This is a genomic window from Chryseobacterium echinoideorum, assembly GCF_007474535.1.
GTDB classification, from domain to species: domain Bacteria; phylum Bacteroidota; class Bacteroidia; order Flavobacteriales; family Weeksellaceae; genus Chryseobacterium; species Chryseobacterium echinoideorum.
Genome location: NZ_VKNW01000007.1, coordinates 115,344 through 173,014 on the forward strand (window position 1 = coordinate 115,344; position 57,671 = coordinate 173,014).

A 57,671-nucleotide genomic window follows, 5' to 3' on the forward strand; every position below is an offset into this window, starting at 1 on the left:
CAAAATTATTTTTTTTAACGCTGCATTTTCATAAGTCGTTTTTGTTTGAGCTTTTAAAATTCACGATTGACTATTTGACAATTGACTTTTAAAATTTAAAACGCAATCGGTTTCAAGTTCAATCCTAAATTTTCTTCCCAACCCATCGCAATGTTCATATTTTGAACTGCCTGTCCGGAAGCTCCTTTCAACAAATTGTCAATCGCTGAATGAATGACCGCAACATTCTCACATTTTTCAATCTGTATCACACAGCGATTGGTATTGACAACTTGTTTTAAATCAATTGCTTTTTCGCTTACCTGTACAAAAGGCTCATCTGCATAAAAATCTTCAAACAACTGATGGATCTCTGAAAGTTCTGCATCTGTTTTCACGGTGGAACTTGTAAAAATGCCTCTCGCAAAATCTCCTCTCCATGGAACAAAATTCAGACTGATTTCATGGGTGTTAAAAGAAATTAATTGTTGTAAAATCTCAGCCACATGTTGATGTCTCAAAGTTTTATACGCTGAAATATTATCGTTCCTCCAGGTGAAATGCGTAGTAGGTTGTAAAGACTGACCTGCACCCGTGGAACCCGTGATTCCTGTTGTGTAAACTTCATTCAATAAACCTTTTTGAGCTAATGGAAGCAGAGCCAGTTGAATTGCTGTTGCAAAACATCCCGGATTTGCAATACTTTTTGCTCCTGAAAGTTGTTTTTTGTTGATTTCAGGTAAACCGTAGATAAAATTTCTGTTTTCAAAATTTCCATCTAAACGAAAATCATTTCCTAAATCTATTACTAATGTTTCATCTTTTACAGGATTTTGAGTCAGCCAATTTTGACTTTCTTTGTGAGGAAGGCATAGAAACAAAATATCTACATCTTCAGGCTGATCCGTTAAAACCATTTCACAAACCGTCGTTAAATCCGGGTACAAGTATGAAATTTTTGTTCCCGAATTTGAACGGCTATATAAAAAACTCAATGATACATTGGGATGAAAAACCAACAGACGAACCAATTCGCTTCCTGTGTAACCGTTGGCTCCGATGATTCCTGTTGTTTTTATTTTTTTTTGATTAATCATTTTTTAATAATTATTTTTGATAGGATTTTCATCCTATCCTGAATTAAGTCGTTCCTTCGGAACTCCCATTAATTTATATTCTGATTAATCTGATGGTATATATTTAAAGAATTGCTTACGATTTTTGTGTAGCCTTTCACATCTTCGCCTGTCCATGCTCTGTTTGCTTCGCCATAACTTCCGAATTTTTCGGACATCAAATCATGTTCAGATTCAATTCCATTTAAAATAAATCGGTAAGGATGAAGAGTTACAAATACTTTTCCGCTGACTGTTTTTTGAGAATCAACAAGAAAATACTCGATATTTCTCATCACCGGATCTAAGAAAAGTGCTTCGTGAAGCCAGTTTCCGTACCAATCAGACAATTGGGACTTCATCATCTGCTGATATTTTGAAAGCGTATGTTTTTCCAATAAATGGTGCGCTTTAATGATCACAGAAGCCGCTGCTGCCTCAAAACCTACCCTTCCTTTGATTCCGACAATGGTATCTCCTACGTGAATATCACGACCGATTCCGTAAGCCGAAGCCAATTCTTCTATTTTCTGAATCGCGTAAACCGAGTGTTCAAAATTTTCACCGTTTACCGCTACAACTTCACCATTTTTAAACTCAATTTCCAGTTCTGAAGGCTGAGTCTCTTTAATTTGCGAAGGAAAAGCTTCTTCAGGAAGATAATTTCTTGAAGTCAGCGTTTCCCTTCCGCCAACTGAAGTTCCCCAAAGTCCTTTATTCACAGAATATTGTGCTTTTTGAAATTCCATTTCGTAGCCGTGGTTTTTCAAAAACTCAATTTCTTCTTCACGGGAAAGAACCTTATCACGGATTGGCGTAATGATCTCTACATTCGGACACATCACCTGAAAAATAAGGTCAAAACGAACTTGATCATTTCCGGCTCCTGTACTTCCGTGAGCGATGGCATCAGCTCCGATTTCAATCGCAAATTTTGCAATTTCCTGCGCCTGAATGGTACGCTCTGCACTTACAGATAAAGGATAGGTATTATTTTTCAAGACATTTCCAAAAATCAAATATTTTACACAAGAATTATAATAATCTTTGTGAGCATCTATGCACCTGTATTCTTTCACCCCAAGATTTAAGGCTTTTTTCTCCAGTTCTTTTTCTTCTTCTTGAGAAAAACCTCCGGTATTTACAGTTACTGCATACACCTCATATCCAAGTGTTTCACTCAAATATTTGGCACAGTAAGAGGTATCTAAACCTCCGCTAAACGCTAAGACTACTTTCTTGCTCATTATTGTATCGGTTTTTAGACTGATTGTTTTCAGTGCTGTTTTTTATCGTATCGGGAACGAAAAGCATTGCTGTACAAAGACAGTTTTTTCGTTCTTTTTTCATTAAAATATCATAATTCACACAGCTTTTACAGCCGTTCCAGAATTCTTCATCCTGTGTCAATTCAGAATAAATAACGGGTTTATATCCCAGATCACTGTTGATCTTCATCACCGCTAAACCTGTGGTTAACCCGAAAATTTTAGCATCTGGATATTTTTTTCGGGACAAAGCGAATATTTTATCCTTGATTAAGGTTGCCACTCCCAAATGCCTGAATTCGGAAGAAACAATAAGCCCGGAATTGGCAACAAACTGTCCGTGAGACCATGTTTCTATATAACAGAAACCTACCCACTTTCCTTTATCTGTGGCAACTACAGCGTTTCCATCAGTAATTTTTTCACTGAGGTATTCTATGGAACGTTTGGCAATACCCGTTCCTCTGCGCTGTGCAGAATCGTACATTTCCTGCTGTATTTCACACACATACATCAGATGCATGGATGAGGAAATTTCTATTTCCATTTATTTATCTAAATTTTTTGGCAAATTTAAAATATAATTCCTTTTAAAACCAAATATAAAAGATAATTTTATTGAATTAAATTGATATACAGGTAATTTTATCTTTAAATAAAATTAATATTTTGCTAAATTATTATATATTTGCTAAAAAGATATAGTTATGGAAAATCGCTGCCCAAAATGCAACATAGACAAAGTGGTTAAAAGCGGAATTGTAAACAACAAGCAACGCTTTCTATGCAAAGACTGCAACTATTACTTCACAGTAAAAAAACTAGGAAAACAAATAGACGATTATTATGTAACCAAAGCTTTACAGCTGTATCTTGAGGGTTTAAGTTTTCGTGAAATTGAAAGAATTATTGGTGTCTCTCATGTTACGATCAGCTCATGGATCAAGAAATACAATATTACAAGACCTCCTCATTCTGAATTTCATCCGGTTTATAAAATCTTAAAACAAAATGAGCTGATTGACTACATGAGCAAAGAAGAAAATCTCAAGAATTCAGGATTAATTATCACGCAGTTTGCGGATAAATATATGCTGATCAAATGGGAGCGATTTAAAAAATAAACCGGAATAATTATGAGTTATAAACTATGAGCTATGCAGATATCAAACTCATTATTAAATATTTAAATATCAATAAACTAACTAGTTTAAAATTAAAGATTTCTCATTTATAATTCACAAATCATCACTTGTAACTATACTATTAGCATTTATATATATTAAATTTTTGTAATTAAATTATTAATTCCAATTTGGCTTTCATAAAATAACAGCCAAAAAATTAATAATTTATGAAGAAAATATTAAGTTTTATTGGATTAGCTTTAATCAGCAGTTCTTTATACTCACAAGGTTCTACGGATTATGGAAGTGGTTTAAAAATAAATCTCAATCCTAATGGAGATAAATATGTGCGATTTATTCTTTGGGATCAGTTCTGGATCAGAAATTCTGACATGAATCCCGGAAGTATGGTCGGAGGTGAAGCTACCGACAACACCTGGAACTTAGGAAACCGAAGAGCACGTATTTTAGCGTATGCACAGATCAGTAAAAGATACATGGTTCTTGCGCACATCGGAATGAATAACCAAACTTTTATTAACGGAGGAGCAACTGGAACATCTGGAACAGGAAGCTACGGAAACGGCAAAAAACCTCAGCTTTTCTTTCATGATGCATGGAATGAATATGCTGTTATATTACCGGGAGAAGCAGGAAAATTCAGTCTCACTTTAGGTGGTGGTCTTCATTATTATATGGGACTTTCTCGTATGACCATGGCTTCAACATTAAATTTCCTTACAGTAGACTCCCCTATTTTCAGTTGGCCGTTGATTGATAATTCTGATCAGTTTGCAAGACAAATGGGTGTTTTTGCTAAAGGAAAATACGGCAAGTTTGAATATCGAATGAGTTTAAACAAGCCATTTGCAACTGATCTTACTCCAGCCAACACTTTAAATCCTGATAATGCAGTTGCGGTTGATAATAACGGAAACCCCAACTGGTCTAAAGCAGGTTATTTTGAATATCAGTTCTTAGATTCAGAAGCAAACACACTGCCTTACAAAGTGGGATCTTATTTAGGAACCAAAAAAGTTTTCAATCTGGGTGCAGGGTTTTATCATCAAAAAGACGGAACCAGAACTTCAGTGAATTCAAACATTGAAAAACATGACATCACCCTCCTTTCTGCAGATGCTTTTGCAGATATTCCTTTGGGAAATGCCAAAAACAAAATGGCTGTTTCTGCATACGCAGGTTACTTTAATTATCAATTCGGACCCAATTATGTAAGAAATCTTGGAATCATGAATATTGCAGCCAATGATCCCAACTTTGTCGGGCAACGAGCAATTGCAGGACCGGGAAATTTACAACCAATGATAGGTACAGGTGACATCATTTACGCTCAGGCTGGCTTACTGCTTCCCAATCAGGCAGAAAAGCCGAAAATCAGAATTCAGCCGTTTGCAGCTTATACTCACAAAAATTTTGATGCTTATGAGAAGTCTTCTTCTCAGTTTGATGTAGGAGCCAACTGGTTTTTAGATGGTCATCATGCTAAAATTACTACTCAATATTCTACGAGACCTGTTTATACAAGCCCCACAGAAAGCCCGACCTCTAAAGGAGAGTTCATTATCCAGCTCCAAATTTATCTCTAAAATTTCATTCTTAATTAAAAATAAAATCTAGTAATATGAACCAGCAACATCACGACAGCTACGAGAATATGACCGACAAGCAAAAAAACCGCACCATTTGGAGCGTTATCACGGCATCATCTCTCGGCACTCTTATAGAATGGTATGATTTCTATATTTTTGGAAGCCTTGCCATTGTTTTAGCAACCAAATTTTTCCCGGCAGACAATCCCACCGCGGCATTTTTATCCACCTTGGCAACTTTTGCGGCAGGGTTTGTAGTAAGACCTTTCGGAGCTTTATTCTTCGGAAGATTAGGAGATATTATCGGAAGAAAATATACTTTTCTGGTTACTTTATTAATTATGGGATTCTCAACATTCCTTATCGGATGTATTCCCAGCTATGAAACTATCGGATTCTTAGCACCTGTTTTAGTTCTAATTTTAAGACTTTTACAAGGTCTGGCGTTAGGAGGAGAATACGGCGGAGCTGCAACGTATGTCGCAGAATACGCACAGCCACACAGAAGAGGTTACTGGACATCGTGGATTCAGACCACTGCAACGGCAGGACTTTTTATCTCTCTGATTGTTATTCTTGTTACGAAAAGTTCACTTTCAGCCGAAGAATTTGATACTTGGGGATGGAGAGTGCCGTTCTGGATTTCAATTTTGATGGTGGGAGTTTCTTACATCATCAGAAAAAACATGAAAGAATCTCCTTTGTTTGCAAAAGCGAAGAGCGAGGGAAAAACTTCAAAAAACCCTTTAAAAGAAAGCTTCGGAAATAAGTTTAATTTCAAATTTGTTTTGCTGGCTTTATTTGGAGCAGCAATGGGACAGGGTGTAATTTGGTACACCGGACAATTCTACGCCATGAGCTTCCTGCAGAAAGTGATGAATGTAGAATCTGCACAGGTAGATTCATTGATGGCAACCGCATTATTTTTAGGAACTCCATTTTTTGTATTTTTCGGATGGCTGTCTGATAAAGTAGGAAGAAAAGCCATTATGATGACCGGGATGCTGATTGCTATTTTAGCCTATAGACCAATTTATGATGCCATGTACAAAAGCATTAATATAGAAGCAAAAACAGTCGCCGATAATGGCATTACTGAAAAGCGAACCGCTAAAGTTCATAAAGAAATTGCAGCAGACAGCCTGATCACTTTCCACAAAGAAACAGTTTATACCGATGGAACTTTAATAAAAAAAGACAGTATCGTTCATTGGTCTATCAACGGTCCGGTAATGAAAGAAGGAAAAGCTGAAGAGCCTAAAGTATCAAAATCTGTTACTTTGAGCGACAGCACAAAATGGTATCTGGTTTTCCTTATCTTTATTCAGGTAATTTTTGTAACGATGGTTTATGGTCCGATTGCAGCGTTTTTGGTAGAAATGTTCCCGGTGAGAATCCGTTATACATCTATGTCATTGCCTTATCATATCGGTAACGGGGTTTTCGGAGGTCTTCTTCCTGCTGTTGCCACCTATCTTGTGACTACAGGAAAAGAAGCAGGGCATGCAACTTGGTATCTTGAAGGGCTTTGGTATCCTATCGGTGTAGCAGGAGTCTGTTTAATCATAGGATTGATTTATCTTAAAAATAAAAACAGCAATATCCACGATTAACAGAAGTTTTCACTAAAAAAATTATTAATTTTAAATCTAACTAAAATGAACGGATTAAAAAAAATATTAGGCATTATATGGATCATTATCGCTCTTGCGGTGGCTTATCTGGGAATAACCGTAATGGGTGTCCCAAAAATAACATCGGGGAAACAGGAAGATCTTGTATTCGGAATCATTATACTTTTTATTCTGGTTCCTATTGTCTCTGGCGGAATGGCAATTTTCGGATATTACTCTTTGACAGGAGAATATTCTGACGATAAGTAAATTATAAATGTTAGATGATAATTGATGGATAATTCTATTCATCAATTATCTTTCTGATCAATGTGTACCAATTATAATAAATCATCATTCAATCATGAAAAAACGTCACGAACAAAAACTGATCATTCTGAGCGTAGGTCTGCTGATTGCTTTCAGCATTCCTGTTTCCCTGCTTTTCAATAGCGAGAAAGAGGTTTTAGGCTTTCCAAGAATTCTGGTGTACATTTTTTCTGTCTGGATGATTTCTATTATGATTTCTTTTTTCATTGTAAAAAAATATGATGAGTAGTTTCGCATTATTCACTGTTGTTCTTATTTATCTGGCTCTTCTGTTTCTTGTTGCTTATTTGGCAGAAAAGAAAAAAAGTAAGTTCTGGATCAACAATCCTTACATCTACGCTTTATCTCTTGCTGTATATTGCACTGCATGGACGTATTACGGAAGCATTGGTGTTGCTGCAACCAGCGGACTCAATTATCTTCCTGTTTACATTGGTCCGGTTATCATTATTCCTGCATGGATTTACATTAATACAAGAATTGTCCGTATTTCAAGGATCAATAAGATAAGTAGTCTTGCAGACTTTATCTCTTTACGATACGGAAACAGCAGAAGTTTCAGTGCTATTATCACTTTGGTGTGCATATTGGCAATTATTCCTTACATCGGTCTACAAATCAGAGCAATTTCCGAAACTTTTCATTTGGTAACAGAAACGGCAATATCTAAAAACATTTTAAATGACAGCGCAACTTTTGTTGTGGTTTTAATTGCAGTATTCTCATCATATTACGGAACTAAATATGTAGATGCCTCAGAAAAAAGATTAGGAATTATTTCAGCAATAGCTTTAGAGAGTTTTCTTAAACTTTTTTTCATTATTATTTTAGGTTTATTTGTGATTTATTTTGCATTTGACGGATTTTCAGATCTTTACAACAAGGCAAGTAAATTTCCTGATTTTAAGGCTAAAAATACTTTCAACGGAGTGGAAGGCGCCATGAATTGGATGGTTCTCTGCATGATTTCAGGAACCGCAATTTGTATTCTTCCTAGACAGTTCCATACAGCTATTGTAGAAAACAGACAGGAAAAACACATTAAAACAGCCATTTGGTTTTTTCCTTTATATTTATTGGTTTTCACGGTGTTTATTTTCCCGATTGCATGGGGCGGAAGATTACTGTTTGATGGTCAGAATGTAAATCCGGAGTTCTATTCTATTTTAATTCCACAGTATTTTGATAATACTTTAATCACCGTTTTGGTATTTCTTGGTGGTTTAAGTTCATCAATTTCGATGATTATTATATCGTCAATTACTTTGTCCATCATGCTTTCCAACAACCTGATTATTCCTTATGGATTATTGGGCAAATTTAAAGCTGAAAATGAAACTCAAAATACAAGAAACATTACCAATATTCGAAAGTTTTCAATTTTTGGACTGATTATTTTAGCTTTTGTCTTTTATAAATATTTTATTCTGAAAACTTCGCTCGATTCTGTAGGATTGATTTCCTTTGTCGTTATCGCACAGTTGGCTCCCGCATTTTTCGGAGCCATATTCTGGAGAAGAGGAAGTTATAAAGGAGCAATTACCGGACTTATAGCAGGTTTAATCATCTGTTATTTCGGCTTAATTATTCCTCAGTATTATTTTTCTTACAATCAGGAACTAAAAGGAATTTTACGGGAGATGTATGATGCTTTCCAGTTTTTTGATATTACATTTTTAGACCGTATTCCGGAAATTTTCTTTTGGTCTATCCTTGTAAACACAGGTTTATTCACCATTTTATCGGTAAGCATGAAAGGAAATTACCGTGAGAGAAATTTTGCCGAATTATATGTTGATATTGACAAATACATCCAAAATCATGAAAACGCTTTTATCTGGAGAGGAACCGCTTATGTTTCGGATATTAAAAATATTCTTGAACGGTTTTTAGGCAAGAGTAAAACCGAACAGGCAATGCGGATTTTTAATATTAAATACAACATTGATACTCAGGAAGAAACCGCCGATTCAAGATTTATCAAGTTTTCTGAAAATCTTTTGGCAGGAAGGATAGGAACTGCTTCTGCAAAAATTTTAATTGAAGGCGTTACCAAAGAAGATAAAATTTCTTTAAAAGAAGTTTTAAACATCCTTGAAGAATCTAAGGAAAACATTATTCTGAATAAGAAACTGACCGAAAAATCTGAAGAGCTCAAACAGCTTTCTCATGATCTTACCGCAGCCAATGAGAATTTAATAATCAAAGACCGACAAAAAGACGACTTTTTAGATTCTGTTGCCCACGAATTGCGGACTCCGATCACCGCTATTCGTTCAGCCGGAGAAATTTTAGCCGATGACGATGATATTCCGTTAGAAATAAAAAAAGAGTTTTTGAACAATATCATTACTGAATCTGATCGTTTAAGTGAAATCATCAATGATATTCTGTATCTGGATAAACTTCAGCATGGTGAAATTGCTCTGCACATTCAGAAAAACAACATTCTGGAAACGTATAAAAAAGCGTTGAATCCAATTATTCATCTGATTCAACAGAAAAACATTCATATAAGCGAGGTTAATCTTCTTAATCAGTATTTGTTTGATTATGACGAAGCGAGAATGATTCAGTTATTTCAGAATATTTTAGGAAATGCTTTGAAATTTACTGATGAGCAGGGAACTATTCAGACCAAGTTTTTTGACAGAGATAATCAGCTCAATATGACCATTTTCAATACCGGGAAACTTATTCCCGAAGAAGATCTTGAACTTATTTTTGATAAATTTTACCAGTCAAAAAATCAAAATATAAGAAAACCTTCCGGAAGCGGTCTTGGACTTGCTATTTCAAAAAGAATCGTAGAAGCACATTCCGGAACTATAAAAGCAGAAAACAGCGGATTGGGAGTAACCTTTACAATCATTCTTCCCGCAATACATAATAATGAAGTTGAACCATAAAGAAAAAAATGAAGAAAATATTAATCGCAGATGACGAACATAAGATTTTAATGTCTCTTGAATATAGTTTCCGAAAAAACGGTTACGAAGTTTTCATTGCCAGAGACGGAACCGAAGTTTTGGAGTTTCTAAAGACAATCATTCCCGATGTAATATTATTGGATATTATGATGCCTAATCTTGACGGATACAGCACTTTAGAGGAAATAAAGAAAAATGAAAATCTCAAAAACACAAAAGTTCTTTTCCTCAGTGCCAAAAACAATCCTAAAGACATTGAAAAAGGGTTGAGTATGGGAGCCGATGCGTATGTAACAAAACCTTATTCTATCAAAAAGCTGATGCAGCAGATTGAGGAAATGTTTTGATAAAAGATTGAAAATATAACATATAGTTTGTCATTCAGAACATATACTGAAAGTCTACGAACATAGTTCAAAAGCGAAGTGAGGAATCTAAAAATATAGATTTCTCCTTCGTCGAAATGACAAAATGCACAAAAACCAAATGAAAAATAAAAAACCAATATGAATACAGATATTTTATTTAAAAAAAGCATAGAAGAGAAAGAGAACTTCTGGAAAGAACAGGCTCAGGAAATCAGTTGGTTTGAGTTCCCGAAAACCATTACTTCTAATGACGAAAACCAATACAACCAGTGGTTTTCTGACGGAAAACTAAATATGTGCTATTTATGTATTGATAAGCATATTGAAGATGGTTTTGGAGATCAGGTTGCTATCGTTTACGATTCTCCGGTAACGAACCAAAAGAAATCTTACACCTTCAATGAAGCTAAAGAAGAAATTTCCAAATTAGCGGGAGGATTAATTTCTTTAGGTTTAAAAAAAGGTGATACTGCGGTTATTTATATGCCGATGATTCCGCAGACTTTGTTCTCCATGCTTGCGTGTGCGAGAATCGGAGTGATCCACAATGTGGTTTTCGGAGGTTTTGCACCGCATGAACTGGTCGTAAGAATTGACGATTGCAAGCCAAAAGCATTAATTACTGCAACAGCTGGAGTTGAAATTGCAAAAAGGATCCCTTATCTGCCTTTGGTAGAAAAAGCGATCGAATTGGCGCAGGACAAAGTGGATCACATCATTGTTTATGATAGAAAATTAGTTGACAATCAACATGAAATGTTTGAAGGGTTAATTGATTACGAAGAATTAGTTCAAAACTCAGAAGCGGCTGACTGCGTTTCGGTGGAATCCACTCACCCACTCTATTTGCTGTATACTTCCGGAACGACCGGAAAGCCAAAAGGTGTTGCAAGAGATACAGGAGGTTATGCAACCGCGTTAAAATTTTCGATGAAATATATTTACGGTATTGAGCCGGGAGAAACTTTTTGGGCAGCTTCCGATTTTGGATGGGCAGTTGGTCACAGTTATACCGTTTACGGTCCGTTAATCAATAGAAATACCACCATTATTTTTGAAGGAAAACCTATCATGACACCCGATGCGGGAACATTCTGGAGAATTATTTCTGAATATAGAGTTACGGCAATGTTTACTGCCCCTACCGCCATAAGAGCGATTAAAAAAGAAGATCCGAACGGAGAGTTGGTAAAAAAATATGATTTAAGCCACTTCAAAAAACAGTTTTTAGCGGGAGAAAGATGTGATGTTGCCACTCTTGACTGGTTTGCAGAGCACATTGGCGTTCCGGCAATTGATCACTGGTGGCAGACAGAATCAGGGTCTCCAATGCTTGGTTTAATGACTTTTAATGAAGACTACAAAATAAAAAGAGCTTCCGCAGGAAAACCAATTCCGGGATACGATATTAAAATTTTTGACGAAAACGGCTATGAACTGGATGCTCATCATGAAGGTTATTTAGTTATAAAATTACCGCTTCCTCCCGGAGCTTTACTGGGAATATGGAAAGATTATGACCGTTTTGAGAAAAGCTATCTTTCACAGTACAAAGGATATTATTTTTCCGGAGACGGCGCTATAAAAGATGAAGACGGCTATATTTTCATCACCGGAAGAGTGGATGATGTTATTAATGTTGCAGGACACCGTCTTTCCACTTCCGAAATGGAAGAAATTGTTTCCTCTCATCCCGATGTTGCAGAATGTGCCGTTGTCGGAATTGATGATGAACTGAAAGGACAGATTCCTTTCGCAACTGTTGTTTTAAAAAATGGCTCATCTATTTCTGAGGAAAATGTAGAAAAAGACATTGTAAAAACAGTCCGTGAAAAAATAGGAGCTGTTGCCTGTCTTAAAAATGTAATGGTTGTAAAACGCCTTCCAAAAACACGTTCAGGAAAAATTTTAAGAAAACTTATCAGAACTTTACTGGACAGAAAAGAATTTCAGATTCCTTCGACAATCGATGATGAGAAGATTATTGAAGAAATTCAGGAGAAAATTGGAAAATATAGAGCTTAAATTGAAATCAAAATGTTGAAAATAATAAAAGCAAATCCTGAAGATGATGAGATTTTAACCGAAATAACCAAAAAATCAAAATCACATTGGGGATATTCGGATGAGCAAATGGAAAAATGGTCGCAAGATTTAACTATAACTAAAGATTATATCAGGAACAATGAAATCTATAAATTATTAGTAAATGATGAAACCATTGCATATTACTCTTATTTTAATATTAACGAAAACACTGTAAAACTTGACAATTTATTCGTAGTCCCAGAAGAAATGGGAAAAGGTTACGGAAAAATGCTTATGAATGATTGTATAAATAAAAACAAGAAAGAAAAAACAGCAAAGATAATTTTGGAAGCCGATCCTAATGCAGAAAAATTTTATGACAGTTTCGGATTTCTAAAAATCAGCCAGATTGAAACCTCAATAAAAAATCGGTTTTTACCAGTTATGGAACTCAAATTATAGATCAAATTATTCATGATTTAGGCTTATATAAAGAAAGAAAAAACTCCGCACACTTTGTGTTAAGACAATAATTTAAATAATAAAATAAATTCTAAAAAGAAAAAAATATGAGAAACTATCAGATAGAAAACTTACCGCAATATTTTGAAGAGTATAAAAAATCAATCAAAAATCCTAAAAAATTCTGGGACAAAATCGCAGATGAAAATTTTGTGTGGTATCAGAGATGGAGTAAGGTCGTAAAATACGATATGAATGAAGCCAAGATTTCGTGGTTTAAAAATGCAAAATTAAACATTACGAAAAACTGTATCGACAGACATTTAGCGGTAAGAGGCGACAAAACGGCAATCATTTGGGAACCGAACGATCCGAAAGAAGAAGCACAGCATATTTCTTACAACGAACTTTACAAAAGAGTCAACAAAACCGCCAATGTTCTTCGTGAAATAGGCATCGAAAAAGGCGACAGAGTCTGCATTTACCTTCCGATGATCCCAGAATTGGCCATCACTATGTTAGCTTGTGCAAAATTAGGAGCAGTTCATTCCGTGATTTTTGCAGGATTTTCCGCTTCAGCCGTTTCTTCAAGAGTGAATGATTGTGGTGCAAAAATGGTCATTACATCAGACGGAAGCTACAGAGGAAACAAAGTTTTGGATCTGAAAACCATTGTAGACGAAGCTCTGGAAAAATCGCCAAGCGTAGAAAAAGTTTTGGTGGTAAAAAGAACCAACAATCAAGTAAAAATGAAGGAACACAGAGATTTCTGGATGGAAGATCTCTATGAAAATGCATCTCCGGATTTTGTGAGTGTGATCATGGATGCGGAAGATCCGCTGTTCATTTTATATACTTCCGGTTCAACTGGAAAACCTAAAGGAATGCTCCATACCTGCGCCGGATACATGGTTTACACAGCATATACTTTTAAAAATGTATTCAATTATAAAGAAAATGATATTTATTGGTGTACTGCAGATATTGGCTGGATCACAGGACATTCCTATATACTTTACGGCCCGCTTTTAAATGGTGCAACGACCGTTATTTTTGAAGGTGTTCCTACCTATCCTGAACCCGACAGATTTTGGGAAGTAATCGAAAAACATAAAATTACACAGTTTTATACAGCGCCGACTGCTATTCGTTCTTTAGCAAAAGAAAGCACAGAATGGGTAGATAAACATGATCTCAGTTCATTGAAAGTAATTGGGTCTGTGGGCGAACCTATCAACGATGAAGCTTGGCATTGGTTCAACGATCATGTGGGTAACAAAAAATGTCCTATCGTAGATACATGGTGGCAAACGGAAACCGGAGGAATCATGATTTCGCCGCTGCCTTTTGTCACCCCTACAAAACCGACCTATGCAACACTTCCTTTACCGGGAATTCAGCCCGTTCTGATGGATGATAAGCGTAATGAAATCACAGGAAATCAGGTGACGGGAAATCTTTGCATCCGTTTTCCATGGCCCGGAATTGCAAGAACAATCTGGGGAGATCATCAAAGATACAAGGAAACGTATTTTTCAGCATTTCCGGGAAAATATTTTACAGGAGACGGTGCTTTGAGAGATGAAGTTGGCTATTACAGAATCACTGGCCGTGTAGATGATGTAGTGATTGTTTCCGGTCACAATTTGGGAACAGCACCAATTGAAGACAGCATCAATGAGCATCCTGCAGTTGCAGAATCAGCAATTGTTGGTTTTCCACATGATATTAAAGGAAGCGCACTGTATGGTTTTGTTATTCTGAAAGAATCCGGAGAAAGCAGAGATAAGGAAAATCTGAAAAAAGAAATCAATCAGCTGATTTCAGATCAGATCGGCCCTATTGCCAAGCTTGATAAAATACAGTTTGTTTCAGGGCTTCCAAAAACACGTTCCGGAAAAATTATGCGTAGAATTTTGAGAAAAATTGCAGAAGGAGATTTCTCAAACTTCGGTGATACTTCTACCCTTCTGAATCCTGAAATTGTAGATGAAATAAAAGATCAAAGAATTTAAGCTTACTCCAAAAAATAATATGGTAAAACTCTGCATTCTCAGCAGAGTTTTTTATTTTACGAAAATAGACAAAATCTTAATTTTTATTAAATTTTTATAGATAAAATAAAATATTGTAAATATTATTAATTTTTTTTCAATAATATCAAAATTATTACTACCTTTAGATACCAAAACAAAAGTAATATGTCGAGTATCTTAGCAGGAATATTTAGCCATGAAAATGATTACAAAAAACTCGAACAGGAATTAGAAAGTTCAGGCATTCAAAATTCCGAGTATATTGTTTATCTAAGTGAGGATCATCATAACTCCCAGTTTCTGGTGAGTGTAGAAATAAAGAACAGAGATTTGACCGAAAAGATCAGGCTCATTTTTGATCAAAACCACGTTCTTAAGACTTATTTATTTGAAAACATGAGTATCAACCAGGCTTCGTACAGTCATCTTAAAAAACTTATAGATGCGCGATGCAAAGCCGAAATTCACAACAGTCCGAATGTCAGAATAAAAGTTCAGCATGATGGAATTACCTCTGAAGTGAAAGCCTAAAAAAACTAACCAAAAAATAAAACTTTTAACCGGAGTCCGTAGATATTTTTCTGCGGATTTTTTATTTTATCACTCCGGAAAATCCTTATTTTTTCGTACTTTCGTTCAAATAAAGCTTTCACACAGATGAGTTACGATTTGGAGCAAGAAAATAAAGAAATTTTAGCACGATATAAAGACCTGATTTCTAATACGTACAGGACTTTGGATGAGGAAAACAACAAGCTTATCCGTAAGGCTTTTGATATTGCGCTGGATGCGCACAAAGACCAAAGAAGAAAATCGGGCGAACCTTATATATACCACCCTATCGCAGTTGCAAAAATTGTTGCAAAAGAAATCGGTCTGGGTGCTACTTCTATTGCCTGCGCATTGCTGCATGATGTGATTGAAGATTCGGATTATACTTACGAAGATTTAAAAAAGATCTTCGGAGAGAGAATTGCCGGGATTGTAAATGGTCTCACGAAGATTTCTATCATGAATCATCAGAATATTTCTGTACAATCTGAAAATTACAGAAAACTTTTGCTGACTCTTTCAGAAGATTTCAGAGTGATTCTTATCAAGATTGCAGACCGTCTTCATAATATGAGAACGCTAGAAAGCATGGCTCCCGATAAGCAGAAAAAAATTGCTTCCGAAACAGTTTATATTTATGCTCCGATGGCTCACCGGCTAGGTCTCTACAACATCAAATCTGAGCTTGAAGATCTTTCTCTGAAATACAATAATCCTGAAGTTTACAACGAAATCACAGAAAAGCTTGAATTAGCCAAGGAAAACCGTGAAAGATATATTGAAGAATTTAAAAAAGAAGTTTCTGAAAGACTGAAGGAAGAAGGGCTGAATGTAAGTATTAAAGGGCGAGCTAAAGCGATCTCTTCTATTTACAGAAAGATGCTGAAGCAAGGCGTTCCGTTTGAAGAGGTTTTTGACAATTATGCCATTAGAATTATTTATAAATCAGATGCAAAAAACGAAAAATTCCTTGCTTGGAAAATATATTCTATTGTCACTGATGTGTATCACAGCAATCCTTCCAGAATGCGGGACTGGATCACACAGCCTCGTTCTACAGGATATGAAAGCTTACACCTTACCGTTTTAGGTCCTGATAAGAAATGGATTGAAGTTCAGATCCGTTCGGAAAGAATGGATGATATTGCCGAAAAAGGAGTTGCTGCCCATTACAAATATAAAGAAGGCTACAAACAAAGTCATGATGACAGGAATTTTGAAAAATGGGTGACAGAGATCCGTGATGTTCTCGAGCAGCAGCAAAATCTGACTACGACTGAATTATTGGACAATATCAAACTTAATCTTTACTCTAAAGAAGTTTTTGTTTTTACGCCAAAAGGTGAAATTAAAATCCTTCCAACCAATGCAACAGCACTTGATTTTGCTTTTTCAGTTCATACCGATTTGGGAATGAAATGTTTAGGTGCTAAAATCAATGGAAAACTGGTTCCTATTTCTTATGTGCTACATAATGGAGATCAGGTAGATATTTTATCTTCACAAAATCAAAAACCAAAATTTGACTGGCTGGATTTTGTGGTGACCTCAAAAGCAAAATCTAAAATAAAAAGTTTCCTCAATTCTCAGAAAAATTCTTTTGTAGAGGAAGGAAAAGAAATATTGCAAAGAAAACTTCGCCATGCAAAGATTAATTTTAATGATGAAGAAATCAACAAACTACAGAAATTCTTTAATCTTAAAAGCTCTCAGGAATTATTTCTTAAATTTCAGACCAGTGAGCTTGATGCAAGCAGTCTGAGAAAATATATTGAAAGCAAAAATGTATTCAACAACCTGCTTTCGAGATTCAAGAGAACATCCAACAAAAATCCGAACTACGAAGATTCAAAAGAAATGAATCTCGACATGATTGTCTTTGGAAAAGATGAAGAAAAACTCAATTATACGTATGCTAAATGCTGTACAGTAATTCCTGGAGATAAAATTTTTGGGTTTATTACTATTTCCGAAGGTATCAAAGTACACAATGACAACTGTCCCAATGCAATCAATCTCAGAGCTCAATATGATTACAGAGTAATTCCTGCAAAATGGGTGAATGAAGAAAGCTTTAAAAACCGTATCAAAATTGAGATTGAAGGACTCGACAGAATGGGAATGATTAATGACATCACCACCGTTATCAGCGGCGCAATGGGTATGGATATGAAAAGTATGTCTATAGAGTCTAATGACGGAATTTTTACCGGAACCATCAATTTAGAAGTAAAACATAAAGGTCAGCTTGAAGAAACCTTCAAAAAACTGAAAGCCATAGACGGAATTTCCCGAATCAGAAGACTGTAAAATAAAAACAATGAAGTTATCTATCTATTTTAAAAAATTTTTTCAGAGCAGTCAGTCATCAGGTATTTTGCTTATTTCGTGTGTTGCATTAGCACTTATCATTGCCAACACAGGCTTAGGTGACTATTTTCAAAACTTTCTAAATACAAAAATAGGAGTAGAAAGCCTTCACCTTAATTATCCGATAAGCATTTGGATCAATGACGGTTTGATGTCGGTATTTTTTCTTTTGGTAGGATTAGAAATTAAAAGAGAATTGGTAGAAGGTGAGCTTTCTTCATTTAAAAATGCTTCTCTTCCGATCTTTGCTGCCATTGGAGGAATGCTCGTTCCTGCAATTATATACAGTCTTTTCAATAGCAGTACAGGATACAGCAAAGGTTGGGGAATTCCTATGGCAACCGATATAGCGTTTTCATTGGCAATTATTTCTATGCTTGGAAAGAGAGTTCCTTCATCGCTTAAAATATTTCTTGCTGCGTTGGCAATTGTTGATGATCTTGGAGCGATTCTGGTAATTGCTATTTTCTACACCGACGAAATACAGTGGATGAATCTCTGGCTATCTTTGGGAATTACTGTATTCTTGTTTACACTTAATTATCTAAAAGTTAAAAGAATTATTTTTTATATCATTCCCGGAATATTTCTCTGGTATTATCTGCATCATTCAGGTATTCATGCGACCATTGCAGGAGTTTTACTGGCATTCAGCATTCCTACGAATGTTTCCAACATTAAAATTTCTCCTTTAGAAAAATTAGAGCGTTCTCTGCATTTTCCGGTAAGCTTTATTATCATGCCTATTTTTGCGTTGACTAATACCAATATAACATTCAAAAGCGGAATGACAGATGGTTTATTCAGCAGTTTAGGATTAGGAATTATCTGCGGACTCGTTTTAGGTAAACTGATCGGCATCAATCTTCTTTCTTTTATTGCGGTTAAACTAAAAATCAGTTCACTCCCGCATAACAGTTCGTGGAGTCAGATGATGGGGGTAGGTCTTTTGGCAGGAATAGGATTTACGATGTCAATCTTTATTGCTTTACTTTCATTTAAACACCAGATTGATATTCAGGACGAAGCTAAATTTGCGATATTAATTGCCTCTTTTCTGGCAGCAATTTTAGGATATTTTATTTTGAGCAGATCAAAAAATATTGAGGAGGACGAAGATTAGTTTTTGTAGGTTTTAAAATTTATAAAATTGCATTGCTTTATGTTTCAAGGGATTTGTACTCCACTCTTCCCATTCTCCGGTATATGGATTATAACCACATTTTAAAGGTTTTGAAGTATCTAATCCATCTGCATTTCCCTGAATTCTTTCTGTGTAAGCTCTGCAATCTGTACAAATATATCTGAATTCACAATCTTTACAAACTTCAATACTGTCTTTTGTAAGATTCCAATATTTTTTAAAGTCTTGTTGGTTTACTGCTTGTTCTAATGTTGTGTCTTTTATGTTACCAAAACTTTGTGACATAGATGGGCAATTTTTTATATTACCATCTTTGTCAATTGCAATCTTTTTATGAAGACAAGAGTTGTAGAGGAGAGACTCTGTGAAAAGTTTGATATTTGAAGAAAAATATTCAGGAGTTATAATGCCGCAACATTTTTCATTATCAACATTGGTTTTTGTATAAATTATATTCGCTTCTGTTTCTGTTACAGGTAAAAATTCATTTTCTTTGCTATTAGTTATAATCAAATAAGAAACTCTAGGATGTTTTCCAGTTAGTTTTTCTAAATTTTCTTTTGTTGTTTCTTTGGAACAAGGTAAAAGAAAACCTATAGAATATGTAATATATTGCTTTTCTTCAATATATCTAAGATATTTTTCCAATTTTTTCAAATAAGTTTTATCATAAAAACGTATTTCTAGAAATTTGCAATTCAACCTTTCTAGCTTATCAAATGCTTTAAAAATATCATAATTTGAATTTATATCTCTGTCAAGTATTGCGTTGGATATTTCAAAAGGATAATCATATTCTAAATTCATTTTTGGATACCATTTCGGTGTATCTGTAAAAAAAACATATTCTTGTTCAAATAAAAACTCAAAATACTCGTCAATTATATCGTCGTATTTATTTTTGTAATATGCCTTTATTTCATTAATACTTTTCTTTCCATCAAATTGTTTAAGAATTTGGTATAAATCATTAGTGATTACATCAAAAGTATTTCTATGTAAATCACAAATAATACTTTGTGTTGCTCCTTTTACAGCAATACAGTTTGTGTATAGCTTTATAACTTCTTTACTCATCAAAATTTATTATTTTAGAAATAGAACGATGGAAATGTTGAGTAGTTTTAATATTTGCATTTATGCTTTTTACTTTGATGGATCTTACTTCATTTTTCGTGTTTAATGATTTTTTCTCTAGACTTTGATATATTATTGGTAAGTATTTTATATTTTTTATTAGGGGGTTCATTTTTTTGAAATATGATTAGCAATTTTTTTTTCTATGTAGTAATTACAATAAGCAGAAACCCATTCAAATTGTCCTTGTGGATTTATTTCAAGGAAAACAAATTCATTTCTGGGTGTCATTATTAAGTCTATAGAACAAGAGTTGATTTTTTTTATTTTTATAAATTTCTTCAGTTTATTTTCAATCTCTTTGGGCAATTTAAAAGGAGTATTTCTATTAGGTTTTTCATAATTATAATTTCTAAAATCTATTTCAGTCTTTTTGTCATTTTGTGAAAAAATAGCCATAGAAAAAAATAGACCTTCAAAATAGAAAACTCTAATTTCTATTTTTTTTCCTATATATTGCTGGAATAGAGAAGTTGCGAAAGCTTCATTTAGGTTATCAATTTGATCTTGTGATACAATAACTGTTTTATTAGAGCTATACTCTTTATCATCATAAAAAACTTTAGGATAAAGAGTAATAGATTTGGTAATGATCAGTTTGTGCTTGCTGAAAAAAGAGGATAAATCTTTTTTAACATTGGTTATTATTGAATCTGGAATATTTAGCCCTACTTTTTGCGCCAAAAACAAATCATAAATTTTATTTGATTGGCGCTCTTCTTCATAATCCCCAATATATTTTGACTCTTCTTTATGAATCCTTTCATAGGCTTTTGCTAAACTATCTCGGTCTTTTTGCAAAAAATAAAGCAATTGATAATCATCAATAGCATCGGGAATTGTATTTACACTTCCTCTTCTGTCCCATATTTTAAGCTTATTGTTTATAGTCTTAACCGTAAAAGTAACAGGATAAAAATCGTCGTCATTGATTCTGTTGAAATGTATTTTTTTTCCTAAAAGATACTCACATACCGTATTGGAGACTGCATCATTGGCTTGGGTAATTATATTAATCGTGTTTTCTTTCATATCCCTTTGGTAGATTTTTTATCTCATTTAATATAGCTTGTTGCCATATCATCGGAAGAAAATATTTTTTTCGCAGAGCATCTACATTTTTTATATCTTTTATAGGTTTAAATTCAGTGTATTTATTATCACTAATCAACTCCATAATTGTTATTTTTTTTTCTTCATACAGCTTTTGTCCTTCCTGTGAAGTCTGCGTTTTAAGTCCAAATGTTGTTGCATTTTCTTTTATGACTCCATCATGATCGTCTATTAAATATCCTAATTGCATAGGTTTTAAATTCTTATTTTTTATAGCAACTTCATAATGAGATACTATTTTGGTGTAGATGCTATCATTATAACGACTACTGTGGAATAAGATAACGTCAAGATTATTGAGCTTTTCATAGCCAATAGTCTTAGAGGTAGGAAAACCGTATTTGTCTATTTGCTGTGCTATCCTTTTGTAATTAGACATATCTGTTTCTTTCAGAAAGTCTGTTTCAACTTTTAATTTTGAAAATGATGGATTAGTTCGTATATATTGATCCAGATAATGAGATTCGGTTATTATATTAATAAACTCTTGATTGCTGTTTACAATAAATTTTTTCAATCCCTTGTTGTATGCTTTGTAAAATTTTTCTTTAGACATAGCCTTCAATATCAATGAGTCTTTGGTTAGTATATATTTTATAGGATAATTTATTTCACCCAATTCTCTTATCAATTTCAGAGCTGATTTCTTTTTATCGTTTTTCAGATATATATTTAATACTGTTCTCTTATTCAAATCTGACAAAGGCTCTTTTATGTCTTGAAGAATATCATACGCTTCTTTGTAATTATTTTGTTTAATCGCTAAATCTATAGCAATCATAGATTCATAATATTCTTGTTGTGCCTGATTGAATGTAAAAATCACAATACATACAAATAGATACCATTTTTTTATCATTTTATCATTTTTTAAAAGTTAGGAACAAAAAGATTAGCCTTGTCATTACTAAATGACGAGACTAATCTCTTTTAAAGAAAAACTATACTAAATTTTAGTAAATAGAGTCAGTTAGTTTAGGGCAAACTGTTGTTATATCTTTCCTAAAATATTCATTTCCGTTATCGTCATAATGTATAACATCTGTAATAACACATTTCCCTTCTACTCTTTCAGTCATTTGGGTACTACCTGCACCTCTAAATTTTGATAGATCTTTAATCTCTCTGTTTTTAAGATTTTCTAACTTTTTCATGAATAATAAATAATTAAATTTGTTATGTGCCATTATTGGCACTTCAAAGTTAAAAAATGTTGATTTGTAAAAATAAAAATGTATTGCAAATTAATTGCATTTTTTTGCATATAATTTTATACAAATATGTACATTTGTAAAAACACATTTACTAATGGTAAAAGAAAAACTTCGTAAACTACGCATAGATAAAGGTATTTCACAAAAAGAAATAGCAACTTGCCTACCAACAGATGTTTCTAACTATAACAGAAAAGAGTTAGGAGAAGTAAAAATTACGAAACAAGAATGGGAGAAAATTTCAGCTTTTTTAGCCGTACCAATAGAGGAAATTTATGAGGCTGATTCTGAGAAAAAAACTTCTTTAAAATACAAAAATCCTATATTCAACGACAATTCAATAAGCGTACAATATGTCGAAATAATGCCCTCTTTAGTAGAAAATTTACAGCAATTCATCACCATGTTGCAAGAAGAAAATGCACAATTACGCAAAGAACTAAGCGGTCTTAAAAATAGGTGGTCTGAAGAAGACCACTCTTCTTTTTGAAAATAAGCGTTTGTAAAAAATCATCACATTTTTCACTTAAATCACAAACCTAACAAGTTTTAAAAACCTGTTAGTTTTTTTCATTCAAACATCAGATTGATATTCAGATGAAGCTAAATTTGCGATATTAATTGCCTCTTTTCTGGCAGCAATTTTAGGATATTTTATTTTGAGCAGATCAAAAAATATTGAGGAAGACGATGATGAAGAGATGGAATTGGCTCAAAACTGATTTTAAAGCATGCTAAAGATGTTAAAAATTATACAGAAATAATAATAATTTGGATATTTAAAAACGATGATATGAATCTTATTTCTGATGATGAGCTGACCAATCTACTTTTACAAAAAAGCATTAAAGACTGGGGCGAGACTGTTAATTTTGTAAAAAACATTCCCTATGGCAGAAATTTAAACAGACATGATTTATCTTTAGTTTTAAAAGAAAATACAGGAACCTGCAGCTCAAAACATGCTTTTTTACTAAAAGTTGCTCAACTTAATAATATTGAGAATGTGAAACTCATTTTAGGAATGTACAAAATGAATCATCTGAATACTCCTAAAATTGGAAATGTATTACAGGATCATCATTTAGATTTTATTCCGGAAGCCCATTGTTACTTAATGATAAACAAGCAAAGATTTGATTTTACCACTCAGAATTCTAATATCAACGACCTCAAAAAGTACATTATTCAGGAAATTGAAATTGAACCTGAGCAGGTAAATATTTTTAAAGTTGAATACCATCAGAATTTTATAAAAGACTGGCTAGAAAAAAGTAAAATAGCCAAAAGTTTTGATGAAATATGGGAAATTCGGGAAAAATGTATAAGAAATCTGCATGAGTAATTACTATTTTTCTCTCCTATGCTCTTCATCGCTTTCCAGATTTGGCTCGGTAGTTTCGGCGTGATAACTTTTCGTCTTTCTTTTGATCTCATCTGAGAGAAGTTTTTCTATTCTCAGTTTGCGGAGTGCCATATTCAGCTCATTTCCGAAGAGAAGAAGATAAACATTTACATTGATCCAGATCATCAGCAAAATCATACTTCCAATAGAGCCATACAATACGTTGTATCTCGCCACATTTTTTACATAAAGAGTAAAAAGATAAGTAGTGAGAATAAATAAAACAGTTGTAAGAATCGCTCCCGGAATCGCCTGTCGGAATCTTGCAATCTTCACTGTTCCTAACCAGTAAAATAAAGTTAAAAGTAAAAAGAAAAATATGGGAAATGAAACAAAACCAATCAGCTTGGAAAGGTTTTTCACAAACCATGACAAATCATAAGCCGGCTTAAATTGTTTGAGAACAACTTCAGTATAATAGACTCCAAATAAACATAGAAAAACAACACTTACAAAGCCTATCGTAATAAAGAATGAAAGAATAAATTCTTTGACATCCGGCAATTTTTCCTTAGAATTTTCATTAAAGCCGCTGATGATAGAAAAAGTTCCGTTCGTGGCAAAAACCAAAGCAATAAGTATGGTCAAATTACTTATTCCCTTCATATTAGGAATGATATTTTCCTGAATATATCCTCTGACATCTCCCTCAATATTAGATGGAAAAATATTACTCATCAAAACCTCAAAAATATAAAACTGAAGTTTATCATAATGCGGCATATAGGGCAAGACGGAAAGCAGAAACAGAAGAAACGGAAAAAGACTCAGGGTAAAACTCCAGGAGATTGCAGCTGCCTTCTTCCCTATTTTTCCTTTAAAAACTCCCGCAAAATAAATCTGAAACAGCTGCCAAAGTGATATTCCGAGTACAGGAATATGCAAATCATCAAGAAACTCTTGAATTTTCAGGATAAATTTAGGAATTTTTATAGCCATAAAGTATATTTGTGTTTAGCAAATATAAGAAATGCGAATCAGTTTAGTTTGTATCGGTAAAACAGATGATAAAGAAATTACCTCTTTGATCAAATATTACCTTACCCGGCTTCCAAAACACTGGAATTTTGAAATCACAGAAATTCCTGATATCAAAAATGCCAAAAATCTTACTCCCAATCTTCTCAAAAAGGAAGAAGGGAAAATGTTTCTCAGCCAAATGGATAAAAATGACTGGGTTATTCTTCTTGATGAAAAAGGAAAACAGTACACCAGCAGAGAGTTTTCGCAAAAAATAGATCAGTGGATGAATTCATCCGTCAAGAAAATTCATATTTTAATTGGTGGTGCATACGGATTTTCAGACGAAATTTACAGCAGAGCCAACGAAAAAATGTCATTATCCAAAATGACATTTACGCATCAGATGATCCGATTATTTATTGTGGAACAGCTTTACCGTGCGGATCAGATTTTACAGGGAAAACCCTATCACAATGATTAATTATTTTGTAGTTACAAAAATTAGTTCTTTAATCCCTTTTTCTTTGTATTTCTTTTTTACAGAATCATTCATCAAAACCTTTACGTTTTTTACATCATTTTCTTTTAACTCTTTAAGGTCACTTAATGAACTTTCAACTTTGTTAATTAAAATTAAAGTTGTTGATTTTAATTCAGGAGATGTTTCATGCCTCTTAATTGTTTCTTGTAATAATGAACTGGTTTGAATCTCAAGATCGTTTTTGGCTTTCTGAGCAAAAAAATTGTTAGAATTTGCCAAAGTCATTACAACGGTTGCTGATAAAATAAATTTGGAAAGTATATTCATAATTTAAATAAATCTATAATTAGTGATTTTCAAATATACAAAATCTATACGATAATCATTAAAGCTTATTATTTAACATATCTGATGATTGAATTTCTTTTCTGTGAATTAAACTTTCAGACTAAGCTGTCTTTTGGCTTCACCAACAACAAAAGCAACAGAATTGGCTATGTTGAAGCTTCTGATAAGTGTAGACATCGGAATCGTTAAATGATTATCAAAACGGTCTAAAACATCTTTACTTAAACCCACGCTTTCCTTTCCGAAAACAAGCCAGTCACCATCCTGAAAATCATTTTCAAGGTAAGATTTTTCAGCATGAGAACTAAACAAGAATACTCTTGATAAGTCGGGAATTGTCGCGATCCATTCGTCTACATTTTTGTATTCTGTAACGTCCAGATGAACCCAGTAATCTAAACCTGAACGCTTTAAATTTTTATCATCAATTAAAAATCCGAAAGGATGAATGAGATGAAGCCTGCTTTCGGTTCCCACACATAATCTGCCTATATTTCCGGTATTGTTTGGGATTTCCGGCTCGACCAGAACGATGTTTAACATGAATGTTTTTAAATGATTAATACTAATTTAAACAATTATTTTTTAGAGCATTTAGCCTCATATTCCAGTAAAAGAACTTTCTCATAGCCTGTTGCAGCGGCTTTTTGCAGATTACTGCAAGCTTCTTTGTCTTTTCCAGTATCAAACAAAATGGCAGCTTTCGTTACGTATGACTGAGAAAATTTTGGGTCGATAACTATGGCTTTATTAATATCTGCGAGAGCTTCTTTTGTTTTTTTCATTTTCAGATATACATCTGCTCTTCCGTTATATAAAAGAGATTCCGGTTTTTCGGTAAGAAGCTGATTATAATCTTTCAACGCACCGTCCAGATCTCCATTATTTTTCTTGAGATTTGCCAAGCCTGTTCTTGCGAAAATATTATCGGGAGCAAAAGTAAGAATATGCTTCAAATCTTCCATTGCCAGATCTTTTTTACCTAAATTATTGTAAATTTTGGAACGGGTGAGATACAATTCGGCATTTTCAGGCTCAATTTGGATACCGGTATTAATATATTCCAGCGCCTTTGTTCTGTTGCCTTTCTGATTGTGAAGTGATGCCAGATTTTCGTATACCGAAACAGATTTCGGATCAGATTTTAGTGCGGACTCATAAGATTTAAAAGCCTGTATTGTTTTTCCTAATCTGCGTTGGGAAGTTCCCAGGAGATTGTAATATTCAGATTGATATCTTTGGATATATTCTGTTAAAACTAATTTTGAATATTGTTCTTCTGCACATTGATAATCAGCTTTTTTAAAGCATTCTTCTGCTATTTTTTTATCCTGTGCATCAATAAAATGCAGAGTGAACAAAGCTAAAGTGAAAAATAGTAGTTGTTTTTTCATACGCCAGATTTTGTTGTTATTTTAAAAGCTAAGTTACTATTTTCTTTGATAGGAAACTCTTATCAGCTTTTTAAAACTGTTTGTTTGCTCATCACTTTTTTTACCAAAAGAGAAAAGATTAACCCGAATATAATTCCTGCAACCGCGCCAACAAGTATATCCATCGGGAAATGCACGCCCAAATAAATACGGCTGTAAGATACCACTATTGCCCAGACAAAAAGGAAATAAGGAAACCATCTTAATTTATCCTTTAAAAGAAAACTAAGATAAGTTGCGAGAAAGAATGTATTGGATGCATGGGCAGAATAAAAACCGTAAGGTCCTCCGCATTTTACAATTCTCATAAAACTTTGCAGGGAAGGATCATTACATGGTCTCAGTCTTGCAACGCCATACTTGAAAATTCCGGAAACCTGATCTGAAACAGTAATCCCGATTGCTGCAAAAACCAAAACATACAAAAGCTGTTTTAGCTTGAAGTTTTTGTATAAAAAATATAAAAAAATAACGTAAAGCGGAATCCATATCCATTTATCAGAAACAATAATCCAAAACTGATCAAATGGTGTATCGCCTAAATTGTTTAGGAAAAGGAAAAGATTTTTATCTTCCTGAATAATTTCATCCATTACTATCTGCTTACAGGACCTTCATATGTTTCGTCATCTGCCGGCTTTGCTTTAGGCTCTTGAGATGCAGAGTCTGACGGACTTTTCAAGATATTTTCTTCTACATTCTGCATAGGATTAAAATCTTTGGCAGCGTCTTTTACTTTTTCTATCTCACGTTTTATTTCAGAAACAGGATTATCAGTTTCTTTCAAAATTTCCGTTTTGATATCTTCTACGGCTCCGCGCATTTTTCTCACACCAGAACCCAAATCGCGGGCTATCTGCGGAAGTTTGTCGGGACCAAACAAAACTACTATTGCGATGGCAACAAGTGCCATTTCTCCAATGCTTAATTCCATAGGGCTAAATTACAAAAGATTATACATAAAAATTATATTATAATGTATTTTTAAACAAATTTTAAGACTTCTTTTTTTGAAAGGCATAATATGTTATTACAACACTTACAGACATCATAATGAATGCCAGAAAAAAGGGAGCTCCCGGAAATTTGACAACAGCATTTTTTTCACTGTAATGATAAAAAAGATACGTCATCAACGGAGGACCTATACAAGAAGTGACGCTCATCAAACCGGTAAGTGCACCCTGAAGTTCTCCCTGTTCTGTTGCCACAACATTTTTACTGATTACCGACTGTAAAGAAGGTCCGCAGATTCCTCCCAGACAATACGGAATCAGAATAGCAAACATCATCCATCCTTTTGTAGCAAAAGCAAACAGCAACATTCCTAAGGCATACAATGACAGACCGATGTAGATACTTTTATTCTCACCAAATTTTGGTGTTGTCCATCGTATTAAAACGCCCTGAACCAAGGCTATTAAAATACCAATCACTCCTAAAGAAATCCCAACCATAAGCTCATCCCATCCAAAAACAGCCATTGTATAATAGTTCCAGTTGGTCTGCACTGCATGTCCTGCAATATATACGAGAAAAAGTGAAACAATGAGTCCGGAAAGTTCAGGATGTTTTAAAATAAATTTAAATGAACCTATAGGATTGGCTCTTTTCCAGTCAAAATCACGTCTTTTATCTTTGTCTAAACTTTCAGGAAGAATAAAATAACCGTAGAAAAAATTAAGTAAACATAAAGCTGCCGCCGCATAAAACGGAATTCTAGGACCAAAATATCCTAAACCACCGCCCAAAAGAGGTCCGATGATAAATCCTAAACCAAATGCAGCACCAATCATTCCGAAGTTTTTTGCACGGTCTTCATCTGTAGAAATATCGGCGATATATGCACTTGCTGTAGTAAAGCTTGCTCCTGTGATTCCCGCAATTATTCGTCCTAAAAAAAGAAGCATGATATTGGGAGCCAGAGCAAGAAATATATAATCTACAGCAAATCCGAAAAGTGATATTAAAATCACCGGTCTTCTTCCGTATTTATCGCTCAGATTGCCGATAACCGGAGCAAAGATAAATTGTGCGAAAGCATATACAAAACCGAGCCATCCTCCATATTTTGCAGCTTCGTTTACAGTTCCGTGTATGAGTTCTTCAATAAGTTTCGGGATTACAGGAATAATAATTCCCAACCCGATAATATCTATTAAAAGGGTTACGAAAATAAAACCTATTGCTGCTTTCTTTTTTGATTTTTCCATTGCGGATGCAAAATTACTTAATATTGTCTAGTTTAATATTAAGTGTGTTTCTAAATTTATTTGTTTCGTCAATAATAAGTTCCCATCGTTACAGCCAACAGCTAAAAAAAAGAGCCTTCCTGTTGGAAAGCCCTTTGTTATTTAATGTAGTTAAATTTATTTTGAAGCGGGAACTTCTTTGTTGGTAGTAGTTCTTCCGTGTACTTCTTCTTCTTTTCCTGTTTTCAGGAAATCGTAAGCAATTGCAGAAGCAATGAATACTGATGAATAGGCTCCAAAACCAATACCGATCAATAAAGCAAACATAAATCCTCTTAAATTGTCTCCACCGAAGATGAAAATCGCAAGAATTACCAACAATACAGTAAAGGTTGTATTGAATGTTCTTCCTAAAGTACTTGAAATTGAGTCATCAAAAAGTCCAGCCAAAGTTGAAGACTTCTTTTCTCTCAGATATTCTCTAATTCTGTCGAAAATAATTACCGTATCATTAATAGAGTAACCTAATACCGTAAGTATTGCAGCTACAAAATCCTGATTGATTTCCATATTGAAAGGCATAAATCTGTGAAGTAAAGAATACGCTCCCAGGATAATTACTGCATCGTGGAACAAAGCGATAACCGCACCTAAAGAAAACTGCCATTTTCTAAATCTAAACAAGATATAAATGAAGATACCTCCCAATGCAGCAACAACTGCCAAAATACCATGACTCTTGATATCATCAGCAACTGTAGGACCTACCTTTTCTGACGAAACAATCCCTGTATTTCCTTTATCTGCGCTCTTGAAATCTGCCAAGGTAGTTGATGAGGATAAGTCTCCTTTCAATCCTTCAAATAATTTCTGCTCAACAGTTTGATCTGCTCTCAAAGATTCGTCATTGATAAGATAATCTGTCGAAATTTTCAATTGATTGTCATTACCAAAAGTTTTTACTTCAACTGAAGAGTTCTTACCATCTTCTGTTTTGAAAAACGGAACCAATTTTCGTTCAATATCCTCTGCATTTACCGGCTTATCGAATCGTACCACATAATTTCTACCACCAGTGAAATCAATTCCATATCTAAAGCCATTTGTAAAAATTGAAATTAAGCTGATAATTGTTAAAACTAATGAAACAGTATAAGCGATTTTTCTCTTTCCGATAAAATCGATCCATGTATTTCTGAATAGATTTTTGGTAGGTGCTGTCCAGACAGACAGACCTTTTCCTTTTTCCAATCTTGAGAAAATCATCACTCTTGATAATGCTACAGAAGTAAACAAAGTCATCACAACACCAATCATCAACGTCAATGCAAAACCTTTGATAGGTCCTGTTCCGAAGAAGAATAATACTACTGCTGTTAATAAAGTCGTAAGGTGACCATCAATAATTGCATTTAAAGCATGTTTGAAACCATCTTTATAAGCTTCGAAGATACTTTTGCCAGCAAAGAGCTCTTCTTTTGTCCTTTCGTAAATAATAACATTGGTATCTACTGCCATTGCCATAGTAAGCACTATACCCGCAATACCAGGAAGCGTCAGTGTAAAGTCTCCGGAATCCATAATTCCGAAAATGTAGAATAAGTTGATGATCATTGCAATTACTGCATAAACACCTGCTCCTCCATAGTAGAAAATGATATAAACAATAATAATTAAGAAAGCGATAGCAAACGAAACAACTCCGGCATCAATAGATTCTTGTCCTAAAGACGGACCAACCTGTGTTGCCTGAACTACTTTTGCTCCTGCCGGAAGTTTACCTGCTCCTAAAACATCTACTAGTTCTTTTGCCTCATCCTGAGAAAAATTCCCTGAGATCTGAGTTCTTCCGTTAGGAATTGCACCGACAACATTCGGTGCAGTATATACTCTGTTGTCCAAAGTTACAGCAACTGGCTTTCCTACATTTTTCTCAGTAAGTGTTTTCCAGTCTTTTGCACCTTTAGAATCCATCTGCATATCTACAACTACTCTTCCTAATTCATCATAACTGATGTTGGCGGTTTCTACTGCACCGTCTACAGGTGCTTTCTGAGTGATATTTCCTCTGATAGCGTACAAAACAAGACTATTTTTGTCTGTAGCTTCTGGTTTATATCCCCACATAAATTGGGTATACTTAATATTTGCAGGTCTTGCAGACTGCGCTACTTTACTGTTCAGAATTTTATTTACCGTTGCAGTGTCGGATAATTTTACACTTGCAACACCATTGGTTTTAAGTTTGTCTAACTGCAAAAGATTCATGAAGTTTACATTTTTTGCAACTCCCATAGAATCTCCTTTTGCGGCAATTGTTGTGGTAATGGTCTGGAAATAAGGTGCCACTTCCGGAATCTGCTGTATTTCCCAGAACTGAAGTTTTGCAGAAGTCTGAAGCATTTTCTTTACCTTATCAATATCCTTCATTCCCGGCATTTCTACAGAAATTCTGGCTGTACCAGGAACTCTCTGTACATTGGGCTGAATGGCACCCAACTTATCAATTCTGGTTCTGATAACTTCAAAAGCAGTACCTACAGAAAGGTCAATTCTCTTTTTAACGATGCTTTTAACCTGATCATCCGTTGTATTGAATTTGATTTCAGAAAGATTGGTATTTCCGAAAATCTCGGGATCAGCAAGTTTAAGGTTGGTTCCTTTTGCCTTATTGACTGCATCAAATTCAACAAAGAAATTATCTATGTACGATTTTGAAGAGTTTTTTTGTACTTCATCTGTTCTGTTTAATGCTTCAATAAGAACAGGATTGGTAGAATAATTGGTTAAATCATTTACCAAATCTCTCTGATTGATCTCTAAAAGCACATTGATACCTCCTTTCAGGTCAAGACCAAGTTTCATTTCTTTGTCTTTCGCTTTAGAGTAATAAAGATCTGTAAAGCCTAGATGAAGAGTATCTTCTTTTAATCGTTTGATCTCTTTCTCGTTCCCGTTCGCAGCTTCAATCTGCGATTCAATTTTGCTTGCGTACCAGGTCGGCAATAGCTCATTTAAGCATATTAGCCCTAATACAATAGCAACAATTGTAATAAGTCCTTTTCCTTGCATTTTGTTATAACTACGTTAAATTAAGTCGGCAAATATAATGATTTTATTGATATTTTATGAATTTTTAACGGTAGAAATCGTTTATTTTCAGATATATTCAGGAATATTTTTGACTAAATGTGAAAGTATTTTTCATGTTTGAATAAAACTTAATTTATATTTCATTTAAAATTATCAATTCTGGAAACTTTATTGATGACAATAATAAAGTGCAGGAAACAAAAATTGCTCAGATGCAAGTCTAAGCAATCATATTTATATAAAATTCAAATATATTTTAAACCTTTCTAAATAGTCATGGAAAAAATCCTTGTTTCCGGCTTATTTCTCATCATTCTGAGATCAAAAACCATCGCAACATTTCTGGTAAAAGCTCTGCCTTTTTCTGTAATTTTTATCTGATTTCCATTAATTTCCACTAATTCATCCCGCTGCATTTCATCCAGCATTGCAAAAGCATTTTGAAGCTCGGGAATGGCATGAATGTCCTGAAATGTTGTTTCCAACTGACACATCAGATTTAAAATATTTCTTCTGATCAGCAAATCTTCATCATTAAGAATATGACCTTTCACCACAGGAATCTCTCCTTCTTCAACCATTTTCTGATACTCTTCTACCGTTTTTACATTCTGTGCAAAAGCATACCAGGAATCTGAAATAGAAGACATACCCAAACCTACCATCAACTGGGTGTTGCTGGAAGTATAGCCCATAAAATTTCTGTGTAGTTTTTTATGAATTAAAGACTGATAGAGATCATCATGTTCCAGTGAAAAATGATCCATCCCCACTTCAATATATCCGAGTTCCTGTAAAAGTTTTTTACCGTCTTCATATAAACGGCGTTTTTCTTCTCCGCTCGGGAGGTCATTTTCATCAAAACCACGCTGTCCCACGCCTTTTACCCATGGAACATGAGCGTAAGAATAGAATGCAAGGCGGTCTGGCTTCAGTTCTAAGGTTTTGCGAATGGTATATTCCATGGCATCCCAATGCTGATGAGGAAGTCCGAAAACCAGATCATGACTCACTCCTGTGTATCCGATTTCTCTTGCCATTTCGGTAACTTCTTTTACTTTCTCAAAAGGCTGAATTCTGTTGATGGCTTTCTGTACTTTCAAATCATAATCCTGAACTCCAAAACTCGCTCTTCGGAAACCAAGATCATACAAAGTCTGCAAATGTTCTCTTGTGGTATTATTCGGATGTCCTTCAAATGAAAACTCAGGTTTTTCTGAAATTTCAACAGTTTCAAAAATTCCCTCCAGTAAAGTTTTTAAATTTTGGGGAGAAAAAAAAGTGGGAGTTCCACCTCCTAAATGAAGTTCTTTCAGTTTTGGTTTCTCATTAAACAGCTGAAGATAAAGCGTCCATTCTTTCAAAACACTTTCCAGATAAGGAATTTCTACGCTATGCTGCTTTGTAATTCTTTTGTGACATGCACAAAACGTACATAATGCTTCACAAAAAGGCAGGTGGATATAGATTGAAATCCCTTCTTCCGAATTACTTTCTTTAAATGATCTTATGACGCTTGATTTCCATTCTTCACGGGAAAAAGTAGATTCGTCCCAATAAGGGACTGTAGGATAAGAGGTATATCGAGGACCGGGAATATTATATTTATCAACTAATGAACTCATGCAGAATTAAAAATAAATGATTAAATGAATTAAAAAAAATCATCATGCAAAATTAACCAATACTTCTGAAATAAAGACTATGAATCCGTATGAGTTTGAACATCTAAAATTTAAGTTTCATTATAGAAATTTTATCTTTTCCTGCAAAAGCGATGGTATTTTTATCAATCCAACGGCAGACATAAAACCCTTTTTCATCTGAAATTTTTTTCCATGTTTTGCCATAGTCTGATGAATAACTGATGTGCTGATCTCCAACAGAGATGATTTCTTTACCTTTTGATCCCGGTTTTATTTTCACGCAAGTCGTGTAACCTGCATTATTTCCTGATGCCTGAATTTGCCATGTTTCGCCTCCATTTTTTGTTGTCGCAATATTATTGATATTAGCTTCTTGTTTTGTATAGTCGCCACCTACAGCAATTCCGAAGTTTTCATCGGCAAAATCTATTGAATAGATACCTTGAGATTCTGAATCCTGAATAAATCCCGTTTCAAAAACTTCTGCATATTGAGATACTAAATTAAATTTAAAAATTCTTGCTGAACCACCCCCTGTTCCTAGCCATAGATATTTTTTATAAGATGCTAAATTGGTATTACTGGCTGCAAAAGCAGCCTCACCCTCGTTCATCATTAATTTCCCGTTCCGGGAGATAAAGCTGGATGGTTTATAACTGTTCTTTTTAGGAAAAATTTCCAGCAATTTCAATTTTAAACTTTCATCAGTATCACTAAATGAAAAAGCCAAGTCATCATTTACAAAGTGTAAAGCATCATAAAAAGCTGTTTTCGTTGCATCTGTATAAATAATTTCAGAAGTAAGTCTTTTTTTATTAATCTTGAAAAAATAAGCCGGACTTTCAATAGTAACAGCATAAAATGATGTTTTATCCTGAGCCAGAGTTCTCAATTGAAGTTTCTTTTCAGAAAGCCTGATCTGTTTTTGGTTCTGTGTTTTTTTTAAATCAACATACCCGAATTTAGAATCTGTTCCGCTATACCAAATTTTGTTATCATGTAGTTCAATAGCTCTGATGCTTATTTTATCATTGAATATATTGGTAAAACTTTCAATTTGTTGAGCAAAAAAGAGATTAGAGCCAATAAATAAAGTGAGTATAAATAATCTTTTCATTAGTAAAGTGATTAACAAAAAATCCTATCATAAAGATAGGATTTAATATATATTATTCTGAATTTATTCGTTGTTAAGTTTTGAATGTTTTTTACCATAAAAGAAATAAATCAGTAATCCCAAACCTAGCCAAATACCCAGTCGCTCCCAGCTTTCTATCGGCAAACCAGCCATTAATGCTACACAAATAATAATTCCTAAAACAGGAATCAGCGGCACTAACGGAACACGGAATCCTCTTACAGCATCCGGATTGCTTTTTCTCATCATCATAACACCTACACAAACAAGTGCAAAAGCAAATAATGTTCCTATACTTACCATATGACCAAGATCTGAAACCGGCACAAAACCAGCAAAAATACTTACAAAAACCATAAAGATAAGATTGGTTTTCCATGGAGTTTTATTTTTCTTGTGCAGCTCACTAAAAGTTTTTGGTAAAAGACCATCAATACTCATGCTGTAAAACACACGGCTTTGTCCCATTAACATAACAAGCATTACCGAAGTATAACCCGCAATAATAGCAATGGTAAGCGAAGAATTAAGGAATGTGTATCCTGTTTTTGCAAATGCTGTCGTTACCGGACTTGCATCACCTTTAAAGTTCAAATAATTTTCTAATCCTGTCAGTACAAATGCAAACAAAACGTATAGTAAAGTACATATCACTAGTGAACCTATGATACCGATAGGCATACCTTTTTGCGGATTTTTAGCCTCTTGTGCAGCAGTAGAAACCGCATCAAATCCAATAAAAGCAAAGAATACCACTCCCGCTCCTCTTAAAATACCGCTCCATCCGTAATGTCCGAAATAATCGCTTCCGAAAAACTCCATAAAAGACATTTTTCCTGAACTCATCAATACTTCACCTTCATTAGTCGGAATAAAAGGGGTATGATTCGCAGAATCTATAAAGCCCCATCCCAATGCGATAAAAACAAGAACAACGGTTACTTTTAAAATTACCAGAATATTATTAAGAAGAGCCGACTCTTTCGTTCCTCTTATTAAAAGTAATGACAATAGACAGACAATAAGAATTGCGGGTAAATTTACAATTCCGCTTACTTCATCCCAAGGACTGTGAAGTAATGATGGTGGCAAATCTACTCCGACAGAATGCAAAAATTTTGCGACATACTGTGACCAGCTTACCGCTACTGTTGCTGCTCCTAAAGCATATTCTAGTACTAAGTCCCAACCAATGATCCAGGCTATGAACTCTCCCATTGTGGCATAAGAATAAGTATAGGCACTTCCCGCAACAGGAATCATTGATGCAAATTCTGCATAGCACAAACCAGCAAATGCACAGCCTACAGCTGCTAAGATAAAAGAATAAACTACAGCAGGACCAGCATTATCTGCCGCTGCAATTCCTGTAAGAGAAAAAAGACCGGCACCAATTATTGCTCCAATTCCTAGTGCAACCAGAGAAGTGGCAGAAAGTGATCTTTTTAAACCTTTTTCACTATCATCGGCATGCGCCAAAAGTTGCTTTAGTGGTTTTGTTTTCCAAATATTAGACATATTTTTTCATTATTAAAGATTTACGAAAATATAAAAAATTTAGAGATATTAACATTTAATCGTTGATTTTCGTGAATTAATTTAATTTAAAAATTATAAAAAACTGATTTACACCCCTTTCATACCATTTTTTATGATCTGTTTTTTTATTTAATTTTTAAACTGCAAATTGATATGATTTCTTGATAAAAACTTTATGAAATTCTAAACGCTATGCAAATATTACTTGAAATTGCAGATAATTTTGAATTTTTTCAATTAAAAATATTTGTTATTCCGTCGGGCTTATTTTGCAATATATCTTTATATAATAGCATGAGATAGGTATTGTATATCATCTCTATTTTAATTCGGTTCAATATTTGGTATTTATTGTTACGGGAATTATAGAATTCTTGTCTGGAAAAATAGTTATACTAATAAAAGAACGATACAGTTATGAAAAATATTATAAAAATAGTTTTAGGATTGGGTCTTACCGTAAGTCTCACAGCATGCTCTGCATACAATAATAGTTATGCATCTTATGGAGAACCTTATTATGATAATGGTTACTACTATGCACCTCCCGGATATTACGGAACCGGCGGATACTACGGGAATGATGGTTATTATTACCGCAACGACATGAGATATTATTATGACAGCGGAATTCCTTATTATTATGGAAACAACAGAACCAGAATATATCTTGAGCGGCAAAACTCAAATGCTCCGCGACAGAACAGTGGTTTCAGAAATGTACCTAATAACAATAATCCGAGAAACAATACCAACAACAACGGATTTAGAAATCCAAACAGAAACACGAGGGGCAACAGTGGTTACAGAAATCAAGCTCCGCAGAGAAATACACAACAGCCATCACGTGACAACAATGGAAATGGTTTCAGAAACAGCAATTCAGGAGGAAACAGAACTGAAGCACCACAAAATAATAGCAAAAATAATCAAAATGGTGGATTCAGAAGATAAACATCCATTGAATAAAATAATAAACGGGCAGATTTACTGTTCGTTTTTTCATATAAAATAAAGTAATTTTGCAGGATTTTTATTAATTATTAACAAAAATTTCAATTGTAATGGAATTCTACAAATATCAGGGAACCGGAAACGATTTTATAATGATCGACAACCGGGATCTACAGTTTCCTAAAGATCAAAATATCATCGCAAAACTTTGTGACAGAAGATTTGGGATTGGCGCAGACGGTCTTATTCTTCTGGAAAACGAAGACCGCTATGACTTTAAAATGGTTTATTATAATTCGGATGGCGGAGAAAGCACCATGTGCGGAAACGGAGGCAGATGTCTGGTTGCATTTGCTTTCTTTCTGGATATTTTTGAGGAAAAATGCACATTTACTGCTATTGACGGAGAACATGAAGCCGAAATACACAATGGAGTTGTCAAACTAAAAATGATTGATGTTGAAAACATTTCTTATGACGGAGAAGACTCTGTTTTGAATACGGGATCGCCCCACTATGTAAAATATGTTGAAGACATTGCCAATTATAATGTTTTTGCAGAAGGAAAAAAGATCAGAAACTCTAAAAATTACAGTGAAAAAGGCATTAATGTCAACTTTATAGAAAAAATTTCTGATAACGAAATATTTGTAAGAACCTATGAACGAGGCGTTGAGGATGAAACGTACAGTTGCGGAACAGGAGTTACAGCTTCTGCTTTAACTTTTCTGCAAAAAAACAATCTAAACTCAATCAAAGTAAAAACTATAGGTGGTAATCTGAAGGTTTATGCTGAGAAAAATGCCGGAAAATTTCATAAAATATGGCTTGAAGGTCCCGCGAAGCAGATTTTCAGGGGCAAAATTGACCTTATTTAATTTTTACTTAAAACTATTAATCTTATTTCAGAAATGAAAAAAGCTATTCTTATCATTTTCCTTTTAATTCTTGCTGTTGCAGGATTTTTTGGTTTTAAATTTTATAAAAAATATTATGGCAGCAATGTAGCAAAAGAAGGATATGTACTCATCCCTCACGGAGCCAATTTAAAACAGATTTTAGATTCTGCAAGCCAATATATTGACAACAAAGAGTCTTTTGAAGAAGTAGCAAAAGACAAGAATATGGATAATTACTTTAAACCCGGTCGTTATCATTTTCAGAAAGGAGCCAGCAATACTTCTTTAGTCAATATGATAAAGGCAGGTAATCAGACAGCGAACTCTTTCAGAATCGGTGATTTTGGAGATGTCTACCAGATGCTTGGAAAAGTGAGCCGAAAAACAGAGCTTGATTCTTTAAAATTTGTAAATGATTTGAATAAGATTGCTTCCCAAAAAGGTTATAAAAATGCAGAAGATCTTAAAAAATATTTTTTTATTGATACTTATCAATTTTTCTGGACGGTGACTCCGCAAGAGTTTTTCACAAAATTTGATGATCAGTACCAAAAATTCTGGAACGACGAAAGAAAATCGAAAGAACAACAGTCGAGATTAACGAGAGATCAAATCTATGCTCTGGCTTCTATAGTGTATAAGGAATCTGGAGGAAAACCAGACGAAATGAAAACCATTGCAGGTCTTTATCTTAACCGTTACAAAAAAGACATGAAACTGCAGTCTGATCCTACCGTAATCTACGCCATCAATAAGCAGACAAATTTTAAAGAACCTATAAAAAGAGTTTTTTATAAGCACCTTACAACACCATCACCTTATAATACTTACGCCAATAAAGGAATCCCACCAGGACCGATCTGTGTTGTTGATAAAAATTCTGTAGACGCTGTTCTGAATGCGGAGAACAACAATTATATTTTTATGTGTGCAGATCCGGCAAGATTAGGATATCACAAATTTACTGCAAGCGCAGAAGAGCATGCAGTGAATGCAAAAGCATATCAGGAATGGCTCAATTCTAAAAATATTAAATAATAAAAATATTTAACTTTATTTAACCATTTTGAAATTAACATTTACCATTAATAAACGACATATAAATTATAAACATTAAATAAACCATGAAATTGGCTCAATTTATGTTTTGATCAAAAATTTAATCATAAAGCATTATTGTTACAATTTCATAAAAAAAATATCTATGAATCAAACGGAAATAATCAGTATTTTCACCAGGAAAACCTTAGGTCTTACTTTTGTGCTTTCAGCAGCAGCTTTAGCATTTGCTCAGGAAAAAGTCGGAATCTCTGGAACAGTTGTAGACAAGAGCAATCAACCGGTACCTTATGCTTCAGTAACTTTCAGTCACAAGCAGAACAAACTTTTCAGTGATGCTACTCTTACTGATGAAAAAGGTAATTATAAACTAGATCTTACTCCGGGAAATTACGACATTTCAGTTGAAGCTATAGATTATAAAAAAAGCATCATCAATAAGCAGATCAGTAAACCCGGAAATATTGGAGCTCTTTCTATTGAAGCAGAATCTACTGCCACAAATGTAAAAACTCAGGACATTCAGGGCGTAACAATTACGGCTACAACAAAGCCATATAAAGTAGAATTGGATAAAAGAACCTATGATCCTTCTCAGGATATCGTAAGCAAAGGAGGAAATTTGCAGGATGTTTTATCTAATGTACCTTCTGTTTCTGTTGATACAGACGGAACGGTTTCTATGAGAGGAAGCTCTAATGTACGCTTCTTAATCAATGGTAAACCATCTGCACTTTTAGGAATTGATGACGGAGCCAATGCTTTGCAAAGTATTCCGGCAGATCAGATCGAAAGAATTGAAGTCATTACCAATCCTTCATCCAAATTTGAAGCGAGCGGAACCGCAGGTATTTTGAATATTATTTTAAAAAAATCGAAGAAAACAGGTTTTAACGGTAGTGTGATTGGAACTTTGGGCTATTTACCCCAAACAAATTTAAACACCAATTTAAGCTGGAGAAAGGGAAATCTTATATGGTTTCTAAATGGCGGCGGCGGTTATCGAGAATCCAAGAATACCAACAGAAACAATGCTGTATTCTTTGGTGCTGTTTTAGATGATGACAGGATATCAACAGACCAGGAATCTATTACAGATAATAAAAACAGCAACTACAACGCTTCTTCCGGGATTGTTTACGACATTTCAGAAAAAACTTCTATAAATGCATCAGCGACTGTCAGAACTTTTGAAAGTGAAAATTTGGGTACCATAACTTATGATTATCGTTTTCTAAGAGATCCTGGTAGTTTTGCAAAAAGAGTAAACACCGGAGCAAATAACAATCTTGCTTTTCAGGGAGATTTAGGATTAGATCACAAATTTGATGATAATGGGCAAAATATTTCTCTTTCTCTTAGTTTACAGAGCAACAGATCATACAATGATACCGATGTAAACCAAACTACCGACAATTTGTTTAAACTACAGAATGTTATTAACCAGACAACAAGGAATAAAACATTGATTGGTAAAGCCGATTATGAACTTCCAATTGGCGAAAATGCGAAACTTGAGGCTGGCTACAGATTAGATATCAATCAGAATATTTATGATAATGATGTTTTAGAAAGAACTGTATCAAACCCTGAGTTCTATTTTTTGAATAACTTTACTTACAATGCATATTACAGGGAAATTTTCAATGCAGGATACGTTCAGTTTAAAAGTAAAATTGGCAAATTGGGTTATCAGCTTGGTTTGAGAAATGAATATTCGGATATTGATGTTAAATATTCAAACTTGGATTATTACACGTCTAATATTGATAATAATAAAAGATATAATAATATTTTTCCTACAGTATTTTTAAGTTATGAATTAGCAAAAGACAATCAATTCTTAATCAATTACTCAAGAAGAATCGACAGACCAAGATCATGGTTTCTTATTCCAAATCCCAGCTATTCTGATAACCAAAATATCTTTGAAGGAAACATTGACCTGAATCCTTCTTATGTGGATTCTTATGAATTTGGGTATAGTATCTCAAAAAGTAAACTGACCATCAATCCTACAATTTATTACAGGCACTCTAATGATGATGTAAAAATGCTGGTTTATTCAGACAAAGGAGTATTCAAGACAAAACCTATCAACTTAGGAACAGATGACCGTTACGGTTTGGATTTGAATTTCAGTTGGGATGCAACAAAATGGTTGAAATTCTTAGGAAATGTAGACTTATTCGGATACAAAACTACCGGAATTTACACCGATCCTGCAATTCTTAGCAAGCCTATGTCTTTTGAGGGATCAGGATTTTCTACAAGAGCAAGACTTACTTCAAGCTTTAAAGTTGACAAAACATTTAGTTTCCAGTTACAAGGCTTCTACAGAGGTCCGACGAAAACAGAAAACCAAACCAGAAAAGATATGTATGCGTTAAATTTTGGGGCATCAAAAACAATTTGGAAAGGCGATGGAACGATATCGTTCAATATTCAGGATATTTTTAATACCCGTGCTATGAGAAGTACTACCAATACTGCAGAATTTATACGAGATTCTTATATGCAGTGGCAGCCAAGACAGTTTGCTGTTTCCTTAACATACAGATTTAAGCAAGGAGAAAAAATTGAGCAGCCTAAACGTAAAAAGGATGTGAACTCAAATGCTTCCGGAGATGACCAGCAAGGTCCAATGTAAATGATTTATCCTATAAACAAAAATCCCGAAAATTGAAATTTTCGGGATTTTTTTATTTTAACAATTCCTTTGCCATTTCGGCTTCATAAATTCTTCGTCTTAAATCGCTGGAAGAAAAACGATGGTCTCTTTTATTATAAAAAATTTCAATTCCTTTCTCTTCACAATATTTTTTTCCTGTAAAGTCTCTATCCAGATAGTCATCACCAATGATTCTTACATCAATCACGAAAGATTTCAGAATATCTTCCAGATCTTGTTCTGTGTAATACGGGATAATTTCATCTACTGCATCTACTGCTTTCAGCTGAATATATCTTTCTACAATAGTCTGAGTAGGTTTATTTTTATTCGGACGGTCATGTGAAGGGTCTATCTGAAGACCTACAATAAGGTAATCGCAAACAGTTTTTGCTTCTTCTAGCATCTTGATATGACCTGCATGCAGCAAATCAAATGAGGAAAAAGTAATTCCTATTCTTTGTGTTTTCATAAATAGCTATTTTTTAAGGTTTCAATTTGAGGAATTTTTCATCAATAATATAAATTTCCTCATTCTTATTTTAATATTAATTATTTCTTGACTGCAAATATTTCTGCCATTCCCACACTGTCCTCAAAGCATGTTCCAAAGAGGTTTCTGATTTCCATTTTAACTCTTTTTCTGCTTTATCTGCGTTGGCGTAAGCGATTGTAATATCTCCTTCTCTCCTATCGCAAATCTGGTAAGGAACTGAAACATCGTTTGCTTTTTCAAAAGCGTGTACAACTTCCAGCACAGATGAACCCTTTCCGGTTCCCAAATTGAAAACATCAACAACTGTTTCATCAGATTTTTTATTCATCAGATTCTTCAGTGCTGCAACGTGAGCTTTTGCAAGATCCACTACATAAATATAATCTCTGATCGCTGTTCCGTCTTCAGTAGGATAATCATTTCCCCAAACACTTAGTGTTTCACGAATTCCGGCTGCCGTCTGCATTACATAAGGAACCAGATTATTGGGAATTCCAATCGGTAATTCTCCCAACAAAGCCGATGGATGAGCACCAATCGGATTAAAGTATCTTAAAAGACATATCTTTTTCTGGTAACCCACTGCAAAGTCTTTAAGAATCTCTTCTCCCATCTGTTTTGTTTTGCCATAAACACTTTCCGGCATTTTAAGCGGAGTATTTTCATCAATTGGCATAACATCCGCTTGTCCGTAAACCGTGCATGATGAACTGAAGATAAAGTTAGAAATATTTCTTGATTTAAATTCCTGAAGAATATTAATCAGCGAAAATAAATTATTTTCATAATAATCAATTGGTTTTTCCTGGCTCTCTCCTACTGCTTTAAAAGCAGCAAAATTGATGCATCCGTCAATCTGATGGGCTTCAAAAACCTGAGTAAGAAGTTCTTTTCTTTTTAAATCAAAAGGATAAAAAACAGGTTTTTTACCTGTAATTTCTTCTATATTATGTAAAATAAATTTTTCTGAATTGGATAAATCATCTACGATTATCACTTCAAAATTGTTATTGATGAGTTCTACAACGGTGTGAGAACCGATATATCCGAGTCCGCCTGTGACGAGTATTGCCATTTTTTTGCTTATGTTTTTTATTTTAATTGATGCCAATTGTATCTATTTCATTGGTCGAATTTTTCTTTTTCTTATTAACATTTAAATAAACGATATACAAGATGATGAAGACGCATACAAATAAATTAAAAGTAATTAATAAATTAAAATACGCGTTATTTTCATAATTTTTAAGTAAAGTGAACTGAGCATATAAAATCAAAGCACCAATTAATCCAGCAAAAATATTAAGTATAAGTTTTGTTATTTTAGCTTGATAGTAAAGCAATAAAGTACAAATTAAATTAGCTGCAACATAAAAAGAGAATTTACCAATAGTTAATAAACGATCTTCATTGTAGTGATTGTCCATTGAGGAGCCATAACTTTTTAAAACATATGTAAGAAACAATGCATAAATTACGACAAGTAAGAAATGGAATCCTAAAAATAATTTATATTTTCGTCCGCTTAAAAAAAAATCTTTTCTCATTTGTCGTTATTCCATAAACTCTAAGACCGCGTCCGTAATATACTTCAGCTGCTCTTCATCCAATTCTGTATGCATCGGAAGCGAAATTACCTGATCCAGAAGCTTATCTGTATTTACAAAATCAGCATCATTACTTTCCTGATAATACGCTTTTTGCTTTCTTAAAGCCACAGGATAATAGATCATTGCAGGAATTTCTTTTTCAGTTAAAAATTTCTGCAGTTCATTTCGTTTTCCATTCAGGATTCTCAAAGTATATTGATGAAATACGTGGGTTGAGTATTCGGCTCTTTTGGGAGTCAGAATATTTTCATTCCCTGCGAAAGCTTCATCATAAAAATCTGCCGCTTTTCTTCTTGCATCATTGTAAGTATCCAAATGGGGAAGTTTTTTTCTCAAAATCGCAGCCTGAACACTATCTAATCGGGAATTTACTCCAACTTCATCATGATAATATCTTTCATACATCCCATGATTGACAATTCCTCTTAATCTATGAGCCAAATCATCGTTATTCGTGAAAATTGCACCTCCATCTCCGTAACATCCTAAATTTTTAGAAGGAAAAAAAGAAGTTGTTCCTACAGTAGACATGGTTCCCGCTTTTTTTACCGTTCCGTCTGAAAAAGTAAATTCTGAGCCAATTGCCTGTGCATTATCTTCAATTACAAAAAGATTATTTTCTTCTGCAATTCTCAAAACTTCTTCCATATTGGCGCACTGCCCGAAAAGATGTACAGGAATAATGGCTTTTGTTCTAGGAGTAATAGCTTTTTTAATAGCCTCAGTCGAGATGGTAAAAGTATCGTAATCTACATCCACTAAAACCGATTTAAGCTTTAATAAATGAATCACTTCAACCGTGGCGGCAAAAGTAAAATCTGAAGTAATTATTTCGTCACCTTCCTTCAGATCAAGAGCCATCAAAGCAATCTGCAAAGCATCTGTTCCGTTGGCACAAGGAATTACGTGTTTTACATCCAGATAAGTTTCCAGTTCGTTTTGAAAAAGCTTTACTTCAGGTCCGTTGATAAAAGCAGCAGAATCCATCACATTAAGAACCGCATTATCTACATCATTTTTTATTTTGTAATACTGACTTTGTAAGTCAACCATCTGAATTTTCTTCATATTCTTATAATTTTTTTGAAAATGCCGCCCAATTTCAGTTTAAAATGTGTGCGGGTTTATCAATAAATATTTGTGTAAAAATAAGGAATTTAAAATCCTGTCAAAAATTTTATTGATTTTGTTTTATCTTTATGCAAAATTATAAGATGAAAAAGTTTTTATTCTTTTGTTTTTTAGCGGGTTACTCCACTTTATTCGCACAATCAGAATTGGTGTTTGTCTACTTTACAGGAAAACCGAACAAAGCTGCGTTTTATGCCAATCCTCTTTCTGAGCTTACTCAAAAATCACTGGACAGGAGAACTGCACTGGGAATTCCGCTTAATGACCAGGATGCTCCTATTGAGCAATCTTATATACAAAATTTACAAAACCTGGGATTCACTATTACCGATTATTCAAAATGGCTGAATGGTGTTGCCGTTAATGCCAATCAGGCTCAGGTAAATATTATAAAAGCTCAGCCTTTCGTGCAATCTGTTGAAAGTTTTGCTAAAAATTCTTCATTAATTTTAAAAACTCAGACAACCAATAAATGGTCTGAGTTTGAAGCCCAACAAAAAAAATTAACGGTTTTCGGGTATGGCGCAGGTTCCGAACAGATTGATCAGATTAATCTCAGACCTCTTCATCTTGCAGGATATACAGGAACAGGAATTACCATTGCCGTTATTGATACCGGATTCCCTACCGTTGATACCGGCTCGGCATTTTCAAGATTATGGACTCAAAATAAAATTAAAGGAGGCTATGATTTTGTAGCGAAAAACAATGATATTTATAATCCTTCTCTCAATTATCACGGAACAATTGTTTTAGGAACAATTGGCGGATATATTACGGATTCGTTTGTGGGTTCTGCTCCTGATGCTGATTTTTATCTTTATAGAAGTGAAAATGCAGCTGTTGAGATTCCTGAAGAAGAATTATACTGGATTGAAGCTGCTGAAGAAGCCGATAGAAAGGGGGTAGATATTATTACAACTTCTCTGGGTTACAATATTTTTGATGACCCAAAATACAATTATACGTACGCTCATCTAAACGGATCAACATCTTTCATTGCAAGAGGAAGCGAAATTGCAGTCAATAAAGGGATTTTTGTTTTATTTGCAGCAGGCAATTCTGGTCAGAACTCGTGGCATTATCTTACAACACCGGCAGATAACACCAAGGTTTTTACTATCGGAGCGGTAGATTCAGCAGGAAATTCTTCAGGATTTTCTTCTTACGGACCGAATTCTCTCGGAGCTGTAAAACCTGATGCAAGTGCAAGAGGAACCAATACGGTAACAGTTAACAATAATACTGTGACCACTTCTACCGGAACTTCTCTCTCAACTCCTGTTGCTGCAGGCGGTGTTGCTTGTCTTATACAGGCATTTCCTGCCATGAACAGAGACTTGATGAGAACTAAACTGCGGCAGACCGCTTCTCTTTATCCTGCCCACACTGATCAGATGGGATATGGAATTTTAAATTTCGGCAATTTTTACAATTCTACACTCAACACTTCTGAACTTGTACAGCAAAATAAAATTGCCATTTTTCCAAACCCTGTAAAAACCATTCTGAACATTGCAACAGCAGAAGATGTAATTGCAGCTGAAGTCTATGATAATTTGGGAAGATTTATTATAAAATCTGATCAAAAATCAATTCAGATGGAAGACTTTGCAAAAGGAATCTATTACCTTAAAATTAAAACTAAAAATAATGTTTATTATGAAAAGTTTATCAAAGAATAATTTCTCAAAGCAATTAGCGATGCTTATTTAATCTGATGAATAGTCTTAGTTTTTAATCTTTGTTTGTTCGTTACTGCTTAGCAGAGAACAGAAGTTTTTTCAGGTATGATAAATTGTCGAAAGTAAGTTGTAGTTGAATTTTAATTCAAATCAAAAATAGTTTTATTTGAATGGTTTTCTTTGGATCCACTCAGTTTTTGGATTGAGTGACGAAAAAATTTTATCCATGAAAAGATTGACAGCTTTATTATGATGTTGTATTAATCCGAAAATTTCAACAGGTTCTGCACCAATGGTAGATTTTATTTCCAAAGCTGTTCTCCCAAAGATGATTCTGTCAAAACGGTTTTCAATTCCAAATTCTACCATATCAAAAAGCATATTCAGATAAATCTGTTTCTCTTTCTGAATTTCTTTATCATATCCAAGAAAATAGGTATCAATATCTTCATTATTAATGATCAAGGTATAAAAACCGATCAGCTTTTCATCTAAAAAATAACCAAAAACCCTGAATTGTTGATCTAAATAGAATTTCATCGTTTCAAAATGATTTTCGCAAAGAAAAAATGTATTGAAGGGTACATTTTCGGCTACGTTATGATACAAAGAGTTCATATCATGCTGATATTTTTTTATCTGTTGAAAACTCAATTCAAATTTCTGAATGCCATCCAGCTTTTTTTTAGCAGATTTAAATCTTGCTCTGTATTTTTTAGAAAAATCCTGAGAATAGTTTTCTATAGTCTTCCATTCTTCCCTGATCTTTAAAATCATATTGGGCTGAACAGAAAATCTGTAATATTTTTCAAATTTTTTTGTTTCAAAATGCTTTAAAAAACCTCTCTGGTAATCTTTAAAAATAACAAGAGATGGCTTATCAAATAGCTGTTGAAACGTAGCTACAGATTCACGTAATAACAGCATTGATTTTTCTGATGAGATTTTTGAAGAATTAAAATAAAATCCGTTTTGCCCGGTAAGCATATTATTTCCAAGAATCAATAAATCTCTAATAAACTTTTTTGTAATAAAATTTCTGATGCTGCACAAAATTTCATTTTTCTGAAAAGACTGATGTTCTGTAAAGCTTAAATACTGAATCAAAGCTCCTCCTATCAATTGATTGTCATCAAAAAAACCGGTAAAAGCACATTTCATATTCTCCGGTTTGGATTCTTCTAATGCATAAAAATAGGATTTGGACAACATAATGTTATATTGCCCGATAACAAAATCCCAGTCATCCGGAAATTCTGAAACAGATTTAAAAATTTTAAAATGATAAGCCATACAAAAAGACTGCAAATCTAGTTTTTAAATTGCAATCTCTTTATTTTTGAGTTACCCAATTAAAACCATCAATTGCATACCAACCGCAGATGATTCCGCCCATTAAGGTAATAGTTAAAGTCCAATAACCGGTATTAATCAAAATATATTTCCAAGATTTTCTCTCGAACATTGCATTAATTGCAAGCATTGGCAAAACAAACATAATTCCTGTCATAAATGAATGAAGCGCGCCATGTCCGAATGATCTGAAAGCTGTTCCGTAATCATTCATAAATACGATGTAAGATGGTTTTGCAAGAGCTTCGTCACCTCCAATCATCCCCAAAGCTCCGAATTGATGAATCGTCACAAACTGAAGAAACATCCCAATCATTAAAGATAAAATAACTGAGAGAATAAATATAACTCCCATATTGCTGCTTTTTATTTTCTCTTGGGTCAATCCGGATTCTTTCATCCATGCATTTCCGAAAAATTTGGGGTTATACCAGATAAATCCTGTTATTAAAGGAATAAAAGCCGCAAAAAGTATTGCCAGAAAATTAATTTGTACCATCGCTTAAGTTTTTAGTTAGTGTTCAAATTTACATTAAAAATCAATCTTACCAACACTATTGTTATGTATTATGGCTGAAAACTTGCTTACACATAATTTAAAATGAGCTTTAAATTACAGGATGGATTATGTATTGATATTGACCTTTGCAGGAATTGCAGTATTTTTGATGGTTTGGATGCCAAAATTATCTCAGTATACAGGAATTTCATATTCTGTATTTTATGTGTTATTTGGATACATCATTTATTTACTTTTTCCACAACATTTACCCAATCCGATTCCTGCAGATAATCTGGATTTTACCCTGCATCTTTCTGAGCTCATTGTCATTATTTCTTTAATGGGTACAGGATTAAAAATTGATCAGAAATTTTCTTTCAAAAACTGGTCGTCTCCACTGAAGCTGGTCTTTATCACGCTGATATTATGTGTTACTGCTGTATTTTTTTTAGGACACTATATATTAGGACTGAGTTTGGCTTCTGCGGTTTTACTGGGAGCTGTTCTTGCTCCTACAGATCCTGTTTTGGCTTCTGATGTGCAAGTAGGACCTCCTAACGAAAAATATACAAGTAAAACCAAATTTATTCTTACAGCAGAAGCCGGAATAAATGATGGGGTAGCATTTCCATTTTCATGGCTTGCGATAGTGATCGGATTTTCAATGTCGGGACAGAATGTTAGCTTTTTAAAATGGTTTACTTATGACGTAATTTACCGTATCGCTGTAGGAGTCTTCCTTGGATTTATAACCGGAAAGATTTTAGGATATATTGTATTTGCTGCTTCAAAAAAGCACAGCTTTCTAAAAACCAGTGACGGACTTCTTGCTTTAGCGACAACACTTTTGGTTTATGGATGTACAGAACTCATCTATGGATATGGCTTTATTGCAGTCTTTGTATGTGCGATTACCTTTCGTCACTACGAAAAAAAACATGAATATCATGAGGAGCTTCACTCATTTACTGATCAGATAGAAAGACTTTTGCTTTGTATTTTGCTTATTCTTCTTGGAGGTAGCGTAGCCATGGGGAGTTTAGAAAATATAACATGGCAGACATTGGCATTCGCTCTTATATTTTTACTGATCATAAGACCATTTTTCGGCTGGTTAGCACTCAGAAAAAGCTCACTTAATTTTAGGGATCAACTTATAGTCGGTTTTTTCGGAATCAGGGGAATGGGTTCTGTATTTTATCTTTCTTTTGCTTTTACTAAATTTGATTTTGAAAATAAAAATGAACTGTGGACATTGGTTTTGTTTACCATTCTTCTTTCAATTGCTATACACGGATTTACAGCAAACAAAGCGATGAAAAAGGCAGATTAGTCTTTATTTTCCATATTTAATATTGATTTCTTTTAAGGTTAATTGGCATAATTAAGCTTATGTTTAAACAATAATCATCAAAAGTAAATGATTTTTGTTGTGGGGCAGATTTTTATATTTTGTACTTTTGTGCCACAAAATTTGTATATCTGATGAATTACGTTGCTGCTGAGAATCTTACCAAATCGTACGGAATAAAAACTTTATTTAAAAACATTAGTTTTAATATTAATGAAGGGGATAAAATTGCCATTGTAGCCAAAAACGGCAGCGGAAAATCTACTCTTCTGAAAATTCTGATGGGTAAAGAAATCGCCGACAGCGGAACTGTGATTATCAACAAAGATATTCAGGTAGTTTTATTCGATCAGGAAATAGATTTCGATTCTCAGCTCACCATTGATGAGTATATGATGACGCTGGATTCTGAACCGATTCAGGCATTGAAAAACTACCATCAATCTCTAAATTCTACAGATACCGATTTTATAGAAAATGCCTTAGCTGAAATGGAAGTGCATAAAGCATGGGATTTGGAAAATGAAATGAAACAGATTCTTTCTCAGCTTAAAATTACAGACCTGAATGCCAAAATGGGAAATCTTTCGGGTGGGCAGATTAAACGTGTGGCTTTAGCCAAACTTTTAACAGAGACCAGAGCTGAACACCGCCATACTCTATTGATCATGGATGAGCCAACCAATCACCTGGACGTAGAAATGGTAGAATGGCTGGAAAACTATCTGAACAAGGCAAAAATAACATTACTTCTTGTTACCCACGACCGTTATTTTCTCGACAGTGTATGTGATACCATCTGGGAAATGGAAGATCAGAATTTATATGTTCATAACGGTGCTTATGCAACCTATCTTGAGAATAAAATGATTCGGGAAGATAACCTCAATGCTACCATTGATAAAGCAAACAATTTATACAGAAAAGAACTGGAATGGATGAGAAGACAGCCAAAAGCCAGAACGACCAAGTCAAAATCCCGAATTGATTCTTTCTACGAAACAGAAAAAGTAGCTAAAACCGACACCAGAAAACAAGGTTTAGAACTTGATTTTGAAATGAAAAGATTAGGAAACAAAATCTTAGAACTCAAAAATATTGATAAAAGTTTTGGAGATAAAGTATTGCTAAAAGACTTCAGTTATTCTTTCCAGAGAGGTGAAAAAGTAGGTATTGTAGGAAAAAACGGAGCCGGAAAATCTACCTTACTCAATATTATCCAAGGATTTGAAAAAGCCAATAAAGGAGAAATTGAAACAGGAGAAACCATTCATTTTGGGTATTTTTCACAAAAAGGTTTTCAGTATAAAGAAGATGAAAGAGTGATAGACTTCATCAGAGAAGTAGCAGAACATTATCCTTTAGCCAATGGAAAAAGCCTTTCTGCATCACAGTTTTTAAGATTATTCTTATTTGATGACCAAACGCAGTACTCTCCTATTTCCAAACTTTCAGGTGGGGAAAAAAGACGACTGCATTTGATGTATATTTTATATCAGAATCCCAATTTTTTAATTTTTGACGAACCTACCAATGATCTTGATCTTCCTACTTTAACGGTATTAGAAAACTTTCTACAGCAATTTCAGGGGTCACTGATTATCGTTTCCCATGACCGCTATTTTATGGATAGAATCGTAGATCATATTCTGGCATTTGAAGGTAACGGAAAAATCAAAGACTTTACAGGAAACTTTTCTGAATACAGAGAAAGTAAAAAAACAGAATCGGTGAACCAAAAAGCTGAAGATAAAGATAAAACTGAAACTCCTGAAAAGAAACTTACTGCAGCCAGTACTTTGGTGACGACAAAAAAGAAACTTTCTTTCAAAGAACAGCGCGAACTGGAAACCATTGAAAAAGAAATACCTGATTTTGAAAAAAACAGAGCCGAGATATTAGAAAAACTTAATAACGAAGCCGATTACGAAAAAATAGCAAGTTTATCTGCAGCCCTCGAAGCTGTGTCAGAAAAGCTTGAAAATCACGAAATGAGATGGCTTGAACTTCAGGAGATTTTAGGAGAAGCATAATTGAGAGAGAAAGTTTGACTGTCTAAAACAATAAAAATTTTAGAGCAAAAAAATTTATTATCAATTTTTCGGGATAAATATAAGTCTCTTACGCTGCTCTAAAACCTTATAAATAAACCACTTTTTCTTGTTTGGCACTTTCCATTGCGGCTTCAATAATTTTCATATTCTGAATAATTTCTTCGGCAGGTGACGGAAGCGGATATCCAAAAACAATATGTTCGTAAATCTCCTGATAATAATTCATATAATTTCCGGGTTCACTAAAAGTCAGAATTCTTTCGGTTTTTTGATTTTCATTAATAAAATTCAGAATTCCATCGTATTGTTCTAAAGGCTGTGTCCATTCTTTTCCGTAAACCGGAGTGGCACCTGCAACCAGTTCGTTTTCCTGATTATCACTTCGTTCCTGCAAAAAACTGCCTTTAGATCCGTGAAAACTATAAGCATAGTGGGCTTCCTTAGAAAATGTACTTGATTTTAATCTTACAATAAAGTGATTTTTATAATAGAGTAAAATTTCAAAATAATCATTGGCAAAACCTTCTCCTTTCATAGAGAAAACATCAGCAAAAACCTTGTCAGGAAATCCAAAAAGTAAAGTTGCCTGATCTATAAGATGTGCTCCTAAATCATGAAGTGTTCCTGATCCTTTATGTAGCGGGCTTTCTTTATGTTCTTTACCTCCGGCTTCAGTTCTGAATCTGTCGAAACGAATTTCTGCTTCCTTTAATTCTCCAAGTTTTCCGCCAGAAATAATTTCTTTTACTTTTAGAAAATCTCTGTCAAATCTTCTGTTTTGATAAACACTTAAAAACAAGCCTTTTTCCTGTGATAGCCTGAAAAGCTCTTCAGCTTCGGCAGCATCTACAGTAAAAGGTTTTTCAACAATAACATTTTTTCCTGATTCTAAAGCTTTTTTTACAAAATCAAAATGAGTCTGAACGGGAGTATTTACGATAACCAGATCAATATCTGCATGATTCAGCATCTCTTCTACCGAACGGTAAATAGTTGCGTCGGGATATTTTTCTTTGGATTGTTCTTTACTTCTTTCAACAATCGCTGAAATAAAAAATCCCGGATGTTCCTTCAAAAACGGAGCATGAAAAACTTTTCCACTCATTCCAAATGCACAAAGCCCGGCTTTTACCAATTGCATAATCTAATTTTTAACAAAGATATTTATAATTCCCCTTAAATCCTGATAAAAACAGGAAACATCGTCTTTCTAAATAATCAATTAATGACAAATATCATTTTATAGTTTTTATTAATTCTAAATAATGATTTACATTTGCGCATTATTTAAAACTACTCTAAATAACAATAAAACGAACATGAAAAAGCAGCTTGCAACAATAGGATTAATATTCGCAGCCATTTCTTTGGATGCGCAGCTGAAATATATTGAAAATGATACTCTCAGAATTCAAACTATTGAAGATGTAAATCTTCATAAAACAGGAAACCCCAACAAGGCGAGACCATTATCTACAAAGTCTAATCTCACGATGATGGAAACTCCTCAGCCAATTTCTATCGTAACTCATGAAATTATTGAGCAACAGCAGGCAAAGCAGCTGAGTGACGTTCTTCAGAATGTAAATGGTATTTATGTAACTTCCTCAAGAGGAAATTCACAGGACAGCTTTGGAGGAAGAGGTTTTATTTTAGGAAATGACAATATTTTCAAGAATGGTTCCAGAGTCAACAGCGGCATTTTTCCTGAAGTAACAGGTCTGGAAAGAGTGGAAGTCCTAAAAGGTGCTAATGCAATGTTGTACGGAAATACCGCAGCAGGTGGTGTTATCAATATGATTACCAAAAAACCGAGATTTAATTTCGGAGGAAGTGTGGGAATGAATGCAGGAAGCTGGAATTCTTATAAGCCGATGGTCGATATTTATGGTCCGCTTTCAAAAAATATTGCCTTCAGAGTTAATGGTACTTATGAGTATGCAGAAAGTTTCAGAGATGTAGTACAATCGGAAAAATATTATTTTAATCCTTCGTTTCTTTTTAATTTAAGTGACAAATCGCAGTTAATTATTGAAGCAGATTATCTCAAGAACGATTTCACTCCGGATTTTGGCATCGGAACCATTACGGAACGTGACGGATATACTTTTAAGCTAAATAATCTCCTTCCGAGAAATGCATTTTTAGGAACAGACTGGCAATTTCAAAATGTGGAACAGGCTACTACCAATGTAACCTTCAACCACCAACTCAATGAAAAATGGACTTTAAATGCTACAGCTTCTTACCAGAATTATACAAAAGATTATTTTTCTACAGAAAGAATTCAGTGGGGGTATGTAAGTGACAGACTGACATGGAAAAGACCGTTGAACAGAACATATAACGAACAAAACTATACTTCTGCACAGATTAATCTGAATGGAGAGTTTAATACCGGAAAAATTAACCATAAAGTATTATTCGGAACTGATGCAGATTATGGTACAGCTGATGCTTATAGCTATTACAATCCTTCCAACAGACGTGCGTACGGAACAAGTTATCTTTACGGAACCGATGGAAATAGCAATGGTCTGCTTTATCTTGACGATCCTGAATCATGGGTAGCCGGAAGTATGCCTGATTCAGAAAAACTGAAAAAAACAAGAATCAATACTAGAAGAATTGGTGTTTACGCTCAGGATTTTGTGAGCCTTACCAAAGAACTCAAAGTAATTGCCGGATTACGATGGTCATATATTGAAAATATGCCCACCATTAGCACCGAATTCAAAACAGAAAAAAATGGTCTGATAGATATTGACTCTAAAGCCGTTAAAAAGCTTGTAGATAATTCTGCTTCTTCAGATTATGCACTATCCCCGAAACTAGGCTTTGTATATATGCCTAATGATAATTTTTCAGCATTTGCAACATATACCAATTCATTTGCTGCCAATGTTGGTAAACTAAGAAATGATGAAGCTCTTACTCCAACTAATATTGATCAATATGAGGTGGGTGTCAAAAAAAATCTTTGGAATAACGCTTTAGCAGTTAACCTGACGGTATATCAGATTTTATATAGAAATTATTATCAGAATGCATTAGATGACAATGGGAATCCGATAGATCCTACAGGACTTACAAAAGATTTTGCAGGAAAAATGAGAAGCCGTGGTGTTGAATTGGATATTACAGGAAATCCTAATGAGAATTTGTCCATTATTGGTGGTTTTTCATACAATAATTCTATTTATCTGGATACTCCGGAAATGTTTGGATATGTTGAAAATCAAAGACTGGTAAGAACTCCTGCTACAACGGCAAATGCGTCTGTATTTTATAAATTCACAAAACTTGTTCCGGGATTAAAATTAGGAGCCGGAATATATTACATTGGTAACAGGCTTGCAGGCTGGAATGATACGAAAACCGGTAACAACAGCTTACAAAAAAGAAACGGAATCAGCAGAGTTTTCGAATTGAGAGATTATACTACCGCATCATTATCAGCCGCTTATGAATGGAGAAAATTCATGATTCAGGCAAGAGTAGGTAATCTTTTTGATACTGTAAACTATAATGTTCACGAAAATTATTCGGTAAACCCGATTGCACCAAGAAATTATTATTTCACATTAACTTATAAACTTTAAGCTTAACAAAATACATCATTAGAAAAAGTGGGAACTGCATTTTTGCAGTTTCCACTTTTAAGATTTAAAATAAAAACAACATATATGGATAAGATCAAAGACACAAGAAGTTTCATGAGAGTTACACACCGATATTTAGGGTATTTTATGGCAGGAATTATGACAATATATGCTGTAAGTGGTGTTCTTCTCATCTACAGAGACACTGATTTTCTGAAAAAAGAAAAAAAATATGACAAAATCATTGAAAAAAATCTTGATGAAAAAGCTCTTGGAAAAGAACTTAAAATAAAGAATCTTGAGGTTCAAAAAACAGAAGGAACCGTTCTCAAATTTAAACAGGGAACTTATAACATTGTAACCGGACAGGCAAAATATACAAAAAAAGAGCTCCCTTTTGTTTTAGATAAAATGACAAAGCTTCACAAAGCTCAATCTAAAGACAGACTTTCACCTTTAAATGCATTTTTCGGCATTTGTCTTTTTTTCTTTGTGATATCCAGCTTTTGGATGTTTAACCCAAAAAGTAAAGCGTTCAGACGAGGAGTCAAATTTACGGTTGCCGGAATTATTGCTGCTGCAATTTTATTGTTAATTTAAATTATCATATCATAAAAAATACCTTCAATTATTATATAAATTTATTATGCCAGAATCAATATTTTATGCTGAAAAGCTTTAAAACAAGAGGGTTTGGCACATTAATTGCGTTTCATGATTTATTCAAAATAGTAAACATTAATTATTAAAATTATAAATTATGAAAAAACTAATTCTTACAGGAATATTAGCCGTTGCAGGATTAGCTACAACAGCCAATGCACAAATTCAAAGAGGTAACTGGATGGTTGGAAGTAGCTTGATTTCAAGTAATTTCGGACTCAATACAGGAGGTGGATATAATATTCAGATTCAGCCAAGAGGAGCATATTTTATTGAAGACAATGTTGCTGTCGGTGGATATGTAGACCTAGGTTTTAATAAAGTAACCAATGGCAGCCCTACAGAATTCATTTATGGAGTTGGTGGTTTAGGTAGATATTATCTTTCACCAGGCGAAAAAGGAGTTGATAACTTATTAAATCACGGTCGTTGGTTCTTCGAAGCTAATGCAGGTTTAGGAGGTCGTAGTGTAGAAAACGGAAACTCTACAACAGGTTTCGACTTTGGTGTAGGTCCTGGTTATTCTTACTTTATTACTCCGAACATCGGTTTAGAAGGTTTGGTAAAATACAGAGGACAAACAGGTTTTGGTAGTGAAGGTTTGAACTCTAACATTTCTTTCAATGTTGGTTTCAGTATCTTTATCCCGACATCAAAAGCTAAGCAGATCGCAAATGATGCTCAGTAATATTAAATAAACTATTACAAAATAAACACAGTCAAAAGCGGTTCGGAAATTTCCGAATCGCTTTTTTCAATTAAAACTAAACTATATAATAAATAAAAAACCAATGACTATTTATTGGGTTGAGGTGTATATCTCAAATACGGTCTGATTTCTTTCACTCCTTTTGGATAAAGTTTTTCGGCATCAGCAGTAGAAACAGCAGGCGGAATAATTACATCATCACCATCTGTCCAGTTAACAGGAGTTGCCACTTTATATGAATCTACCAATTGCAACGAATCTAAAACACGGTTAATTTCATTGAAATTTCTTCCTGTTG

Annotated in this window: 52 protein-coding genes (1 of these 52 only partly in view); 26 read left to right on the forward strand and 26 right to left on the reverse strand. The window is 34.1% G+C overall.

Features of this window, described 5'->3' with window-relative positions:
* Positions 1-95: 95 nt before the first annotated feature.
* The 3 genes from argC to FOL89_RS10515 all read right to left on the reverse strand — a co-directional run bounded on the left by argC (position 96) and on the right by FOL89_RS10515 (position 2,909).
* Positions 96-1,076 carry an N-acetyl-gamma-glutamyl-phosphate reductase gene (gene argC, locus FOL89_RS10505; RefSeq protein WP_144282756.1) on the reverse strand — a complete coding sequence of 327 codons (981 nt, stop codon included), beginning with the start codon at positions 1,074-1,076 and terminating at the stop codon, positions 96-98.
* A gap of 68 nt (positions 1,077-1,144) precedes the next feature.
* The gene (argG, locus tag FOL89_RS10510; RefSeq protein ID WP_144282757.1) at positions 1,145-2,341 is read right to left on the reverse strand and encodes an argininosuccinate synthase; all 1,197 of its coding nucleotides are present in this window, start codon (positions 2,339-2,341) and stop codon (positions 1,145-1,147) included.
* Complete coding sequence (locus FOL89_RS10515) at positions 2,313-2,909, reverse strand: GNAT family N-acetyltransferase (RefSeq protein ID WP_144282758.1); 597 nt, start codon at positions 2,907-2,909, stop codon at positions 2,313-2,315. Before FOL89_RS10515 ends, argG begins: the two co-directional genes overlap by 29 nt.
* 160 nt (positions 2,910-3,069) lie before the next feature.
* Here FOL89_RS10515 and FOL89_RS10520 point away from each other — a divergent pair, with 160 nt between their 5' ends.
* The 13 genes from FOL89_RS10520 to nhaA all read left to right on the forward strand — a co-directional run bounded on the left by FOL89_RS10520 (position 3,070) and on the right by nhaA (position 18,911).
* Complete coding sequence (locus FOL89_RS10520) at positions 3,070-3,486, forward strand: IS1/IS1595 family N-terminal zinc-binding domain-containing protein (RefSeq protein ID WP_144282759.1); 417 nt, start codon at positions 3,070-3,072, stop codon at positions 3,484-3,486.
* A 230-nt stretch (positions 3,487-3,716) separates the two neighbouring features.
* Positions 3,717-5,096 carry a porin gene (locus FOL89_RS10525; protein ID WP_144282760.1) on the forward strand — a complete coding sequence of 460 codons (1,380 nt, stop codon included), beginning with the start codon at positions 3,717-3,719 and terminating at the stop codon, positions 5,094-5,096.
* Positions 5,097-5,131: 35 nt separating this feature from the next.
* A complete protein-coding gene (locus FOL89_RS10530) occupies positions 5,132-6,712 on the forward strand; it encodes an MFS transporter (protein ID WP_144282761.1) in 1,581 nt (526 codons plus the stop codon).
* 45 nt (positions 6,713-6,757) lie between these two features.
* Positions 6,758-6,982 (forward strand): DUF6814 family protein, encoded by a 225-nt coding sequence (locus tag FOL89_RS10535; protein ID WP_144282762.1) that lies wholly within the window; start codon positions 6,758-6,760, stop codon positions 6,980-6,982.
* A gap of 94 nt (positions 6,983-7,076) precedes the next feature.
* The gene (locus tag FOL89_RS10540) at positions 7,077-7,271 is read left to right on the forward strand and encodes a hypothetical protein (RefSeq protein WP_144282763.1); all 195 of its coding nucleotides are present in this window, start codon (positions 7,077-7,079) and stop codon (positions 7,269-7,271) included.
* Positions 7,264-9,951: an ATP-binding protein gene (locus tag FOL89_RS10545; RefSeq protein WP_185146969.1), complete on the forward strand. Its 2,688-nt coding sequence runs from the start codon at positions 7,264-7,266 to the stop codon at positions 9,949-9,951. Before FOL89_RS10540 ends, FOL89_RS10545 begins: the two co-directional genes overlap by 8 nt.
* Positions 9,952-9,959: 8 nt before the next feature.
* Complete coding sequence (locus FOL89_RS10550; RefSeq protein ID WP_144282765.1) at positions 9,960-10,319, forward strand: response regulator transcription factor; 360 nt, start codon at positions 9,960-9,962, stop codon at positions 10,317-10,319.
* A 159-nt stretch (positions 10,320-10,478) separates the two neighbouring features.
* The gene (locus FOL89_RS10555) at positions 10,479-12,365 is read left to right on the forward strand and encodes an AMP-binding protein (protein ID WP_144282766.1); all 1,887 of its coding nucleotides are present in this window, start codon (positions 10,479-10,481) and stop codon (positions 12,363-12,365) included.
* 12 nt (positions 12,366-12,377) lie between these two features.
* Positions 12,378-12,830: a GNAT family N-acetyltransferase gene (locus FOL89_RS10560; protein ID WP_144282767.1), complete on the forward strand. Its 453-nt coding sequence runs from the start codon at positions 12,378-12,380 to the stop codon at positions 12,828-12,830.
* A 107-nt stretch (positions 12,831-12,937) separates the two neighbouring features.
* Positions 12,938-14,845 carry an acetate--CoA ligase gene (gene acs, locus FOL89_RS10565; RefSeq protein ID WP_144282768.1) on the forward strand — a complete coding sequence of 636 codons (1,908 nt, stop codon included), beginning with the start codon at positions 12,938-12,940 and terminating at the stop codon, positions 14,843-14,845.
* Positions 14,846-15,031: 186 nt separating this feature from the next.
* Positions 15,032-15,397 carry a hypothetical protein gene (locus FOL89_RS10570; RefSeq protein ID WP_144282769.1) on the forward strand — a complete coding sequence of 122 codons (366 nt, stop codon included), beginning with the start codon at positions 15,032-15,034 and terminating at the stop codon, positions 15,395-15,397.
* A gap of 126 nt (positions 15,398-15,523) precedes the next feature.
* Positions 15,524-17,728 (forward strand): RelA/SpoT family protein, encoded by a 2,205-nt coding sequence (locus FOL89_RS10575; RefSeq protein ID WP_144282770.1) that lies wholly within the window; start codon positions 15,524-15,526, stop codon positions 17,726-17,728.
* A 10-nt stretch (positions 17,729-17,738) separates the two neighbouring features.
* A complete protein-coding gene (nhaA, locus tag FOL89_RS10580; protein ID WP_144282771.1) occupies positions 17,739-18,911 on the forward strand; it encodes a Na+/H+ antiporter NhaA in 1,173 nt (390 codons plus the stop codon).
* 12 nt (positions 18,912-18,923) lie between these two features.
* Here nhaA and gwsS read toward each other — a convergent pair whose 3' ends face one another.
* The 4 genes from gwsS to FOL89_RS10600 form a co-directional block, all read right to left on the reverse strand.
* Entirely contained in the window at positions 18,924-20,009 is a 1,086-nt protein-coding gene (gene gwsS / locus FOL89_RS10585; RefSeq protein ID WP_089741342.1) for a grasp-with-spasm system SPASM domain peptide maturase, read from the reverse strand.
* Positions 20,010-20,177: 168 nt separating this feature from the next.
* Complete coding sequence (locus tag FOL89_RS10590) at positions 20,178-21,101, reverse strand: ATP-grasp domain-containing protein (protein WP_089741338.1); 924 nt, start codon at positions 21,099-21,101, stop codon at positions 20,178-20,180.
* Positions 21,082-22,041 (reverse strand): hypothetical protein, encoded by a 960-nt coding sequence (locus tag FOL89_RS10595; protein WP_089741336.1) that lies wholly within the window; start codon positions 22,039-22,041, stop codon positions 21,082-21,084. Before FOL89_RS10595 ends, FOL89_RS10590 begins: the two co-directional genes overlap by 20 nt.
* 94 nt (positions 22,042-22,135) lie before the next feature.
* Entirely contained in the window at positions 22,136-22,336 is a 201-nt protein-coding gene (locus FOL89_RS10600; protein WP_143018981.1) for a hypothetical protein, read from the reverse strand.
* Between the two features lie 154 nt (positions 22,337-22,490).
* Here FOL89_RS10600 and FOL89_RS10605 point away from each other — a divergent pair, with 154 nt between their 5' ends.
* Together FOL89_RS10605 and FOL89_RS10610 are read left to right on the forward strand one after the other, a co-directional pair.
* Positions 22,491-22,886 carry a helix-turn-helix transcriptional regulator gene (locus tag FOL89_RS10605; RefSeq protein WP_144282772.1) on the forward strand — a complete coding sequence of 132 codons (396 nt, stop codon included), beginning with the start codon at positions 22,491-22,493 and terminating at the stop codon, positions 22,884-22,886.
* 303 nt (positions 22,887-23,189) lie between these two features.
* Positions 23,190-23,741: a hypothetical protein gene (locus FOL89_RS10610; RefSeq protein ID WP_144282773.1), complete on the forward strand. Its 552-nt coding sequence runs from the start codon at positions 23,190-23,192 to the stop codon at positions 23,739-23,741.
* Between the two features lie 3 nt (positions 23,742-23,744).
* Here FOL89_RS10610 and FOL89_RS10615 read toward each other — a convergent pair whose 3' ends face one another.
* Positions 23,745-24,740: a YihY/virulence factor BrkB family protein gene (locus tag FOL89_RS10615; protein ID WP_144282774.1), complete on the reverse strand. Its 996-nt coding sequence runs from the start codon at positions 24,738-24,740 to the stop codon at positions 23,745-23,747.
* A 31-nt stretch (positions 24,741-24,771) separates the two neighbouring features.
* Here FOL89_RS10615 and FOL89_RS10620 point away from each other — a divergent pair, with 31 nt between their 5' ends.
* Positions 24,772-25,245, forward strand: coding sequence for a 23S rRNA (pseudouridine(1915)-N(3))-methyltransferase RlmH (locus FOL89_RS10620; RefSeq protein ID WP_144282775.1), 474 nt, complete (start codon positions 24,772-24,774; stop codon positions 25,243-25,245).
* Here FOL89_RS10620 and FOL89_RS10625 read toward each other — a convergent pair whose 3' ends face one another.
* The 10 genes from FOL89_RS10625 to FOL89_RS10670 form a co-directional block, all read right to left on the reverse strand.
* On the reverse strand, positions 25,246-25,530 hold the full coding sequence (locus FOL89_RS10625; protein ID WP_144282776.1) for a hypothetical protein: 285 nt from the start codon (positions 25,528-25,530) through the stop codon (positions 25,246-25,248).
* A 150-nt stretch (positions 25,531-25,680) separates the two neighbouring features.
* Complete coding sequence (locus tag FOL89_RS10630) at positions 25,681-26,136, reverse strand: tRNA (cytidine(34)-2'-O)-methyltransferase (protein WP_144282777.1); 456 nt, start codon at positions 26,134-26,136, stop codon at positions 25,681-25,683.
* 35 nt (positions 26,137-26,171) lie between these two features.
* On the reverse strand, positions 26,172-26,987 hold the full coding sequence (locus FOL89_RS10635) for a tetratricopeptide repeat protein (RefSeq protein WP_144282778.1): 816 nt from the start codon (positions 26,985-26,987) through the stop codon (positions 26,172-26,174).
* Between the two features lie 62 nt (positions 26,988-27,049).
* On the reverse strand, positions 27,050-27,619 hold the full coding sequence (locus FOL89_RS10640; protein ID WP_144282779.1) for a phosphatase PAP2 family protein: 570 nt from the start codon (positions 27,617-27,619) through the stop codon (positions 27,050-27,052).
* A gap of 2 nt (positions 27,620-27,621) precedes the next feature.
* Positions 27,622-27,960, reverse strand: a complete 339-nt coding sequence (locus FOL89_RS10645) for a Sec-independent protein translocase subunit TatA/TatB (RefSeq protein WP_144282780.1) — start codon at positions 27,958-27,960, stop codon at positions 27,622-27,624.
* A 61-nt stretch (positions 27,961-28,021) separates the two neighbouring features.
* Positions 28,022-29,239 carry a TCR/Tet family MFS transporter gene (locus FOL89_RS10650; RefSeq protein ID WP_144282781.1) on the reverse strand — a complete coding sequence of 406 codons (1,218 nt, stop codon included), beginning with the start codon at positions 29,237-29,239 and terminating at the stop codon, positions 28,022-28,024.
* Between the two features lie 156 nt (positions 29,240-29,395).
* Positions 29,396-32,290: a protein translocase subunit SecD gene (gene secD / locus FOL89_RS10655; protein ID WP_144282782.1), complete on the reverse strand. Its 2,895-nt coding sequence runs from the start codon at positions 32,288-32,290 to the stop codon at positions 29,396-29,398.
* Positions 32,291-32,577: 287 nt separating this feature from the next.
* A complete protein-coding gene (gene hemN / locus FOL89_RS10660) occupies positions 32,578-33,936 on the reverse strand; it encodes an oxygen-independent coproporphyrinogen III oxidase (protein WP_144282783.1) in 1,359 nt (452 codons plus the stop codon).
* Between the two features lie 103 nt (positions 33,937-34,039).
* Positions 34,040-35,074 (reverse strand): WD40/YVTN/BNR-like repeat-containing protein, encoded by a 1,035-nt coding sequence (locus tag FOL89_RS10665; RefSeq protein WP_144282784.1) that lies wholly within the window; start codon positions 35,072-35,074, stop codon positions 34,040-34,042.
* Between the two features lie 63 nt (positions 35,075-35,137).
* A complete protein-coding gene (locus tag FOL89_RS10670) occupies positions 35,138-36,613 on the reverse strand; it encodes an amino acid permease (RefSeq protein WP_185146966.1) in 1,476 nt (491 codons plus the stop codon).
* A 438-nt stretch (positions 36,614-37,051) separates the two neighbouring features.
* Here FOL89_RS10670 and FOL89_RS10675 point away from each other — a divergent pair, with 438 nt between their 5' ends.
* The 4 genes from FOL89_RS10675 to FOL89_RS10690 all read left to right on the forward strand — a co-directional run bounded on the left by FOL89_RS10675 (position 37,052) and on the right by FOL89_RS10690 (position 42,196).
* Positions 37,052-37,588, forward strand: a complete 537-nt coding sequence (locus FOL89_RS10675) for a hypothetical protein (RefSeq protein WP_144282785.1) — start codon at positions 37,052-37,054, stop codon at positions 37,586-37,588.
* A 110-nt stretch (positions 37,589-37,698) separates the two neighbouring features.
* Positions 37,699-38,466 (forward strand): diaminopimelate epimerase, encoded by a 768-nt coding sequence (gene dapF, locus FOL89_RS10680; protein ID WP_144282786.1) that lies wholly within the window; start codon positions 37,699-37,701, stop codon positions 38,464-38,466.
* Between the two features lie 33 nt (positions 38,467-38,499).
* On the forward strand, positions 38,500-39,525 hold the full coding sequence (gene mltG, locus FOL89_RS10685) for an endolytic transglycosylase MltG (RefSeq protein WP_144282787.1): 1,026 nt from the start codon (positions 38,500-38,502) through the stop codon (positions 39,523-39,525).
* 166 nt (positions 39,526-39,691) lie between these two features.
* Complete coding sequence (locus FOL89_RS10690) at positions 39,692-42,196, forward strand: TonB-dependent receptor domain-containing protein (protein ID WP_144282788.1); 2,505 nt, start codon at positions 39,692-39,694, stop codon at positions 42,194-42,196.
* A gap of 52 nt (positions 42,197-42,248) precedes the next feature.
* Here the strand turns inward: FOL89_RS10690 and FOL89_RS10695 are convergent, their stop codons facing one another.
* The 4 genes from FOL89_RS10695 to FOL89_RS10710 all read right to left on the reverse strand — a co-directional run bounded on the left by FOL89_RS10695 (position 42,249) and on the right by FOL89_RS10710 (position 45,391).
* Positions 42,249-42,689 (reverse strand): adenylyltransferase/cytidyltransferase family protein, encoded by a 441-nt coding sequence (locus FOL89_RS10695; RefSeq protein WP_144282789.1) that lies wholly within the window; start codon positions 42,687-42,689, stop codon positions 42,249-42,251.
* A 76-nt stretch (positions 42,690-42,765) separates the two neighbouring features.
* Entirely contained in the window at positions 42,766-43,788 is a 1,023-nt protein-coding gene (gene galE / locus FOL89_RS10700) for a UDP-glucose 4-epimerase GalE (protein WP_144282790.1), read from the reverse strand.
* A 22-nt stretch (positions 43,789-43,810) separates the two neighbouring features.
* On the reverse strand, positions 43,811-44,260 hold the full coding sequence (locus tag FOL89_RS10705; protein WP_144282791.1) for a hypothetical protein: 450 nt from the start codon (positions 44,258-44,260) through the stop codon (positions 43,811-43,813).
* Positions 44,261-44,266: 6 nt separating this feature from the next.
* Positions 44,267-45,391: a DegT/DnrJ/EryC1/StrS family aminotransferase gene (locus FOL89_RS10710; protein ID WP_144282792.1), complete on the reverse strand. Its 1,125-nt coding sequence runs from the start codon at positions 45,389-45,391 to the stop codon at positions 44,267-44,269.
* Positions 45,392-45,537: 146 nt separating this feature from the next.
* Between FOL89_RS10710 and FOL89_RS10715 the strand changes: the two genes are divergently transcribed.
* Positions 45,538-47,139: a S8 family peptidase gene (locus FOL89_RS10715; protein ID WP_144282793.1), complete on the forward strand. Its 1,602-nt coding sequence runs from the start codon at positions 45,538-45,540 to the stop codon at positions 47,137-47,139.
* 162 nt (positions 47,140-47,301) lie between these two features.
* On the opposite strand, the gene FOL89_RS10720 is transcribed toward FOL89_RS10715, so the two are convergent.
* Positions 47,302-48,432, reverse strand: a complete 1,131-nt coding sequence (locus tag FOL89_RS10720) for an 8-amino-7-oxononanoate synthase (RefSeq protein WP_144282794.1) — start codon at positions 48,430-48,432, stop codon at positions 47,302-47,304.
* A gap of 40 nt (positions 48,433-48,472) precedes the next feature.
* A complete protein-coding gene (locus FOL89_RS10725) occupies positions 48,473-48,991 on the reverse strand; it encodes a DUF1761 domain-containing protein (protein WP_144282795.1) in 519 nt (172 codons plus the stop codon).
* Positions 48,992-49,112: 121 nt separating this feature from the next.
* Here FOL89_RS10725 and FOL89_RS10730 point away from each other — a divergent pair, with 121 nt between their 5' ends.
* Both FOL89_RS10730 and FOL89_RS10735 read left to right on the forward strand, forming a co-directional pair.
* On the forward strand, positions 49,113-50,327 hold the full coding sequence (locus FOL89_RS10730) for a cation:proton antiporter (RefSeq protein ID WP_144282796.1): 1,215 nt from the start codon (positions 49,113-49,115) through the stop codon (positions 50,325-50,327).
* A 152-nt stretch (positions 50,328-50,479) separates the two neighbouring features.
* Positions 50,480-52,378 carry an ABC-F family ATP-binding cassette domain-containing protein gene (locus FOL89_RS10735; RefSeq protein ID WP_144282797.1) on the forward strand — a complete coding sequence of 633 codons (1,899 nt, stop codon included), beginning with the start codon at positions 50,480-50,482 and terminating at the stop codon, positions 52,376-52,378.
* 106 nt (positions 52,379-52,484) lie between these two features.
* On the opposite strand, the gene FOL89_RS10740 is transcribed toward FOL89_RS10735, so the two are convergent.
* The gene (locus tag FOL89_RS10740) at positions 52,485-53,540 is read right to left on the reverse strand and encodes a Gfo/Idh/MocA family oxidoreductase (protein WP_144282798.1); all 1,056 of its coding nucleotides are present in this window, start codon (positions 53,538-53,540) and stop codon (positions 52,485-52,487) included.
* Positions 53,541-53,718: 178 nt separating this feature from the next.
* On the opposite strand from FOL89_RS10740, the gene FOL89_RS10745 reads away from it, so the two are divergent.
* From FOL89_RS10745 to FOL89_RS10755, 3 genes are all read left to right on the forward strand, one after another.
* Positions 53,719-56,001, forward strand: a complete 2,283-nt coding sequence (locus tag FOL89_RS10745; protein WP_144282799.1) for a TonB-dependent siderophore receptor — start codon at positions 53,719-53,721, stop codon at positions 55,999-56,001.
* Between the two features lie 84 nt (positions 56,002-56,085).
* On the forward strand, positions 56,086-56,601 hold the full coding sequence (locus FOL89_RS10750; protein WP_144282800.1) for a hypothetical protein: 516 nt from the start codon (positions 56,086-56,088) through the stop codon (positions 56,599-56,601).
* Between the two features lie 160 nt (positions 56,602-56,761).
* Positions 56,762-57,352, forward strand: coding sequence for a porin family protein (locus tag FOL89_RS10755; RefSeq protein ID WP_144282801.1), 591 nt, complete (start codon positions 56,762-56,764; stop codon positions 57,350-57,352).
* 107 nt (positions 57,353-57,459) lie between these two features.
* On the opposite strand, the gene FOL89_RS10760 is transcribed toward FOL89_RS10755, so the two are convergent.
* A protein-coding gene (locus tag FOL89_RS10760) for a peroxiredoxin (RefSeq protein WP_144282802.1) crosses the window boundary here: on the reverse strand, positions 57,460-57,671 show its 3' end. It continues 424 nt past the right edge of the window; only the last 212 of its 636 coding nucleotides appear in the window; the start codon falls outside the window, past its right edge; the stop codon is at positions 57,460-57,462.

Bases quoted from the DNA above. Each gene is read 5' to 3' on its own strand.
- FOL89_RS10750 (WP_144282800.1), top strand. From the start codon at position 56,086: ATGGATAAGATCAAAGACACAAGAAGTTTCATGAGAGTTACACACCGA.
- FOL89_RS10670 (WP_185146966.1), bottom strand. From the start codon at position 36,613: ATGTCTAATATTTGGAAAACAAAACCACTAAAGCAACTTTTGGCGCAT.
- nhaA (WP_144282771.1), top strand. From the start codon at position 17,739: ATGAAGTTATCTATCTATTTTAAAAAATTTTTTCAGAGCAGTCAGTCA.
- FOL89_RS10550 (WP_144282765.1), top strand. From the start codon at position 9,960: ATGAAGAAAATATTAATCGCAGATGACGAACATAAGATTTTAATGTCT.
- FOL89_RS10555 (WP_144282766.1), top strand. From the start codon at position 10,479: ATGAATACAGATATTTTATTTAAAAAAAGCATAGAAGAGAAAGAGAAC.
- FOL89_RS10520 (WP_144282759.1), top strand. From the start codon at position 3,070: ATGGAAAATCGCTGCCCAAAATGCAACATAGACAAAGTGGTTAAAAGC.
- FOL89_RS10665 (WP_144282784.1), bottom strand. From the start codon at position 35,074: ATGAAAAGATTATTTATACTCACTTTATTTATTGGCTCTAATCTCTTT.
- FOL89_RS10615 (WP_144282774.1), bottom strand. From the start codon at position 24,740: ATGGCTATAAAAATTCCTAAATTTATCCTGAAAATTCAAGAGTTTCTT.
- FOL89_RS10640 (WP_144282779.1), bottom strand. From the start codon at position 27,619: ATGGATGAAATTATTCAGGAAGATAAAAATCTTTTCCTTTTCCTAAAC.
- FOL89_RS10620 (WP_144282775.1), top strand. From the start codon at position 24,772: ATGCGAATCAGTTTAGTTTGTATCGGTAAAACAGATGATAAAGAAATT.
- FOL89_RS10570 (WP_144282769.1), top strand. From the start codon at position 15,032: ATGTCGAGTATCTTAGCAGGAATATTTAGCCATGAAAATGATTACAAA.
- acs (WP_144282768.1), top strand. From the start codon at position 12,938: ATGAGAAACTATCAGATAGAAAACTTACCGCAATATTTTGAAGAGTAT.
- FOL89_RS10695 (WP_144282789.1), bottom strand. From the start codon at position 42,689: ATGAAAACACAAAGAATAGGAATTACTTTTTCCTCATTTGATTTGCTG.
- FOL89_RS10735 (WP_144282797.1), top strand. From the start codon at position 50,480: ATGAATTACGTTGCTGCTGAGAATCTTACCAAATCGTACGGAATAAAA.
- FOL89_RS10535 (WP_144282762.1), top strand. From the start codon at position 6,758: ATGAACGGATTAAAAAAAATATTAGGCATTATATGGATCATTATCGCT.
- FOL89_RS10650 (WP_144282781.1), bottom strand. From the start codon at position 29,239: ATGGAAAAATCAAAAAAGAAAGCAGCAATAGGTTTTATTTTCGTAACC.
- FOL89_RS10730 (WP_144282796.1), top strand. From the start codon at position 49,113: ATGGATTATGTATTGATATTGACCTTTGCAGGAATTGCAGTATTTTTG.
- FOL89_RS10635 (WP_144282778.1), bottom strand. From the start codon at position 26,987: ATGAAAAAACAACTACTATTTTTCACTTTAGCTTTGTTCACTCTGCAT.
- hemN (WP_144282783.1), bottom strand. From the start codon at position 33,936: ATGAGTTCATTAGTTGATAAATATAATATTCCCGGTCCTCGATATACC.
- FOL89_RS10630 (WP_144282777.1), bottom strand. From the start codon at position 26,136: ATGTTAAACATCGTTCTGGTCGAGCCGGAAATCCCAAACAATACCGGA.
- FOL89_RS10755 (WP_144282801.1), top strand. From the start codon at position 56,762: ATGAAAAAACTAATTCTTACAGGAATATTAGCCGTTGCAGGATTAGCT.
- FOL89_RS10740 (WP_144282798.1), bottom strand. From the start codon at position 53,540: ATGCAATTGGTAAAAGCCGGGCTTTGTGCATTTGGAATGAGTGGAAAA.
- argG (WP_144282757.1), bottom strand. From the start codon at position 2,341: ATGAGCAAGAAAGTAGTCTTAGCGTTTAGCGGAGGTTTAGATACCTCT.
- FOL89_RS10710 (WP_144282792.1), bottom strand. From the start codon at position 45,391: ATGAAGAAAATTCAGATGGTTGACTTACAAAGTCAGTATTACAAAATA.
- FOL89_RS10720 (WP_144282794.1), bottom strand. From the start codon at position 48,432: ATGGCTTATCATTTTAAAATTTTTAAATCTGTTTCAGAATTTCCGGAT.
- FOL89_RS10610 (WP_144282773.1), top strand. From the start codon at position 23,190: ATGAATCTTATTTCTGATGATGAGCTGACCAATCTACTTTTACAAAAA.
- FOL89_RS10600 (WP_143018981.1), bottom strand. From the start codon at position 22,336: ATGAAAAAGTTAGAAAATCTTAAAAACAGAGAGATTAAAGATCTATCA.
- FOL89_RS10590 (WP_089741338.1), bottom strand. From the start codon at position 21,101: ATGAAAGAAAACACGATTAATATAATTACCCAAGCCAATGATGCAGTC.
- FOL89_RS10645 (WP_144282780.1), bottom strand. From the start codon at position 27,960: ATGGAATTAAGCATTGGAGAAATGGCACTTGTTGCCATCGCAATAGTA.
- FOL89_RS10545 (WP_185146969.1), top strand. From the start codon at position 7,264: ATGAGTAGTTTCGCATTATTCACTGTTGTTCTTATTTATCTGGCTCTT.
- FOL89_RS10605 (WP_144282772.1), top strand. From the start codon at position 22,491: ATGGTAAAAGAAAAACTTCGTAAACTACGCATAGATAAAGGTATTTCA.
- FOL89_RS10525 (WP_144282760.1), top strand. From the start codon at position 3,717: ATGAAGAAAATATTAAGTTTTATTGGATTAGCTTTAATCAGCAGTTCT.
- gwsS (WP_089741342.1), bottom strand. From the start codon at position 20,009: ATGAGTAAAGAAGTTATAAAGCTATACACAAACTGTATTGCTGTAAAA.
- FOL89_RS10675 (WP_144282785.1), top strand. From the start codon at position 37,052: ATGAAAAATATTATAAAAATAGTTTTAGGATTGGGTCTTACCGTAAGT.
- FOL89_RS10625 (WP_144282776.1), bottom strand. From the start codon at position 25,530: ATGACTTTGGCAAATTCTAACAATTTTTTTGCTCAGAAAGCCAAAAAC.
- mltG (WP_144282787.1), top strand. From the start codon at position 38,500: ATGAAAAAAGCTATTCTTATCATTTTCCTTTTAATTCTTGCTGTTGCA.
- secD (WP_144282782.1), bottom strand. From the start codon at position 32,290: ATGCAAGGAAAAGGACTTATTACAATTGTTGCTATTGTATTAGGGCTA.
- dapF (WP_144282786.1), top strand. From the start codon at position 37,699: ATGGAATTCTACAAATATCAGGGAACCGGAAACGATTTTATAATGATC.
- FOL89_RS10575 (WP_144282770.1), top strand. From the start codon at position 15,524: ATGAGTTACGATTTGGAGCAAGAAAATAAAGAAATTTTAGCACGATAT.
- FOL89_RS10725 (WP_144282795.1), bottom strand. From the start codon at position 48,991: ATGGTACAAATTAATTTTCTGGCAATACTTTTTGCGGCTTTTATTCCT.
- FOL89_RS10715 (WP_144282793.1), top strand. From the start codon at position 45,538: ATGAAAAAGTTTTTATTCTTTTGTTTTTTAGCGGGTTACTCCACTTTA.
- FOL89_RS10595 (WP_089741336.1), bottom strand. From the start codon at position 22,041: ATGATAAAAAAATGGTATCTATTTGTATGTATTGTGATTTTTACATTC.
- FOL89_RS10515 (WP_144282758.1), bottom strand. From the start codon at position 2,909: ATGGAAATAGAAATTTCCTCATCCATGCATCTGATGTATGTGTGTGAA.
- FOL89_RS10540 (WP_144282763.1), top strand. From the start codon at position 7,077: ATGAAAAAACGTCACGAACAAAAACTGATCATTCTGAGCGTAGGTCTG.
- FOL89_RS10560 (WP_144282767.1), top strand. From the start codon at position 12,378: ATGTTGAAAATAATAAAAGCAAATCCTGAAGATGATGAGATTTTAACC.
- FOL89_RS10745 (WP_144282799.1), top strand. From the start codon at position 53,719: ATGAAAAAGCAGCTTGCAACAATAGGATTAATATTCGCAGCCATTTCT.
- FOL89_RS10705 (WP_144282791.1), bottom strand. From the start codon at position 44,260: ATGAGAAAAGATTTTTTTTTAAGCGGACGAAAATATAAATTATTTTTA.
- argC (WP_144282756.1), bottom strand. From the start codon at position 1,076: ATGATTAATCAAAAAAAAATAAAAACAACAGGAATCATCGGAGCCAAC.
- FOL89_RS10530 (WP_144282761.1), top strand. From the start codon at position 5,132: ATGAACCAGCAACATCACGACAGCTACGAGAATATGACCGACAAGCAA.
- FOL89_RS10690 (WP_144282788.1), top strand. From the start codon at position 39,692: ATGAATCAAACGGAAATAATCAGTATTTTCACCAGGAAAACCTTAGGT.
- galE (WP_144282790.1), bottom strand. From the start codon at position 43,788: ATGGCAATACTCGTCACAGGCGGACTCGGATATATCGGTTCTCACACC.